Genomic DNA, 57,671 nt, shown 5'->3' with positions numbered 1-57,671 from the left:
TTTGCCGTATTTCTGCGTTCTTTGCGGAAATTAAGGCATCTGCCCTCCTGCTCTCAACGCTTCGCTTTTGTTCGCAAAAGCCGTTCTTCGTGACGGCTTTCGCAGGAGTCGCCGCCTTACGCTACAATCAACGAGAGTACAATATCATATTGACGAACACTAGAATGAATTAGCAAATAATTATTCATCTTTTACCAGAAACAAGGAATTATGAAATTGACTCAAGTGGCCAACATCTTTTTTATTTTCCGTGTAACACTATGACACCCCAGGACGTTTTTATTAGTATAAGCAGCTTGGTTAAGAGAGAAGGTGAAAGCCAATGCCCCAAATGAATAGGAAAGACATGCCTACAAAGTCTGTAGAAGAAATATGTCATGCAACATGGAAGCCTTTATACCGCTTCATTTATTACAAAGTACAAAATCATGAGGAAGCAGAAGAAATCACACAGGAAACCTTTGTAAAAGCTATCCCTTATTTACGTAAGGGCAAGATTCACCCTGACAAATATAGTGGATTTTTAAAAACAGTCGCATTAAATGTTCTTCGCGATAGATGGCGAAAGAAAAAACGCAGAGGGATAAGCGTCGATATTGAGACCATTCATCCTGAGGAAAGTGCTGTAGGTGACGCTACAGAAATGAGCGTTGAACGCCTTGTCATCGAAAAAGCACTCTCACAACTTCAAAAAGAACAACAGACGGTCATTGAATTGAGAATAATCAAGGGATATTCGGTAGCAGAAACCGCCAAAATTATGGATAAAACAGAAGTAAATATTCGTGTGATGCAGCACCGGGCATTGCAATCGCTTGCCAAGATTCTTAAAACAGTTAACTAGAGAAGGGGGTACGAGTTATGTCTAAGCATGAACAACAACTATCCGAGTATATTGATCGTTTGAATACAGAACAAAAACCGATAGACCATGACACCATTTCGGAATCTGTTGAAATCGAGGAACTGTACTCCACAGTCCAACGCATCCGAAGTCTAAAAGAGCCCGCGGAACCTAATTCTGATTATGAAAAAATGCTTGTTCAACAAGTAGAGAACGAATTATCACGCCAGAAACGGTTACCCCGGAAAAAAGGAATGCTCTTTACTGGTATTGCCAGTATTGCTGCCATTTTAGCCATACTATTTAACATGTTTTCTCCCTTTACTAACAGTGATATTGTGAATGCCATGGAAGTAGCTTTCGATGACGTAAAAGCTTACCACGGATTTCTTGAAATTATCGCAACGAATGCGAACGAGGAGTCTACAATGCAAGCGAAGTTGGAGGTATGGGCGAATAGAGATGGACATTACGTTGTCAAAGGTTTAGAAGGAATCAATCAAGACATCGTTACCGGTAACAACGGAAAAACGAAGTGGCAGGTCAATCCAAATGAAAAACAGGTTCATCGATTCCCAGCGTTCCCGGACACTTATCATTTTGCATTTGAACTTGGCCATGAAGTTAAAGCAGTGACAAATGCTTTATCTACAAAAGTGATTGGAGATGATACCGTCATAGGTAGAAAAGCTTCAATTGTAGAAGTAACACCTCAAGGTGGGCAGCCTTATCGAATATGGATTGATAAGGAAACAAAGCTTCCGTTACAAAAACAAACAGCCATGCACAACGCATTACAATACACAATTACTTTCACAGACATCGATTTCAATGAGACGATTCCTGAAGAACTTTTGTCCTATCAAGTTCCGAAAGGCTACCAAGAGGTGGAAACATCACCTGAACAAATCGTCAATAGCCTAAATGAAATCCCGTCGGCTATTGGATACATTCCAGAAATGCCAAAAACGATTTCCGAAGGATACGACCAAAATTATATGACGATTATCCCTAATCAAGGTCTTGTTAAGATTTACTACACCTCACAACACAACGACAACAAGATTGTCTTCATACAAGGTCAGGCTGTCAGTCCATTTACACCTGTTCGAACCGCTACTCTTGGCAAGGTAAATGGCAAGGTAGCCGAAATACAGTCCCCTATTTATGAGGATGTAGGGATTTTAGGTGGCGGCGGTCTGTATGCAGGCATGACAGATGTCAGTTCGATTCGTTGGCAGCAGAATGGCTTTGAATACGTTGTCATTGGCAATGCTGCTTTGGAAGAACACGCGGCATTTGTAAATAGTCTAACGAGTGATGCATTTGAAATGCCATCAACTACTGCCGATTCAGGAACTACACCACAATTTGACGTTCCATATGACATGACCATAGAGGAAAATACGCAAAAAAGCGTCGATGCTGGAAGTTCGCCTTGGAGATTAGATCCTGTTGCCGTAGCGCAAGTTTTTGTCAGTCTTCAAATTTCTCCCGATGGAATTGTAGGCGACTACCCCATTGATTTACAGGATTTTAACGTCCTGACACAAAGCGATGCAGAGGTAGTTTTAGAAGTAAGTAGCGATCAAACACCGATTACGACTATCTATCTAAAGCGACTTATCCGTCCCGATTCTACCGGAATATGGACTGTTGTTGGATATGATTGAAATAGTGATGCCAGGCACTCGAGGAGTACCTGGCATCACTATTTTTCACCAATCTTGTCCTATAGTGCTAAACCTTTAGTTACACTACTGTCACTAGTTCGACAGCCTCTACTACCAAAGGAGTTCCAGCAGAAAGGTTGCCTGTAACAGTGTTAAAGGTCAATTCTGTAGCAGAAATTGTATACGAATCGCCCTCTTGTAACACACCGTTAATATAGAAATTATAGTAACCATTCGTTACGACTGGAAAAGCAGTTGCAGCAACCCCGCTGTCATCCAGAAAAGCTGTTGCATCAATAGTAGTAGCATCGGCAACAATTAAAGGTGCTGCCAACACATTAAAAAACCTTGTCGAAGTACCTGAGACATTCACGTGAATATTAATTAAGGAAAGCGCCATTTGATTCACCTCCTTTCATTTACACTGTAGTAAATGAAAAGTTGCGCTGAAGTGACAGGGCTGTCCACGCCAAAAACTCAATTCACTTTATAAACTCCGTTCAGCTAAGAACGTCAACAATTCAAGAATAATAGGAGTACCTCTATAAATGGTTGCATTTGCTGGGCTAATCGTTAAGGAGTTCGTGTCCACGCTATACATTCCTCCCTCTTGGATAACCGCGTTGATGAATAGATCAGCGTACCCATTTGGACTGAAGCTCATAAATTCTGTTGTTGAGCTTCCATCATCGTTATAAAATAGGGTTGCAGGGAGTGTAGCTCCATTCGCCAAATTAATGTTAGCCGTTGCAACATAAAAATATCTTTTTACAGTGGGTATGATACTAATTTCAGAGGTATTTATGGGCTGAGGTATCGGAGGAAATCCAATGCAAGTAGAGCTAACTTTTATTGTTGGCCAGCATGCGGTTCTATTTCCGCAGCTTTTAATCACATTCATTTTCACTACATCTCTTTGCTTTTTACAGTTCTCCATAGTGTTATCACCCCCTAACCATAGTGTATGATAATAGTCGGTTAGCTGATTAGCCGTTTACCCTGATGTATATGCATTACATAAGAAATCCCTCTTCTTTCCACACCAAACCTTTGCAAGTAATTGGATACCACGATCAATTTCCTCATGTGAAAGCCCACCATATCCAAGTAACACTAAATGAGCTGGCTTCGCATTGGCGTAAGAAGTTGAAACAGGATACACACGAATATGAATAGCTTCTGCTAACTCAATGGCGTCTTTCTCGGTTAAATTTGATGGTAACTTTAACACGATATGTAGACCTGAGTTCTCCCCAATCACTTCAAAGTCAGGCGTTAAATACTGATGAATGGCCTTTACAATCGCCTTCTGTTTTTGTCGGTAAATCGTACGCATTTTATCAAGATGACGCCTCCAATATCCTTGCTCTATAAAATCAGCAAGGGTGAGCTGGTCCATTCGAGAAACTGTTGATTTTTGAAGCGCAAATAGCTGCTCAAACGGCTCCACGAGCTTCATAGGTAAAACAAAATAACTCATACGAAGAGAGGGAATTAGTGTCTTTGAAAATGTTCCAAAGTAAATGACGCGCTTCATTTGATCCAGCTCGGCAAGAGACGGAATCGGTTTTCCTTTATAGCGAAATTCACCGTCATAATCATCCTCAATGATGTACGCACTGTTTTGATGCGCCCAGTGAATTAACTCAATTCTCCTTTGAATCGTTAAAATCATCCCCAGTGGAAATTGATGGGCAGGCGTCGTATAAAGTAACTGATGTGGTCCATTTGGAGCCGTCACACCGAATTCATCAACAGGAATCGCTTTATAGGGTATATTGTGCTGTTCGAAAACTGCCCTCGCGCGAATAAACCCCGGATCCTCAATAGCGACAGACTGTGCTTCGCGGAAGAACTGGCAAATCATCTGCAATTGTGCTTGTGTGCCACTACTGATAAAAACTTGATGCGGTGCACAGGATACGCCACGGGATTGCTGAACATATGTAGCGATTTCTTGACGCAGTCTCCATTCCCCTTGCCAAGGACTTGTTGTAAATGAGGCATCTCCAATATGTCGACTCAGTAGCTTTTTCCACGTTTTAAAAGGAAAAGCATCCTTCGCTACATGGCCTGAATGGAAGTCAATTTCAATCTCAATCACTTCAGAGGAAGCACTTTGTATGGGCTGTACTTTCTGAGCGAGACGTTTATAATCATAGGCTGCAACAAAATAACCTGACCTCTCCTTACTGTCAATATAACCTTCAGCTACTAATTGAGCATAGGCTTCCTGTACCGTGTGAACACTGACACCTAAATCTCTAGCAAGCTGCCGTTTTGAAGGTAACTTCGTCTGTAAGGGGAGTTGATGCTGGATGATTTTCTCTCGAATTTGTTCATATATTTGAAGATAATACGGGCCATTTCCATTGAACGATAACTCCATAAAAAACACTCCTCTGGTATGGTTATTCTGATGTAATTTGGTACTTCTAATCATATCAAAATTCATGTGTAATGAAACAAAGGAGTGAATTATCATGGAAGCTATTCAATTAATCGGAGAGACTGTACTGTTACGGCCCATGACAGAGGACGATGTAGAGGGCATATACGGATGTTGCCAGGACGAGCGCATTTGGGCACATCTGCCGCAAACGTTGCAAACACGAGAGGATGTACAAGCCCATATTGAACAGGCACTAGTAGATCGAGAACAAGGAGCCGAGTACCCTTTTGTCATCGTTCTTCTAGAAACAAATGAAATTATTGGCTCTACGCGATTTTTAGATATTGCCACTGCCCATAAACGTTTGGAGATCGGTTATACTTGGCTACATCCTTCCGTTTGGCGTACAAACGTCAATACAGAATGCAAATATTTACTGCTAACTTACTGCTTTGAGCAACTACAATTTCAGCGCGTGCAAATTAAAACAGGCCATGAAAATACCCAATCACAAAAAGCCATAGAACGTATTGGAGCTACAAAAGAAGGAGTTTTGCGCAATCATATGATTCGACCGAATGGTACAGTGCGGCATACGGTTATGTATAGTGTTGTACAAGAGGAATGGTTGGAAGTGAAGCAGCATATTGAGAGATTGATGGAGGTGTATAAGAAATAAATTTGTACGCGTTAGATTGTCGACAAAGGTGAGCACCTTTTATCTGTGTCTCACCTCCTGTCAACTTTAGCTGACCCAGACCCAACAAGAAATATGTCCCTAAAGTATACCGTTACACCTTCTAGCAGCTTGAAAGTCAATGTGAAAAAGATTGTTTCTAGCACAAGTATTAGGCCATTTCGCTACTTGTGTTTTTTTACAGCGATTTATTCGTAAGTAAATTATCTATTGTCGCCTCCTTTGGATCAGTTTCAAATCCTTTCTTCCAAGTAAGGAAGACTGCTAATAAAGCCACATATAAGATGCCGCTAAGGACGATGAAACAATAGAAAATCAGTCCTGATGATACCATTCCCGTGAAGATTGCCAGAAGGACCACTCGAACTAGCAGGCCAACAGAGCGAAATACACCATCTACTCTTCCGATAATGTGATTTGGAATCCGGTCCATTAAAAAGGAATTTCTTGCAACCCTTGCTCCGCTATTTCCTATCGCAATGAAAAACATGATTGTTAAATAGATAGGAAGATCGACATAAATAATGAACGATATGACGATTGCATACAACAAAACGCTTAGAATAATTGTTTTTTCATTCCCTATTTTCCTTGCAATCATCGGTATCATCGCTCCTGCGGCGATTGCGCCCATTGCATATATCATACTTTCAAGCGCATAGATACTTCCAGAGACTTTCAATACATCCATCAAATAGACGGGAAATAAATAATTTGTTAGCATAACCCCAATGAATGGCATCGTAGAGAAAAGTAAAAAGATAAATATAATGGGTCTCCTCCACAAATACTTGATGCCTTCTGCTCCTTTGGTCTTTGCTATTCGTTTCTCTTCACCATTTGTACGTCTTTTATAAGGCAACTTCAAGTAAAAATAGATGGCTACCGCATACATGCAAGCATCGACTAACAAAATATAATGTAGATCCCACTTGGTTATTAGTACGCTAGCTACCCCACCGGCAATCATGCTTGATAGCTGTCCTTGAATTTCCATTGTTCCATTCAAAGAACTGTATTGCTCTTTACTAAAAATCTCTTGATTTAAAGCAAACATGGTCGGATAAAAAAAGGTATAATACAAACTCCCAATCATGTAAATGATCATATAATGCCAAACTTCATAAGATGCCCCTGCGAATCCCATTATTGAAAAGATGAGCAGCATAATCAGACTCACCGTTTGACTGATTAATAAAATCTTTTTTCGGGACATCTGATCAACCAAATGGCCAACAAAAGGTGTAAGGATAAAGCTCAGAATAGTCATACATAGTGTAACGTAGCCAAACACCGCATCACCATTTTTGCCGGTGACAAGTAGCCAAGGAACGGCAATCATTGTTATTCCAGAACCGATGGAAGAAGCAATGTTGGCAAAGATGATTAAACGGAAACGTGAATCTTGAAATAAATTAGTCATAGTAGTAAACCCCTTCCAGAAAGAACAACGCGTTATCTACTTTGACTATAATCGAAAATCTGCATTCCCTTTTCATTCAAAAGTCTTAGTTTCATTTCATTAAAATGACTGAGTTTAGGAATAGCCAATAGAAAAAGAGCTTTCAATCATACAATCCATTGAAAGCCCTAACTCTTGTTTTATTCCTTTAGTCATCACTCGATTCGGTTAAACCATATTTCACTGCATAGAGCGCAGCTTGTGTTCGATCCTGAACGAGTAATTTTGAGAACATATTAGAAATATGCGTTTTTACGGTTTTTTCCGTGACAAGTAATGACGATGCAATTTCACGATTACTTTTTCCTTTCGTTAACTCTGCTAAAACTTCCTTTTCACGCCGTGTCAATGGGTTGTAAATATGCGGTAGCGTTTCCTTTGGTTCTCTCATCTTCATTAGATGCGTTGTTGCATGCGGATGAAGTGTATTTTCTCCCCGCATGATTTTTCGTATACATGAAACGAGCTCGTCTGGCTCAATATCCTTTAACTGATACCCAGCCGCTCCCGCTTCAATAGCCGGAATGACGTGATCTCGATCAGAAAAACTGGTTAACATGAGTACCTCAACTTGCGGGTAATTCTTTTTGATGTGCCTAGTTGCTTGAATACCGTCCATGACAGGCATCATCAAATCCATAAGCACAATATCAGGTTGCAGTTCGCCCGTTAATTCAATCGCTTCTTTCCCATTTTTGGCTTCACCAATCACCTGGATGTCTTTCTGCGTTTTCAAGAAAAAAAGTAAGCCCCTTCTAACGACATGATGATCATCTACAATGAGTACCTTTATCATTCCGTTCACCTCTTAATAGGGTATACGGACTAATATCTCCGTCCCTCGTCCAATTTCACTATCCCATTCAACTGAACCGCCTGCAGTCTTTGCACGATCCTTCATGCTTTGTAAGCCCATTGAGGGAAGCCTAATTCCATGATCTATTAAAAATCCTTGACCATCGTCCTTAATGACAAGTAAAACATCGGTTTTCGTTACATTCAAAAATATTTCCACGACATTGACCCCTGCATGCTTCCGAATATTATTTAATGCCTCTTGTGAGATGCGAAATAAAGTTTCTTCAACACCTGAAGGTACGTTAAGGACTCCAGATACGCGCGAACCCACGGACAGTCCTAACATTTCTGCATAGCCTTTTATCGCTTCAAGCAACCCACTTTCAAGTCCACTTGGACGAAGCTGCCAAATTAAGGCCCTCATCTCATTTAACGCTTCCTGCGACAAGTACTGTATTTCCTTAAATGTCTCTTTTATATCAATTTGATTTGTCATCTCTGACCCGCCCCTTGCAGTCAAAGTTACTGAAAATAACAGTTGGTTCACAGAATCGTGCAGATCTCTTGCCAAGCGATTCCGCTCCTGTAAAAGCGCGAGCTTCTGCTCCTGTTTCGTCAATACAATCCGTTTAATCGCTGAGCCTATCTGGAAGGCAAGTGACTCGAGTAAAGCGAGTTCCCCCTCAGAATAAGTGACTGTATTCGGGGAAGCGACATTCAATAACCCAAACCGTTCCTGCCCCGATTGCAGTGGTACCGTTGCATGATGCGTAATTCCACCATTGTCGCCTAGCTTTGTAGCAATCGCATTCTCAATCCGCTGACATTCAATAATATTCGATGCCTTTTCTAATTCCCCATTTTGGTATCTGGACACACACCAACAGCCGCCCTTTTTCAAATGGTTGCATCCGTTTTGAGCTAGCGCTTCGGGGAGATTTTCACTCACAATCAGCTGTTGTTTACCTTTGTCATCAATAAAAAATATCCAACCCGTTTGAAAGTTAGTACCTTTTAAAAACTTACTTAGGGCACCGGACAGCATCGCCTCTATTTCAGTTTCTTCATTTATAAACTCTGCAATTTCCTTTAATAGTCTGACGTTCAAAAGTTCTGTTGGGTGCATATAAACACCTCCATCCTATTTGTCATTGTATAGTATCTACTATGATACCATTCAGTGAGAATCCGCACGCCCCCCTACTTTTAGCACAAGTACATCGATCGAATCTTAATGTGCATACAAAAACGGAGTACCTTGTCTTTTGGGTACCCCATTTTTTATATGTTGTTCATTATTGAACATTTATAACTACTGCTTCTCCAAGTTTCTTTTTAAACAACCTCTCATGCTCAAGCAGCCATTCCTTCCTCCACAAGCCACCCGCATAACCCGTTAACTTTCCGTCTGCACCTATAATACGGTGACAAGGGATGACGATACTTAATTTATTTTTTCCATTAGCGGTTCCTACTGCTCTGACGGCTTTTTCATTGTTAATGGAAACAGCGATATCCTTATAAGACCCTGTATGAGCATAAGGAATTGTTGTCAAAGCATTCCACACCGTTTTTTGAAATTCAGTACCCTCGAAGTGATAGGGGAATGTAAATACATGACGCTTCCCTTTAAAATATTCATCCAGTTGATTAAAGCATTCTACTACAGCGTCGGCGGTCACATCACCTACCTCATTGACGATTTCATCCCGATCAACAAACAATATTGAACTAACTGCTTCCTGTGAACCCACTATTTCTAGTACACCAATTGGTGATTTGTAATCTAATTTATGCATATAAAGACCTCCAGAGATAAAAGGTAGCATACGCCTGCCAACCTTTCCAATTAATCGCAACTTCTTTTATTTCTTCGATTGTAGGTTTACGCTCAAGTCCTAATTGTAGCTTTAACGCATTTTGAAGGCCGACATCTGCTATTGGAAAGGCAGACGGATCGTGCAAGCATTTCATCATCACATAATCTGCCGTCCATGCACCTACTCCTCGTACTGCCATTAGAGATTTTTGCACTTGCTGATTCGTTTGCTCCTGTAGCAACATTTCTTTTGTTAATTGACCAGCCGCCATCATTTTAGCTACTCCAATCACATATTCAGCCTTTCTAACAGTAAATTGCAACGTTCTTAGTTCCTCTACCTCTAGTATGGCTATTCTTTCATAAGTTGGGTATAGCCAAAAAGTATCACCTTCAAAAGTGAGACATTCTCCGAAGCTTTCGACAAAGCGTTTTTTTAATTTGTAGGCAAATGTTAAATTGATTTGCTGCCCCATGATTGCCCATGTCAATGCTTCGAATAAATCTGGTATACACATCATCCGTAACCCATAATATTTCGTGTAAAGCTGCTGCAATACCTTATCTTGGTTGGCTACTTTATAAAAACAGCTCAAGTCTTGATCCAAATCAAACCATTCCCATATATATGCCGCTACTTGTTCATAATCGTTTTTAGATGATGGAGCAATTGGGAATTCTACATGAATGACTTGTTGAGCGAATCCTATTTTGCATAGAATTAGTTCTTGATTGACTTTAATTAATTTATACAATAAACCATCTTTAATTTGATGGAGCACTTCTTCGTTGGATCTGCCCAAGAATACTAAGCATTCTTCAAAATTGAACTCCTTTGGTGGGTATAGCTCAATAAACGACCCATGATTGATCCATTTCATCTTCGTGGCTCCCCTTTTGCAAGAATACGATATTCACTAGGTGTACAATTCTTCAAACGGCGAAACACTTTATAAAAGTTTGAAGGACTCTGAAAGCCAACTTCATAACAAATCTCTAGATTCGATTGATTTGTGCTGGAAAGGAGATACGCTGCTTTATCGATTCTTATTTTCTCCAAATAAGTACGTGGCGTTTCCGATGTTTCCCGCTTGAACAATCTTTCGAGATAAAAAGGGCTTACCCCGACATGATTCGCAATATCCTGCAAAACCAACTTTTGTTTATAGTGATTGATTAAAAAGGAAATTACGATTCTAGTTAGCTCCGCATGCGGGGAATGATCAACTTCGGGTTGACATCTTTTACAAGCACGAAAACCTGCTTTTTCAACTGTATTGATGTCATAATAGAAATCTACATTTATTTTTTTAGGCTTCCTAGATTTACAGGATGGCCGACAGTATATTTTTGTTGTTTTTACTGCCGTAAAAAATAACCCATCATACTTTTGATCGCAAGCCATGATTTTATCCCACATTTCATCAAAAGAAAGATTGAGTCTATCCTCCATTGAATTCCCCCTCCCTAAGTCATCCCTTATACGACAATGAGGCATCTTGTGATTCTATTTATTGTGAAGCATTGCTGGCTAAAAAGGAAATCATTTCATCAGATATTGTACTTCCTTTGATGAATGTAATTTGTTGAATTCCTGTGTTGCATCCATTTTAACAAGAATCCTGCACCCATTTCGTCCTCATTCTTGCACTTATGGTCTCCAAAACAAAAAGTGCAAGATACTCAGTCATTCAAAATCCAATGAGTATCTAGCACTTTTATTTGGTTACATTTATTTTCTTTCCAAAACCGCAAAATAATTTCCTTCATTATCAGCAAAGTTAAATACCCGACCAGAAGGCATTGTGACCAGCTCTCCGACCGTAACTTGCTTGTCCGATAGATCTTTGTACAATGCATCCAAATTATCCGAGAACAGTAGTAAGGAAGGTGCTTGAAGGTTTAACTCGGGCTGCATTTTAGCAATGAGCTCCTTATTGTGTAGAACAATCGACGTTTCCGCGTCCTTCGTTGGCGCGATTTCAATCCATTTCATACCTTGGCCATTATCCTCTTCTGAAATGACGCTAAATCCTACTTTTTCTGTCCAAAATTTCACATTCTCGTCCTGGTTATTGACATATAGCATAATTTGACCGATTTTTGAAATCATCATATTCTCTCCCTATCCGTTATTTTTTTGAACATATCTTCAATTTTAGTAGCCGTTTGCCGTTGTGCTTAACTTCTCTATCAATATAGCCCCCAGCTGCCTTGTGTTATAAGGATTGCCATTCGAATTATTAATTGATATCGTAAGTTCCCCTGCTATTTCCCTAAGAGTCGGCAATACCTTCGATAATTTTTGCTCTTCTTCCCGAATCTCTATAGCACCGCTTTCAAGTTGGCTAATCACATACTTTTGAAATGTCGCACTTTTAGTTTTAGTAGCCTTGCTACTGTCTATTCTTTTCGGGGTTGGCCGGTACTCTTTTGTAACAATGAAAGCAGACGGTAATTCGTTTTTTGTTTTCAATTGTTTATTCCAAAGGGGATTATATTTTTGGATCAAGCTTACCTCAAGATGTTTAATGACATCCAAATTATTTAATGGCATTACATAGAAACGAATATCTTTTGTCTTTCTTTCTTCTGTTATTAGGGCATTTAGGTGACAATTCGTCGATTGACCATCCCTGTAACAGTTTTTCGGAGCGATTTTTCCATACCCATAATTAATTCGTTTCTTAAAAGTATCCAGGCACCGTCCTATATAGACAAGCTCTTGATTCACAACATAAGCATATAAACCCTTTAGATTCAAAACGTTTGAATCTTGAATAGAAAATTGACTATACGATAGATCTCCGTAGGGATTTAAAAAACGCTTATACGTTTCTTTTTTATTTTGCTTATTTACTAATAGCGCTTCACCTAACGGAGTATCTAAGAAACCACGTAAGTCGTGTTCGCATCTATTCTCTAAAAATTTATACTTAGGATGCAACAGTGTCTCACGCAAGGTTTTATTATTTTTTTGTGCAAAAACATTTGATTCGATTATACCTTTAAAATCCAAATAAACATTTTGGAAAGGCATTTCCTTACTGTTTAACTTTAACGTTAAAACATTCATTACCACTCCCCCCAATCCCGTTATAACTAGTCCAACACGATGACCATATTGTTGAACAAGGTCAATTCCAAGGATTCAAATGCAGCGTTAAGTGATATCTCCTCTTGCTCTTTCGCAATTGCTTCAAGCTGATTATAGGCTTGCCGTCTGTAAAACAACTTTCGAACGGTACTTGTCGATATGCTATTGTCGGTAGCCGTCAAATTAAAGGAATAAATTCCACTTTTGCTTAAACGTCTATTCTATTTTAACAGCTTTCCCTCGAATTATAGCGTTTATCATTTATCCTTCTCCATTTTTTCCAGTCCTAAAAAAGGGGTCATCGCTGGCACTGTCAGGATCTGCGTAGCCACTTCTGCTTGTCTCGTACTGAAAAAGATTTCGTTTTTCAAATAAGTGTACAATTATAAAAAAGAAGGGGAATACTTTGGGTATCAAGCATTTCCCTTCTTTTATCTTCATTAAATTGCATATTCAAAAAGTGGATCCAAACTTTTTAGTTCTTCTGGTGAAATCTCGCTCATGTTGCACTCGAAGTCCATTTTAACCCACCAATCCGGTGTAGCCGTTTCATTAATATAGTTAATCATTACTTTATGTTTAATTCCTCGTTCTAACAATGCTCCAATTCCAGCTGCATAAAAACGTGGAACGTAGCCTAATTTAGTTCCTAATCCCCCATAAACTGCAACTGCATTTACATCAATTAAATTTTCGGGTTCTAATTTTAACTCAATTTTATTTGTAGTACGTAAAATACTTGGCCAATTGTTAGGCAAATCTTTTTGATGACGCATTCCATTGATAAAGAAAGTGGTAATCAACTTTCCACTCTCAACTTTAAGTGATTTTTCAAATGAATAGGTATCATTAGCCGATTTCCCACGTGTTTGTTCTAACAACTCCATTTTTGAAGCAGTTTTATCTAAATGGAATTCATCAAGTATATGATTAAAGTCTGCTCGAATGTCCGAAGGTAACCGACGATCGAAGGCAGGAAATAATTTAGTAGCTGTATATGTTTTTTCTAAATGAGAAAATGAGGGGTGTAACATATAACCATTCTGCAGGGCATCCCTTACCTTTTGATTACCTTCACTTTGCCATGTATACGTGAATTCATATTGCCCATTATAGTGGGATAATGTACCAACATGGTAATGTAATCGCGACTCTGAATTTTGCCAGACAACCCAAAGCGATTTATGTTCTTCCATATATTACTCCTCCTCTCTAAACCATTGTAGAATAGATTGCTGACGAAAGGAAATAATTACTTTTAGCCATTCTTTTTGAATATCACTTAAAATCGCATATCCATCAATAATTTCATAATAACGCTTGAAATCAAAACGTTCAATTCTATTAATAATCGACAGCGATTCCCCAAAGTAACTCTGTTTCAAATAAGTTAACATATCTTTCGCTTTGACCTTTTTGTGTTCAAATAACCCTGCTTTTACAGATGCATTACGCATATATTTTGCTAATTTAATATCATTTGATAAGTACTCTGCTAACTGCTTATCATCAAACCGAAACCCTAAGGATGCACCGTTATCATAGATTTTAGAGAATTCCTTTTGATTTTGTGACTTGAATAAAATCATCCAATTGTAGGGATGTCTATCTTGATTACCAATTAGAATATCAAAGTAATTCATTTCAATAAAGTCTAACTTAGTAGCTTCCCAAAAATCTAATTGCTTCATCAATGCTATACCTGCTCTAATCAATTCCAAACCTTTTAAGCGCGTTTCTAGGAACTCTTCATAGTTGACTACACCACTAAGAAGCACTCCACCTTCCTCATTCGCAACACCAAGCGGAATGATATTCCTTAGTAAACTGCCTCTACGCCCATTTCGAACGACAATCTCTACATCCATCATCTGAAGTCCTAACAATCTACCAATATCGGCCGCTATTAACTCTGTTATATCTTCCCAAGATGTACCTACGGCAAATTGTCTTGGATACTTAATAAGGTACCTTTGTCTTGTTTCAGAGTCTATGAGTTCTTCCTTATCCAGAGTACTCTTCCCACCAAACCCTATTCTTTCCCAATGACTAATGTCCCGCAAATTGTTATACCTCCATTAAGTATTCAATAATTCTTGTTATTGTATAATAGATATAAAGCGTGCCTTTCATTGTCAAGTAGATTTTTTTATCACTTACCTACTTCGACATTCGAAGAGATACTCCTTTTTTGGTGTCTACAAATCACCCTGAGATACGTAATGACGGCGACTTGAACTCATTAAGGTACCCACCCCATTGATTGATCAGCACAATAAAAAAATAAGCACGGAAAGCTGAGTATCAGCTATCTATGCTTACTTTTATTTACTTAAACTTCCTCATTCAACTCTTCTGTTTCAAGCTCCAATGAACTACTAGGCTCCGGTAAGCTGTCGCTTAACCCAAGCACCTGCGCTGTTGAAGTATGAACTTCATGCAGAAGCTCTCGGTTGTCCACTAACGACAGTCCATAAGAGGGAACCATTTCCTTAAGTTTAGGCTCCCATTCTGCCATATGTTGTGGGAAACATTTTTTAATGACTTCGAACATCACGTGAACGGCAGTAGATGCACCTGGAGAGGCACCTAATAGCGCTGCAATCGAGCCGTCTTCTGCAGTAATTACTTCTGTACCAAATTGTAGCGTACCTTTACCGCCAGCCTCTGTGTCCTTAATCACTTGCACACGTTGACCTGCGACTACAAAATCCCACTCATCTGTTTTGGCATTCGGAATAAAATCTCGCAACTCTTTCATACGCTGCTCTTTCGACAGCAATACTTGCTGGATCAAATACTTTGTTAATGGCATTTCTTTTGCGCCAGCCGCCAACATCGTCAACACATTATTCGGTTTGACAGAAGTGACCAAATCAAGCATAGAGCCTGTTTTTAAAAACTTGGGTGAGAAACCGGCAAATGGTCCAAATAGCAATGATTTTTTATTGTCGATAAATCTTGTATCTAAATGTGGAACAGACATAGGTGGAGCACCCACTGCAGCTTTTCCGTATACTTTGGCATGGTGCTGTTCCACAACTTCAGGATTATTACACACCATGAATATGCCACTTACCGGGAATCCACCGATATGCTTCCCTTCAGGAATACCGGATTTTTGCAATAGATGCAGGCTTCCACCGCCTCCGCCAATAAAGACAAATTTTGCCGTATGACGCTCAGACGCACCGCTCTCTATGTTCTTCACTTTTACTTCCCATAAGCCATCATCCGTGCGTTTCAGACCGTCAACGCTGTGTTTGTAGTGAATACCAACATCTTTAGTTTTTAAGTGATCAAACAACATACGCGTTAATGCACCAAAATTAACATCTGTTCCAGCGTCGATTTTGGTTGCTGCAATAGCGTCATTCGATGGACGTCCCTGCATAATAAGTGGAATCCATTCCTTCAGTTTTTCTTCGTTATCGGAAAACTCCATCCCTTCGAACAGAGGATTTTTCGACATCGCTTCAAAACGTTTCTTTAAAAACGCTATATTTTGTTCTCCTTGCACCATACTCATATGTGGCAGCGCCGTAATAAAGTCTTGAGGATTGCTAATTAGCTTTTGGTTTACAAGGTAAGACCAAAACTGCATGGAAACCTGAAACTGTTCATTAATTTTGATAGCTTTACTTATATCTACAGATCCGTCCGGTTTTTCACTTGTATAGTTCAGCTCACATAATGCAGCGTGCCCTGTTCCCGCATTATTCCATTCGTTAGAGCTTTCTTCTCCGGCACTTGCGAGTTTTTCAAACACTTTAATATCCCATTCTGGCACTAATTCCTTCAGCATTGTCCCCAAAGTCGCACTCATGATTCCGGCACCAATTAAGATAACGTCTGTTTTCTTGTTGCTGTTACTCATTTTTATCATCCTTATACTCTAAGATTTGCAGAAAGGATATAGGGGCTCCTGATTAGGCGTCACAAACCTTCTGTCTCAATTATAACAATCACAAAACGTAATACAATTTTCAAATAGATGATACCTATTATATAGTAGTTTTCATCTATTTGAAAGATGGTAAAAGGAAGCAATCCCACTCGCAAGACTTCACAGACAGCCTAACAAAAGCCATAACCCTTATGACAAGTAGGGTTATGGCTTTCGCTTGGTTAAATTGGTATTTAGATATAGCGTTTTTTATTTCTTTTTTAACTACTTATGATAAGGTTCACCCTTCATGATCCTAAACGCCCGATACACCTGCTCCAGCAAAATCAATTTCATCATCTGATGTGGGAATGTCATTTTCGAAAAAGACAATAACTCATCTGCCCGTTTCAGCACACTATCGTGCAGGCCAAGCGATCCGCCAATGACAAAGACTACCTTACTGCGCCCGTAAGTCATTAACGACTCTATGCCGGCTGCTAGCTCCTCTGATGTTTTCATTTTCCCTTCAATGGCTAGCGCTATGACATAAGCATCCACCCCAACTTTCGCTAAAATGCGCTCGGCTTCCTTTTTCTTAACGATTTCCATATCCGCATCGCTTAATGATTCCGGTGCTTTTTCATCTGCTACTTCGACCAAATCAATTTTTGCATAGGCTCCGAGTCGTTTTGAAAACTCCTCAATGCCCATTTTCAAATACTTTTCTTTTAGTTTTCCTACAGTCACAATTGTAATATTCACAGGTTATCCACCTTTACATTCTATTTACAAACAAACTACCCACAAAACTTATGCACATACCCACAGCAGTTATCTACATCTTGTGTCCGATTATTTGTTCGCCACAATATATAATGCTGCCTCTTCACAGTAGGTACAGCTTGTGGATAACTTTTTATCATCAGAGAGTAATTCCATAATCGGAAATTCTCCTTCCCGGGCTACAAAAACATCAAGTGCGTGATTTATATGGGTTTCACAGCTATAAATCGTCATTTTCATCCCTGCTTTCTTCTTTTTTATTGTTCACAAAGTTATTCACAAATATTTAGATTTATCCACAAAGAGCAAATATATTAAAAAGAAGGTAGAATAGCCGTCAGCTAGCCATTCTACCCACTGTGGATAAGAGTTCTTGTAAATTGTGTGTAAATGTTCGTCAGAAGTCTAACTTGAACTATGCTAATACTTAAAATGAGTTACCATCTTTTAAGACCATTTCAAGCTCAAGTAACTTGCCTTCCCTGTACACTTTCATTTTCATTGTATCGCCTACTTGCTTCGCATTATACAGATGTTTACGTAAGCTGACCATATCTTCAATTTTTTCGCCATCCATTTCAACAATGACATCGTACTTCTGCACGCCTGCATATTGCGCTGGTGAATTGGCAATGACATCCGTAATGACAACCCCATCTGTCACGTCACCTGGTACTGCCAGTAGACCCCGCTGCTGCTGTTCCGGAATACTTCTAAGGTCGATGAGTGAAACCCCCATTGTCGGCCGATTCACAGTCCCCGTTGTTTCGAGGTGCTCAATAATAGGAATCGCAAGGTTAATGGGAATCGCCAAACCAATTCCTTCAACTGTCGCTTCTGATATTTTCATTGAATTAATACCAATCAGCTGGCCTGTCATATTGATAAGTGCCCCGCCGGAGTTCCCTGGATTAATAGCCGCATCGGTTTGAAGTACATCTGCATACCAATCAATCGCACCGTTTTCATCAAAATCAATTGGGATTGAACGATCTTTACCAGATACTACACCAGCCGTTACTGATCCTGAGAAGCCAAGGCCTAGTGGATTGCCAATAGCAATGACTGTTTCACCACGCTTTAACACGTCCGAATTTCCAAACGTAGCTACTGTTTTAACATTTATAGCATCAATTTCGATAACAGCTAAATCAGTCCACATATCACTGCCAACAAGTTTTCCCGCTGTCTTTGTGCCATCATCAAATGTAATTTCAAGCTCTTGTGCGCCTTCTACAACATGATGATTGGTAATAATATATGCTTTACCATCTTGTTTCTTATAAATGACACCTGATCCTGTGCCCGCCTCTTTTGACGTTTCCGTTGTTGACCAGAAGTCACGGACAGTTTGCAAATTTGTAACGCCCACGACCGAATCAATAACCTCATCAATAATTTCGGTTAAGTCAGTTGTCACTTCAACAGAAATTTGTTCTGTCTGCTTTACGTCCGTAGTCGGTTTGATTGGGGCTTCCTTCGGTTCACCCGTTAAGCTTGTCATCAGTAACCAAACGCCAAAACCACCGATGACAGCTCCGAACAAGCTCGGAAAAAAACTTCCTTTTCGCTTCGGTGGTGGAGTAGGTGGCTTATATTCCGACCTCATTTCAAATTGCGGTGTAGGCTCCTCCAGATTAGAAGGCCGATTAAATTCATTCATTTACCTCTCCCTTTCACACACTTCTATAGTTAACCTTACCCCATTTTTCCGATTTCAAAAATAATGATTCCGCAAATGAACAAAATACTTTCATTACACCTAAAGAAAAAACCTCACCCGAGGGCAAGGCTTTGTTCTAAACAGTTACAAGCTCCGTTGGCTGATCAGCATCTGTATCATACAGATGAACATATTCGCCTGTTCGAATCCCACATGTTTCCAATGTCTGCGTCACACTCATTCTCGCAAGGTCTTTCATATTATTATCCTTACTTAAATGCGATAAGTAAATACGCGTATCCTTCTGTTCGACAACCTCACTCATAGCGACTGCTGCATCTTCATTGGACACATGCCCCACATCGCTGAGGATTCTTCGCTTAACAGACCACGGATAACGTCCCATCTGCAACATACTGACATCATGATTACTTTCAAACACAAAAGAATCTGCCCCGCGGATAAGCCCCTTCATACGATCACTCACATAACCTGTATCCGTAATAACTACAAGCTTACGGCCATTTTCATGAAAGATATAAAACATTGGATCCGCTGCATCATGCGACACTCCAAATGATTGAACGTCAAGTGAACCAAACGATTTTACCGTTTCCATATCGAATTGAAAACGCTGGTCCAAAGGAATATTCCCGACAAGCCCATCCATCGCCTGCCAAGTCTTAGCGTTCGCATAAATCGGAATCCCATACTTTCGGGCAACAACACCAATACCCTTAATATGATCACTATGCTCATGCGTAACAAAAATCCCATCCACCTGCTTCATGGAGCGATCAATGCCGGCTACTAAACTATCCATTTTCTTCGCGCTAAAACCCGCGTCAACAAGAAAAGTATGTTCATCATTCTCTATATAGATCGCATTGCCACTACTACCGCTTGCGAGCACACTAAAACGCATTACAAAAACCTCTCATTCATGTTCATCGTCCACTACTTCTTGGAACTCTATAATCTTACCTTCTACTGCATGGATGAAGTGATCTTCAATTGTACCATCCTTTAATTCTACATGAACATGCCATGTCGGAGCAAACACTTGCGTTTCCGTCAATTGAACAAGTGTTGAATAACCGAGCTTCATACTTTTCACTTTTGAATCTTGGTTCAAATGACCACGTGAAGACAATGATCCAAGTGCTTCAATAGGTGAAAGAAGGTCTTTTTTGTTGTTAAAACTAACAAATTCACCAAACATACGCTGGTCGTAATTCGTTACTCTACCTTCTTCATCCCAATGAATCACCAGCATAGCATCCGGACTGAAATAGATCGGATGATTATCTACCTTCTGAAAGAACAAGGCATGTCTTTCCTCCTCATTAACCTCCCAAAGTACATAATCTAATCCATTCAACACATACTTCATCAGGAATTCAGTAAAAGCATAATCTCCTTTGCTGCTCCGTACACTGATCGGTGTTTCCATTTTAGATTGCAAATAGGTGTTATTCACAACCTCGGCTGTTTGATTCTCCAATTTCTTTGTCTGTTCGCTTGTGAATGTCACAATTTTTGCAGACACATAGGAAGAATCCTTTGTCACTAAAGGCAGATCGGTAAACGTTATATTATCGACGCTAAGTGATTCCTCAATCGATGTTTTCCCTAACACCTGTACACTTTCCGTCTCCATTACGCGATCCAAATAAAGATAGTACAGAAAAATATTCAAAATCGAAAAAACGATAATAAAAATTGTTTTCGTTTTATTCCAATCCAATCAGTTCACCTCCTAATAGCTCAGGTGAAACGCGTATCCAATTCCCTTTTGATAAATAAAACCAAGCTGGCTCCATGATTAACAGACGACGCTCACTATCTTGTTGCATAAAATAACCAAGCGTGAGCTCTTCAATCGCTTTAAAATCAATCGTATCTGATTGCTTCAGCATCTCTGCAATATCAACACCTGAAGGCAGAAACTCGACATCTATTTCAGGGAACGGCAAATCCAATGTATAATACGGTCTACTATAGCTTAAAATTCGATTATTTCCCCATACTTCTGTCATCTCTGTAGAAGTTACATCTCCATAGACGGGTAGTCCATGTAAAAACAATTGAAACTTAACGTAACGGGATATCGGATTCATCGACATATACCTATATTCGTCTGTCCAACCGCCGTGTTCATTCACAAAGTCAATTGTGTTGGTCAATAGTTCCGAAGGAATCGCAAGCTCATGGCTTTCAGTAGCTGGCACAACGTATTTCAACATTTTCTTCTCAGTGTCAATATTCATCAGCGCATGATCATCTTGGAATTCCTCTTTGTTCAATCCCGACTGACTGCGACGAACAGCATTTGGGTCGCTAAAAAGTGCATCGCGAAAACGAGATGGGTTAATCTCCCGTTGATAGTACATATTCCGAATTGTTTCAACAGGCTCTGCGGATACACCAATGAACGGTGAATCGTCTGCGTTAACATCTGCATACAGACCAAGCTCTTTCCCCCATGTCAAAATTAAACGCTGAAATCCATGATAGTCATCGATTTCGGCACTATACAGCACTTTATTTGCTCTGCTCACGAAGCTAATATTCATGGGCGCACCAGACGGATTCCAATCGACCACAAGCCGATCGAAGGACATTTCCGGCACCCCCATTTTTAGCCCCTCCATAGCCAACACATTATTATAAATAGGCAGTGGAACTTCACCATGAAAATACAATGTAAATTGATTATGCTTCCTCATAAGAGTATCCAACTTACCTACATCAAAATGATCATCGACGAGCTTGAGGTCAGAGATTCTCCATCTTTTTAATTCATTCACAATATAGTCGATATCCGTCGGACTAAGTGTTCCAGTCAGTTTTTCTTCAAAATTGAAAATGACTTTATACGGTTTAATAATCTCATCTATAGACATTCTTTTCGCAATGGAAATATCGACAGTTGGTAATTCGTCCGATGTTTCGTAACTTGGAGTATACGTCCAAATGGCAAACGTAAATACAATACTTAACGTGACAAGTAAGAGTAGGATGATTGATTTAATTAATTCAATATATTTCAATCCCACTCACCATCCTCTTGAAGTTCGAAAGGCAGCGTAAAGAAAACCGTTGTCCCTTTGCCTTCCTCACTTTCGGCCCATATATCCCCTCCGTGCGCAATTACCATCTCGCGTGCAATCGCCAGGCCTAAACCTGTACCACCCATCGCACGTGATCTCGCACGATCTGCTCGATAAAACCGGTCAAAAATCCGCTTAACATTCGCTTGTGGGATACCCATTCCGTCATCCGAAATCATCACCTTGATAAAGTGATCCGCCATCGTAACACCAAAACGAATATCACCGCCATCTGGCGAATATTTCAACGCATTCGAAATAATATTATCAATTACCTGCGTCATCTTATCTGTGTCAATTTCAACAAATAAATCCGATGTCGGAAATAGTCGCTTGAAATCACCTACATGTGTTTTCGAAAATTCAAAGCGATCAATAATTGAGTTAAAGAAATGATTAAATTCTACCCACTCACTGTTTAAATCATAATTCCGACTATCCATCCGTGATAGCTTTAACAAGTCATTGACAAGTCGAATCATGCGCTCTGTTTCCGTTTGCGTAACATGGAGGAAGGATGGCGCAATCTCCTCATTTTTCCACGCACCATCAGCTAACGCCTCCAAATAGCTACGCATCGTTGTAAGTGGTGTGCGCAATTCATGAGAGACATTCGAAACAAATTCTCGTCTTTCCATATCAATTTTCTCTTGCTCTGTATTGTCGTGTAAAACAACGATAAGGCCATTCACAAAGCCTGTTTCCCTTTGCGTGATAGAAAAGTTAGCCCGCAAAATATACGGCTGCTGCTCTGTACTAAAATCAAGTGCAATGGAATCCTTTATTTGAATCAAATCTTCAAATGCATACTCCTGTTCTAGTCCAAGTATGCTAGATATCGGTCGATTTAACACACTATCACGCGTTATCTTGAGCATGACAAGAGCCGCATCATTAATAAGACTGACCCGCCCTTTTCGATCCGTTGCAATGACACCATCTGTCATGTTTTCGAGAACAGAGGCCAGCTTTCGACGTTCACTTTCCGTCGTTGACTGGGACTCCTGAAGCTGATTGGTCAGATGGTTAAAGGCGATTGCTAGTTGACCCAGCTCATCGTTCCCATATACATGTACTTTTCTTGAAAAATTCCCTTTCGCCATCGCCTGTGCCTGTCGTCGCATATCAGATATCGGTCTCGTCATCGTCTGTGCGATGAAAATCCCGATGACAATTGTAATCGACAAGGATACTGCCGTACCGACTGCAAGAATTTCGTTAATCTCATCAATTTGTTTAAACACTTTTTCAATATTCGATTCGACATAGAGAGTCCCAATCACTTCACTCCCAACCATTATCGGTTTGGCATGAACTAATTTGCGCTCTCTTGTTTTCTCATCCAGACGAATACTTTCATCAGCTAATTCAGAGGTGATGGATTTTTTCACAAGATTATCCACCGAGCGCTGTCCTACCATTGCCTGATTGTCGAAGACTGAGCTTGCCAAAATTCGATAACGCGAATTAATGACCCTGATTTCAATAATATCATCTGATGTAAAGCCCAAAAGGACGGTACGGAGACTTTGTTCAGGCGTCGGATCGTCCGCGGATCGTTCTTTCACCATTTCCTCACGCACGCTGAATTCAATTAAATTCATCCGATCTTCAATCGAAGTTGTAAAATTTGTTTTTAACGTCTGTTCAAGTTTACTTGCGAAGTAAATCCCGATGATTTGCATCGCAAGTAAAATAAGCATGACATAGATCAGTACAAATTTAACGTGAATGGAACGAAAAAAACTAACCTTCTGCATCACGATTACTCCTGTTCCGGATCCCGTAAATAATAACCTACACCACGTCTAGTCACAATCCATGTCGGATGACTTGGTGTATCTTCTATCTTTTCACGTAAACGTCGAATCGTCACATCGACTGTTCGAACATCTCCAAAATAATCATAGCCCCATACCGTCTGCAAGAGGTGCTCACGCGTCATCACTTGTCCAATATGCTTGGCAAGATAATGGAGCAATTCAAATTCCCGATGCGTCAGCTCAATCGTCTCATCTCTTTTTTGCACAAGATAGGCATCAGGTTGAATGATTAAATGACCGACTGTAATATTATTCGTTGTCTCTTCTTGGTCCTCAGAAACTGATTTCATATGTCGACGCAAATTAGCTTTAACACGCGCTATAAGTTCACGAGTACCAAAAGGCTTTGTCACATAATCATCGGCACCAAGTTCCAAACCAAGTACCTTGTCAATTTCGGAATCCTTAGCCGTTAGCATGATAATCGGGAAGTCGTATTTTTTCCGTATTTCCCGACACACTTCCATTCCATCCCTTTTGGGTAGCATGATATCAAGAAGCATGAGGTCAGGCTTCACTTCCTCTGCCTTTTCAAGTGCTTCTTCACCATCATAAGCACAGAAAACTGTAAATCCCTCTTTTTTTAAATTAAATTCTAAAATATCTGCAATTGGTTTTTCATCGTCAACGATTAGAATTGTTTTGTCTTGCATATTATCTCTCCTCACCCTTTTAGGTTCGCCGTTCATGTCCTTTTACTCTATCATTATTCCTTTTGATTCGCACGCCCTACTTTAGCTTACACGCAATATATTTCCCAGGAAATATCTCGTAGGTAGTTCAGAATAAAAAGAGACGGTACAACATTGTGTACCGTCCCACATTTCATATTTACCTTAAAACACCCATAGGATTGACGTTTGCACCATTCTTCAATACTTCAAAATGTAGATGGATACCTGTAGAGCGCCCTGTGGATCCCATAATACCGATTGCAGTACCTTGTGGGACAGTTTGACCTACACTCACGTCAATAGATGACAGATGTGCATATAATGTTTCATAGCCATTATTATGCGTAATGATAATTCTATTCCCGTAAGCTCCTTGCCATCCTGCCGCCGTCACGACACCATTGTCGGCTGCCTTGATCGTGCGTGAAGATGGTCTTGCGATGTCTATTCCTTGATGCGTTCTTCCCCAACGTGACCCCATCTGGCTAGAGACGTAGCCACCAACAGTTGGCCAGATGAACGATCCCGTTCCCCTCGAAGGCATTACCTTCGTCCCAACGACTGTTACCTGATCTTTCGCTTCAACAAGAATTTGTTCATCTACGACAGAGCTACCGATAACTACACCATTTCTTTTACGAATGAGCTTTGTAACATCCTTCTCACCGTCTGTACCCTCTTGTGTAATTTTCTTTTCACCTTTAAAAATACTATTATCTTCTTGAGTTACTACCTTATGAGGAATAACTTCTTGTTGTCTCGTTTCGTAATGAACTTCGACCTCGACATATGGCTCAGTCACAGTAACATTGAGTTCGTCCTCTAGTTGAAGGACTGTATCTACCGTAAAGCTTGGATTAAGTTCCAATAATTTTGCCGTTGTCATCTGATGAGCAACAGCAATCGTACCAAGGACATCTCCTGATTTAACACTATACTTCTTCTGTTCTAGTGTCCCTTTATTAAGCAAGGTAACAGCTTCTTCAATATTTCTTACTTCACTCGGCGCCGTTTTACTGGCTTCCGCTCGAATCTCACCACTCATCAGGATATTAGCAATACGTGTTTCATTTTCCTGCAAGGCGGGTATAGATTCAGAAGACTTTGTGCGGGCTTCGAATTCGTTAAGCTCCTTCTCTGTAACTGATTGCAACTTCAGTTTACGAATTACTTCGTCATAGGCCGCCATATCATTGACGTAGAATGCCAGTTCTTCGTCAATTGTAATAGCGATTGCTTCCGCTTCTACGGATAGCATACCCTGGAGTTTTTCAAGAACAGTGTTATCGTCTGCTCCAACCGTGAACACTCGTTCCGGAATAACCGACAAATCTGTTCCTATTGTGAGTGGGAGATTCTCAAATTCGGAGGCCGCCTTTTGTAGTTCTTCTTCTTTTAATCGTTCAAGTTTTTCTTCATCTGATAGAACGCCAATGTATGCTCCATTCGAATAAATATGGAATATCGTAGCTAAACCTTTATCTTCTCCCGTATCAGCATAACCTGTATTCGTTCCGAATCCTGTTAACATCAATGTACTTATCAAAACGGTAGAAACTACTTTAAAAGGACGTTTAGTGACAGATAATGTTGGCTCTGTTTTATCCTGATTATTTTTCTTGAATAACATGTATGAAACTCCTTCCGTATTCAGCTGGAAGACCGATATAGGTCAATAGTTATGTTGCATTATTTTCACGCTCCTCTAATTTAACATATTCTCTCCCACACTTGTAGTGTTATAGCCCGTTGTAATAAGAATGTATAATAGCATCCAATTTCTTCCTATATTTTTATATCTTTTTTCCTATATATTTCATTTCTAACATATTATTCGTCTATTACTTCCTTGTTTATACATTTATCGACCTATTTTTCTTTCTTTTTCATTATAATACTAATTATTCTGTCATTATCACACTTCTTAAATAATAAAAAGACATCCTGTTCGCCGGACTAATCGGTTCACAGGATGTCCTTTTTAATATGCAGCAGCTGATTCGTGCTGACTCCAGTCGATGTTAACGAATTTATTATATTCCTTAGCAAAAGCAAGCGAGACCGTACCGGTTGGACCGTTTCGCTGCTTTGCGATGATAATTTCAATGATATTTTGATTTTCTGTTTCCTTATCATAGTAATCTTCACGATAAAGGAACGAAACAATATCCGCGTCTTGCTCAATACTCCCTGACTCCCTGAGATCGGACATCATCGGACGCTTGTCTTGACGTTGCTCAACTCCACGAGAAAGCTGTGATAATGCGATAACAGGAACCTTCAATTCCCTAGCCAGTCCCTTTAATGAGCGAGAGATTTCCGATACTTCCTGTTGCCTGTTTTCACCAGCACGTCCATTACCTGAAATGAGCTGTAAGTAATCAATAATAATCATACCCAGCCCATGTTCTTGCTGCAAACGACGACATTTTGAGCGAATTTCATTGACTCGGATACCCGAGGAATCGTCGATAAAAATACCTGCATTTGACAAACTCCCCATTGCCATCGTCAATTTACGCCAATCCTCGGCTTCAAGCGCTCCTGTCCGCATCACTTGCGCATCGATATTCCCCTCTGCACAAAGCATCCGCATGACCAACTGTTCTGCTCCCATCTCCAAACTGAAGATAGCTACATTTTCATCAGTTTTTGTGGCTACGTTCTGTGCCACATTCAAAGCAAATGCTGTCTTACCAACAGAAGGACGGGCCGCGAGAATGATCAAATCATTGCGCTGAAAACCAGCCGTCATTTTATCTAAATCAGTGAAGCCCGTTGGAATCCCCGTAACATCTCCCTTGCGCGTATGAAGAAGCTCAATGTTGTCGTATGTTTCAACGAGCACATCTTTAATATGTTTAAAGTCGCCTGCGTTTTTCCGATTGGATACTTCCATCATCTTTTTTTCTGCTTCAGATAGAAGGGCTTCCACTTCGTCTTCACGTGCATAGCCATCTTCAACAATCGATGTTGCGACTCGAATGAGACGACGTAAAAGTGCTTTCTCCTCGACGATGCGAGCATAATGCACGATGTTTGCCGCTGTCGGCACTGAGTTGGCGATTTCCGTCAAATATGAAATCCCACCGACGTCCTCCAACTCTTTTTTAGCAGAAAGTTCTTCTGTTACTGTGACAACATCAATCGCTTGCCCTCTATCACTTAGCTTAATCATCGTTTCAAAGATTTTCGTATGTGCGAGCCGGTAGAAATCTTCTGGAATTAAAAGCTCTGCCGCTGTAATGAGCGCCTGCGGTTCAAGGAAAATTGCACCAATGACCGATTGCTCCGCTTCATTATTATGGGGTGGGATGCGATCGATCATCTGGTCCATCTTGCCATCTCCCTTTTTATCATTCTTCTGTTACATGTACTTTAAGTGTTGCAGTGACATCTAAGTGAATGCGAATCGGAACATTTGTGAAGCCCAGTGCACGTATTGCGTCTGGCAACTCCATTTTACGTCGATCCACTTTAATGCCTTCACTTTTTTGTAGCGCATCTGCAATTTGTTTTGTCGTGATGGAACCGAATAGTCGGCCTCCTTCACCAGATTTAGCCTTCATTTCAACAGTAATTTTTTCAATTTGTTCTTTTAGCACTTTTGCTTCTGCTAACTCTTCAGCCGCATCTTTTTCCACTCGTTTTTGCTGGCCTTCCAATTTACTTAGATTGCCCGGTGTGGCTTCAATTGCCATATTATTTTTCAATAAAAAGTTTTGTGCGTAGCCTACAGATACTTCCTTCACTTCACCTTTTTTGCCCTTCCCTTTAACATCTTTCAAAAAGATTACTTTCATTCTGAATTTCCCCTCTCCATTTTCATCTGTATGATGGATTTCAGCATTTCCTCAGCCTCTCCGACCGATTCAACGTCTAACTGGCAAGCGGCATTCGTCAAATGACCACCGCCTCCAAGTTCCTCCATGATCAGTTGGACATTCCATTCACCAAGTGAACGTGCACTAATCCCTATTTTACCATCTGCACGCTTTGCAATGACAAATGACGCTATAATCCCCTGCATCGTAAGTAAAATATCAGCCGTCTGTGCAATCAAAACCGTACCATAGTCTACTTGCTCTTGCCCTTTCGCAATCGCAATTCCATTGTCCAACACTTCAACAGTCTCAATCAGTTTTGCTCGTTCCATATAGGTGTTAATATCCTCTTTTAACAAGTTTTGAACAAGAATTGTATCCGCACCATACGTCCTCAAAAAGGATGCCGCCTCGAATGTTCGTGCTCCAGTACGTAGCGTGAAACTTTTCGTATCTACGATAATCCCTGCAAGTAATGCTGTCGACTCCAGCATTGTCAGCTTTTCATGCTTTGGCTGATATTCAATCAACTCTGTAATAAGCTCCGCGGTCGAAGACGCGTAAGGTTCCATATAAACCAGCATCGTGTTATTGATGAATTCCTCTCCACGTCTATGGTGGTCAATCACAACAACCTTTTCTGCCTTATCCAGAATACGTTCATCAATAACCATACTCGGTCTATGTGTATCAACGATAATGACAAGTGACTTCTCAGTAAGCATTGTAAGCGCGTCTTCAGGAGTTATGAATTGATTAAAAAGATCAGTTTCATGCTCAATCTCATCCATCAGTCGTGTTACACTACCATCTAATTCATTGAAATTAACGATGATAAAGCCTTCAATATTATTCATGCGTGCCATTTTCCGAACACCGATAGCTGCACCGATGGCATCCATATCCGGCATTTTATGACCCATGATAAATACCTTATCACTGCCTTGAATGAGGTCACGCAAAGCATGGGAGATAACCCTTGCCCGCACACGTGTCCTTTTTTCAACCGGATTCGTTTTGCCACCATAAAACTTTAACTTACCATCCGTTCGCTTTATGGCTACTTGGTCCCCGCCACGTCCAAGAACAAGATCTAAACTTGATTGTGCAAGCTCTCCTAATTCAATGAGTGATGGAGAACCCATCCCTACACCGATACTTAGAGTAAGTGCAATACTTTGTTTGGCAGTTGCTTCGCGAATACTATCTAAGATTGAGAACTTTGTTTTTTCAAGAGTGCCCAATATTTCTTCATTGAAAACGGCAAGAAAACGATCTGATGATATCCGTTTTACAAAAATTCCATTTTCAGTTCCCCACCCATTAACAAGTGACGTTACAAGTGAATTGAGCTGACTTCTCGTCTGGTCATCCATTGTCTGTGCAAGTTCGTCATAATTATCGACAAGAATATTAGCGAGCACTGTACGATCTGCATAGTAAAGGGATTCCATCTCTAATTGTGCCGTAATATCAAACAAATAGATGAGTCGCTCTTCTACTTTGTAAAAGACACTATATGACTGTGCTCCGACCGTCAAGATAGAGTGCTCTAGACCGTCACTTTTCACAATAGCGTTAAACTGCTTGGATAAATCAACTAGATCTTTTCCAATAGGAGATTCAGTCTCAAATATCTTTAATACATAAGGATTTGCCCATTCAATCACATTTTTTTCATTAATCAGGAGAATACCAATCGGTAATTCAAGGAGTGCCTCCTCCCCAACCTTCTTCATCCTATACGACAATGTTTCGATATGTTTTTCCGTTTCAATATACGTTTGTCTCTCTATTTTCCAGGCCACTCCAGCTGTTAATCCAAATAGAACGGCAAAAAGAATTCCTAACCAAAACTGAAATATGAGAAGAACTATCACTGCCACTGCACCTAGGACCGACAAAGCCGTCAACGGATAACGGATTGCCCTTTTTCTAAAAAATGACGTCATTGCCCCATCCCCTTATTTCAGCTTGTCTTTCCTAATCCAGGCGCGTATATTCATTCCTGCATCCAAAATCCCTAGCATTGTCGTAATCGGGCTTAATAGCAATGCAAAGATAGTTGCAATCCCTATCATTACTTTCGGTGCCTTCATCACGTAAATAAAATGATGAACAAATGAAATCCCTTGTAGTAAAAATAAAAATCTTAAAATCATTGTTGCATTGATGGTAATGAGATAAAAATTGGTCCCCGGCTCTGCTGGTACGAATAGTGATAGCAGAAGGATAATTCCGTAGATAATTACCGTCATCACCGGCAATTTCATCTCCCGAAATGGTGGGAACTTTTGAATTTTGTTACCTAAGCGGCTCGCAACTTCAAGGTTTAAGGTAATATAGACGAACGCGAGTATAAAAATAGTAATGATGAACATAGATGGGATAGCTGTTTGATAAAATTCGATTTGTGCATCCATCAGCTTATCGTAATTATCAGGAAGCCCACCAAGTGTTCCCATAAATGATGTCACTTGCTCACGTGCTTCATGTATCATTTTAAATAATTCATCGATTGCATTAAAGCTGAAAACAAATACAGCGGCTACGTACATCAAAATACCTGTTACGAGCAAAGTAAGTCCAGTTGCCATCAGTGTATACAATTTAGTCTTACCCGTTCGGACCGTATCCCCTACAACAAAGCCAAGTAATCCGTGGATAAAGGCAAATGGGACAAGTACAATTCCCCCAACGAGCAGCGATAGCATAATACCTGTCGCAGTGACGAGTAGCGATGGAGCACGATCATAACGTAGTCTGTACAAAATAATCGGTAATGGTATAAAAAACATTGTAACATTCCCAAGAATAGGCGTATAAAGTGTAACCGCCAGCAGGACTGCAAATAGCGCAATCATCATAGCTCCATACGTAATTTTTCTAGCGTTGTCTTGCATAATATAGATTCCTCCGGTCTTTCGTTGGACGACTTGTTTGATCTACCTATTTTCTCCTACTTTCTATCGTTAGATAGTCCGTTTAATTGTATCATGATTATTCGATTTAAACCAAAACGGAACGTATGTACTTTCCATATTTTAATAAAAAGACCGCCCTGGTACCGGTGTTCCGGTCTGACAAGGCGGTCTATATGAATGAAATTATCTTTCTTCCGAACTGAATGGAAGAAGTGCCATAATACGTGAGCGTTTAATTGCAAGTGTCAGTTTACGCTGATACTTCGCGCTTGTACCTGTTACACGACGAGGCAAGATTTTCCCACGCTCAGAAATGAATTTCTTAAGCAGATCAGTATCTTTATAGTCGATGTGTGTAATGTTGTTTGATGTAAAATAACATACCTTACGGCGTCTTTTACCTCCACGACGTGGTGCCATATGCTTTCCCTCCTTCTTCTCGGCTTCCAATAAGCAGCGCATTGCGGTGTCAGCTTCGCTCGTTCAGATCCTCACGTGCCTAAGCACGCTCCGGTCTTCACTTACTTGCTTCCTAGCACTGCTTGCTTCTTGAAACCCTCGTTTTTGGCTTCCGATAAGCGGCGCATTGCGGTGTTTACCGAAAACCTTGTTTTGTAACTATGCACAGTCGATCTTAGAATGGCAGGTCGTCATCCGATACTTCAATCGGACCTCCGCCTGTCGAAAACGGATCATTATCAGTACGTGTATAGTTTTGTTGATTTGGTTGTTGCTGATATTGTTGAGTCGGCTGCTGATTCTGATAGTACGGTTGCTCGTTCTGCTGAGCGCCTTGGTTTTGGGTTGGTGCTCCATAACCAGCTCCGGACCTATCGGCAGTGGATGCATTGCGAGGCTCTAGGAACTGGACGCTGTCTGCCACAACTTCCGTCATGAAGACACGTTTTCCATCCTGACCATCAAAACTGCTTGTCTGAATACGACCTTCAATTCCGGCTAGGCTGCCTTTCCTTAAAAAGTTCGCTGTGTTCTCCGCCTGCTTTCTCCACGTTACACAGTTGATGAAATCAGCTTCACGTTCGCCCGATTGGCTCGAGAATGTTCTGTTCACCGCAAGAGTAAAACGTGTAACCGCTATACCAGTTTGTGTATACTTGAGTTCAGGGTCTTTCGTTAGTCGGCCAACTAAAACGACACGGTTAATCATCAGAATTCAACCTCCCTCATCATTTTGTAAGTTTCACCAGTAACGGATATATATAGATTAGCCGTCGATGCGCACAGTCATATGACGAAGGATATCTTCGTTGATGTTTGCAAGACGTGTAAATTCATCGATTGCTAGGGTATCAGCATTTGCTTTTACAAGCTGATAGAAACCTTCACGCAAGTCGTCGATTTCGTAAGCAAGACGACGCTTGCCCCACTCTTTCGACTCGATGATTTCCGCACCATTAGAAGTTAGGACACCGTCAAAACGTTCAATCAACGCTTTTTTCGCTTCATCTTCTACCGTTGGGCGGATGATATACATGATTTCGTACTTTCTCATCTTCAGTCACCTCCTTATGGACATTGGCCCTGCTGATTGCAGCGGGCAAGGAGTAAGTAATACTATTACTCACATCAGTATATATTAGCATGATTCCATTATTATTTCAACTATTTTCTTGTATACTTTATGGAAGAGGTGATTTTCTTGAATGAAGTTCCTGAACCTGATGAAATAATTACCATTGACTTACCGAAGGTTGCCAAGCAAAGCTTATTCATTACCGCCGCATCCTTTGTGGGATTATGGGCTTTGCATATTGCGATTGAGCAAGAATTTTCGATTACCATTACATTATGGTCCGCCGCTTTACTTATCATTGGCTATATCGCCCTTATTGTATTGCATGAGTTGTTTCATCTACTCGGTTTTCGCCTTTTTGGAGGTGTACCGTGGAAAAGAATGATTGTCGGCGTCAATTTAAAGTTAGGTGTCGCCTATGCGACAACCGATAAGCTGATGACCAATCGTGCGATTCAAAAAGCGTTAATGCTCCCCTTCTGGACAACTGGTATCGTCCCCGCCATTATTGGGTTAGCCACTGGAAACGGACTACTCCTAAACTTAGCTGCTCTGTTAATCGGCGGGGCTGCTGGTGATTTCGCTATGTATAAGGAGTTGCGAAAACTCCCCGATGATTGGCTAGTCAAAGACGACCCCGAACTTCCGCAACTCTATGTCTATGCAGCTGATACATTCGATAAATAACTAGACACAAAAGCCACACTCGGATTGGTTATCCTAGTGTGGCTTTTGCAATTATGATCGAATGATCAGACGTTAAAGCGGAATAACATAACATCGCCATCTTTAACGATATATTCTTTTCCTTCAAGACGTACTTTTCCAGCCTCTTTTGCTGCAACCATTGAACCTGTTGCAACGAGATCATCATAAGCAACCGTTTCAGCACGGATGAAACCACGTTCAAAGTCCGTATGGATGATGCCTGCACATTGTGGTGCTTTCATCCCTTTACGGAACGTCCACGCACGTACCTCTTGTACACCCGCTGTGAAATACGTTGCAAAGCCTAACAAGTCATAAGACGCCTTAATCAGTTGATCAAGACCTGATTCCTTAATACCAAGCTCTTCAAGGAACATTTCTTTCTCCTCATCCTCAAGCTCAGCCATCTCTTCTTCAATCTTTGCACAAACAACGATAACTTGTGCATTGTCTTTTTCTGCAAACTCACGAACAATTTTAACATTCTCGTTATTGTCAGCATCTGCAATTTCGTCCTCAGAAACGTTAGCGACATAGAGCATCGGTTTAATCGTCAGCAGGTTCATCCCTTTTGCAAGGACAAATTCCTCATCCGTGAAGTCTACCGAGCGAGCAGGCTTTTCATTTTCAAATGCCTCTTTTAGTTTAATCAAAATCGGTTCTTCTGCCATCGCAACTTTGTCTTTCTGCTTCACCATTTTAGAAACGCGAGCCAATCGCTTTTCTACAGCTTCCATATCAGCAAGAATCAATTCAAGATTGATGATTTCAATATCATCGATTGGATCGACTTTACCAGATACATGCGTGATATTCTCGTCGACGAAACAACGAACTACTTGGCAAATGGCATCTACTTCGCGAATATGCATAAGGAATTTATTCCCTAGCCCTTCACCTTTACTTGCTCCTTCAACAATCCCTGCAATATCTGTAAATTCAAATGCAGTTGGTACTGTTTTTTTCGGTGTGACAAGCTCCGTCAACTTTTTAAGTCTTTCATCAGGTACTTCAACAATTCCCACGTTTGGGTCTATCGTACAGAACGGATAGTTCGCCGCCTCTGCCCCTGCCTTAGTAATCGCATTGAATAGCGTCGACTTCCCTACGTTCGGAAGACCGACAATTCCAGCTGTTAACGCCATTCGTTCCACAACCTTTCCTTTGTATGTTATCTATCCATTCATTCAGTCATACTTTCTTATATGCAACTCTTCCATTATAAGGACAGTAGGCCCAGTTGTCCATTAAGGCGAAGAAAAGCGTTGGATACTCGGAGTCTAGGTAGCTTATTATTCTAATTCCGCTTTTACCAGAATCTTTTTCATCTTTTTTGAAAATTCATTACGTGGAATCATGACACTGTGCCCACAGCCCTCACATTTAATACGAATATCTGCGCCCATTCTAATAATCTTCCATGCGTTCGTTCCACATGGATGTTGCTTCTTCATTTCCACAACATCGTTCAGACCGTACTCCTTACGTTCCATAACAAACACCCACCCTTTCTACTCTACAGATTCGCAAATGATTTCGTTACTAATGCTGGGTAAGGAATATCAATGCCTTGCTGCTCGAAATAACTTTTAAGTCCTGTACTAATCGCCCTTGCACAATCATAATGTAACATTGGTTTTGTTTCCGCAATAATACGTACAATTACTGCAGTCTCCGTATAGTCCTGTGCCCCCAATAATTTCGGAGCCTGAATGAAATCATTATTCTCCTTCGGTAGTTGTACTAAATATTGTCTTATTAAACTTTCAACTTTTTCTACGCCGACATCGAAAGGTATTGTCACGTCTACGATAGCAAGCGAATTTTTCATTGAATAATTGACTACCTGACTGATTATTCCATTCGGCAATATATGAACTTCTCCGGTGAAGCTTTTAATTTTCGTTGTACGTAACCCAATCTCTTCAACAATGCCCTCTGCCAAGCCGATTTTCACATAATCGCCTACTGAAAACTGATCTTCAAATATAATAAAAAATCCGGTAATCACATCTTTGACAAGGCTTTGTGCACCGAAACCTACCGCTAAGCCGAGTACACCGGCGCCTGCAAGTAACCCTTTTACGTCAATTTTAAATTCGCCTAAAATAGCAAGAATTGCTGAGAAATAAATAACATAGGTTAGCGTATTTTCCAATAACTTAAGGAGCGTTTCTTCTCGTCTTTCTGAGCGACGTAAAGGACTTTTCAATTTAACTTGAAAAGCGCGGCGAATAATCATTTTCCCTATTTTAATAACGACAACTGAAAGAATAACGATTAATAATATCTTCAGCGAAATCTCACCAAGATCACTCCATGTCTTTTCACTGAATAATAACTTCCCTACCTTTTCTAAAACTTGTTCCAATTCAAAAATCCCCTCCGTCCGTATAATTAAACGTTCTCAAGCGTAGACTAGCTTATAAAAAAAGAAATGGAGTTTTTTCATGAAAGCTACTCTTTCTTCAACAACGGATTTCAGAATCCATTATAAGGAAAAGAATGTGGTGTGGAAACTAAGCTCATTATTCCTACAACATATCCCCTTTGATTCACATGAGATCATTTTTTTCTGTATCGGAACAGATCGCTCTACAGGAGATGCACTAGGGCCGCTAACAGGCTCTGCTCTTTCCGAGTCAGTAATATTCCCTTTCTCCATTATTGGTACGCTAGAGAATCCATTACACGCTCTCAATCTTCAGCACCATATTCACCAAACACAATTGGATAACCCTTCTGCTTTCATCGTTGCCATTGACGCTTGCCTCGGACAAGGTAGTTCCGTTGGACAATTGCTTCTTCATAGCGGTCCTATCCATCCAGGTAAAGCTGTCGGTAAAGAATTACCTCCTGTCGGTGACTTGTCAGTAAAAGGCATCGTCAATATTGCCGGCTTCATGGAACATGCTGTTTTACAAAGTACGAGACTGCATCTACCATTCGAAATGAGTCGTATTATTGCTAAAGCCTTACAGCTCGCATACAACCGTTATAAATCATAAAAATATATGCACAATTGTCACTATAACTCCCACTACAACAATACCTGGAATAAGATTGGCGACTCTTATTTTGGTTAGGCCTATTAAATTTAATCCTATCGCTAAAATCATTAAGCCACCTGTTGCCGTCATTTCTGAAATGAAGAAACTAAGTAATTCATCCGGTACGAAACGGCTTATTTGTGTTGAAAATAACGTGATAATGCCTTGATACAAAAATACTGGAACAGCAGCAAAGGCAACACCAATACCCAATGTTGAACTTAAAATAATAGATGTAAATCCATCAATAATTCCTTTCATAAGGAGTACATCATGATCATTTCTTAGCCCACTGTCTATTGCACCGATGATCGCCATAGAACCAACTACAAAAATAAGCGTTGCAGTGACAAATCCCTGCGCAATTCCAGGGCCTTTTTTATTTTTTGGCATTTTACTTTCCATCCACTGCCCAAGCTCGTTTATTTTCGCATCCAGATCCATCCATTCACCAAAAACTGCTCCAATGACAATACTTATAATTACAATCAAAATTTGTGTGCTTTCAAATGTCATTTGTATACCAATCACTGCAACTGCTAGCCCGATACCATACATGACGGTCTCTTTCATTCGTTCGGGTATGTTGTGTAAAAACCTACCGATGAAAGCGCCTATAACTATTAGTAATGCATTTACAATCGTTCCGAATAAAACCAAAATCCCACTTCCATTCGCTAAGCTAAATACAGTAAAAATAATACCTATTTTGCACATTCCGCAAAATAGGTATGTATTTACTCATTCAATAATTCAAGAATGCGCTCCAGATCGTCTTCTGAGAAAAACTCAATTTCTATTTTACCTTTATTTTTAGACTTTTTAATCGTTACATTTGTACCGAAGTAATCTCGTAAATTTGATTCGCGTTCAGCTAAAAACAAATCTTGTTTTTTCTCTTTTTTTGTTTCACGTGGAACATCATCATTCATTTTTTGAACAAGCTTTTCAAGTTGCCGAACATTAAGTCCTTCTTTCAGTATTTGTTCTGCTACTAAAAGAATTTGTTCTTTCTTGCGAAGTCCAAGCAATGTCCGTCCGTGCCCCATTGATAATTTACTTTCAGAAATATAATTTCTGATTTTCTCAGGTAAAGAGAGCAAACGAACATGGTTTGCAATATGGGGTCTGCTTTTACCTAATCTAAAAGCCAGCTGCTCTTGTGTAAGATTCAGCGCATCCATAAGATTAAAATAGGCTTCAGCTTCTTCAATAGGCGTCAAATCTTCCCTTTGTAAGTTCTCAAGAATCGCCCACTCCATTGTTTCTTCATCGGTTAATATACGAACAACTGCAGGTACTTCTTCAAGTCCAGCCATTTGTGCTGCCCGAAAACGTCTTTCTCCTACAACGATTTCATATGTCGTACCCGTTCTCCTCAAAATGATTGGTTGAAGTATACCATGTTCTTTAATTGATGCACTCAATTCTTGGATTGCATTTTCGTCAAATACTTTCCTCGGTTGATATGGATTAGCTTTTATACTTTTCACATGGATAAATTCAACAGACTCAGCCTTTTCCAGTGACTCCCCAGGAAATAAAGCATTCAAACCTTTGCCAAGGCCTTTAGCCATTGTGTACCACTTCCTTTGCCAGATCTAAATATACTTCGGCTCCTCGAGATCTTGGATCGTAAGTAATAATCGGTTCTCCATGACTCGGTGCCTCACTTAATCGTACATTTCGTGGAATGATTGTTTTGTACACTTTATCTTGAAAATATTTTTTCACTTCATCTATTACCTGAATACCTAAATTTGTTCGTGCATCAAACATTGTTAATAAGACACCATCAATCATTAATCCGTCATTTAAATGCTTTTGAACGAGTCGAATGGTACTTAAAAGCTGACTCAAACCTTCTAACGCATAGTATTCACATTGGACCGGAATAATAATTGAATCCGATGCTGTTAACGCATTGATTGTTAATAGTCCAAGCGATGGTGGACAATCAATGATGATATAATCATACAATTCCTTTGTTTCCTGTATTGCGTGCTTCATCCGCACTTCTCTTGAAATCGTTGACACCAATTCAATTTCTGCTCCAGCTAACGAAATAGTAGCCGGTATAATATCTAGATTATCCACTTTTGTTGGCCGAATAACCTCTTTAATCGCAACATCATCAATTAAAATGTCATAAATGCATTTTTGAACTTCCCCTTTATTCACACCTACACCACTTGTTGCATTTCCTTGTGGATCAGTATCAATCAAGAGAACTTTCTTTCCTATATGTGCAAGACAAGCACTTAAATTTACGGATGTTGTTGTTTTTCCGACGCCTCCTTTTTGATTGGCAATCGCTATAATTCTACCCAAAGCCTGCACCCGCTTTCCTGCTCATTAAGTTTCAATTTATTCTAACTTCTAGTCTATCAAAAAAACCATTGTAAGTGGGGATAAGTGTAGTAAAAAAACTCCTGCTTTTTGCTAAGCAAGAGTTCTTTGTCACTTTTTCTTTGGAATTCGTACCGTAATTGTATAAAAATCCTCAGAATCCTCTTCTTCGGTTTTCACATCAATACCACTTTTCGTTACGAGCACCAAAGATTGTCTGATCGTATTAACTGCAATTCGCACGTCTTTACTGACCGATTTCCTTCTAGGAGCTTTTCTCTTTTCTTTTGGCTCTTCAGGATTTAGTAACTGTTCGATTCTCGTTTCAAGCTGTTTGACATTTAACTGCTGTTCGATAATTTCATTGAAAAGTTGTAACTGCAATTCGTTATCTTTCAAAGGTATTAACGCCCTTGCATGTCTTTCAGAAAGCTCTTTTGTTAATATCCCATTTTTAATTTCTTCGGGTAATTTTAAAAGTCGAAGTTTATTTGCAACCGTTGATTGCCCTTTTCCAAGCCTTTGTGCCAATGCTTCCTGTGTTAACGAATGGAGTTCAATAAGCTTTTCATAAGCAAATGCTTCTTCAATAGCTGTCAACTCTTCACGCTGCAAGTTTTCAATTAATGCAATTGATGCCGTTTCTTTATCATCGAGCTCTCGAATGATTGCTGGAACTTCTAACCACCCAAGTTTTTTCATTGCACGATATCTTCGTTCTCCAGCTATAATTTCATATGCATCGTCAACCCGTCTAACAACGATTGGTTGAATGACACCATGGATGTGAATCGTCCGCGCCAGTTCTTCAATTTTTTCTTCTGAAAAAACTGTACGCGGCTGATATTTATTCGGTTTGATAGACTCAATCTTTACTTGCTCGATCTGCTCTTGATGATTATTACTGACTTCTAATGAATCCATTCCTACTTCTATTTCCATCTCCATTTCCTTATCACCAGTTCCAAAAAAACGTGAAAAAGGACTTTTCATTCCCGGCACCACCTTTTCAAGACTACTCCCTATATTAACTTAGTTCGTCACAGGGAAAATTTATCCTCTTTAAATATGTTCCACGTGAAACAGTTTATCTTCATTCAGCCAATAGGTTTGTACTGAAAGCGAAGCGTCAGCTGCAGAATGGCCCCACCCTATAGGTAGCGAAATGCATCCTATTTTCCTGTTCGGTAGGTGTTCAAGCTCCTGCTGAACGAAGATAAAGCCTTCAGCAGATGTCATGTTTTTTTAGTGGAGCCTTTTGAGCAAGCTCAAAAAGCTCCGGACTAAATTACGCCGAGGTGTAATTTATTGAATAGGCGTCTTGTTTGGCACACCTGGTTTACGTGGATATTTTTTAGGCGTTCTCTTTTCTTTATCAAAAACAAAGATATTCCGTTCACTATCTTCAACTGGTAGTTTGAATGAGTGTTCTTCTTTGATGGTAGCACCGAGAATGGCAAGTGATTTTTTCGCATCTGCAAGCTCGTCGTCCGCAGCCGCACCTTTCATAGAAATGAAAATTCCACCAACCGAGACGAGAGGCACACATAATTCAGCAAGCACAGACAATCGAGCGACTGCACGCGCAGTAACAATATCAAACTTTTCACGATATAAAGGGTTTTGTCCAAAATCCTCTGCTCTCGCATGAACAAAATGGACATTGGTCAGTTGAAGTTCCTCTGCTAAAGCCCCTAAAAATCCAATCCGTTTGTTCAAAGAATCTACAATTGTCACCTCAAGGTCTGGGAAACAAATTTTCAAAGGAATACTTGGAAAACCAGCCCCTGCACCTACATCACAAATTGTGCTTCGTCCACTTAAATCAACGTAAAAAGCAGCAGAAATTGAATCATAGAAGTGCTTCAAATAAACTGATGGAGCGTCTGTTATAGCTGTTAAGTTCATTTTTTCATTCCACTCAACTAGAAGTTCAAAATACCTAGCAAATTGAGTTTTTTGTGTTTCATTCAATTCAATTCCTTGTTCCTTCAATGCTTGTACAAACTGCTCTTCATTCAATTAATAACTCCCCCTTTTAAAGAAAAGCGTAAAACTATAGTTTAGCTAGATACTTTGGCAATTTTCCCTTGTTCAATATAAACGAGAAGTATTGAAATATCAGCTGGGTTAACGCCGGATATACGAGATGCTTGCGCGATGGATAAAGGTCTGACTTCACTCAACTGAGCTTTGGCTTCTGTCGCGATACCCGCTATTGCATTGTAATCAATGTTCTCTGGTATTTTCTTGTTTTCCATTTTTTTCATTTTATCAACTTGTTGCATTGATTTTTCAATATATCCTTCGTATTTAATAAAAATTTCCACTTGCTCTTCAACTTCTTCAGATTTCTTTTCACTTGAAGGTATCATTCGCTCAATTTGGTTATAATTGATCTCTGGACGTTTCAAAAGGTCCGCCGCTTTCATCGGTTCTCTTAGCTCTGTTCCGCCTGTTTCACGAATGATTTCTTGCACATGTTCATCCGGTTTAATCGATACTTTTCGCAACCTAGTAATTTCTTCTTCGATATGCTGTTTCTTCGCAAGATACGCTGCATATCTTTCCTCGCTAATCATTCCAAGCCCATAACCGATTTCCGTTAAACGTAGATCCGCATTGTCATGACGCAATAATAGTCGGTACTCAGCACGTGATGTCAGAAGCCTGTAGGGCTCGCTTGTTCCTTTTGTAACGAGATCGTCAATCAGAACACCTATATAAGCATCGGCACGTCCTAGAACGCACTCCGCTTTCCCAAGAGCACGTGAAGCTGCGTTAATCCCTGCCATAATTCCTTGTGCAGCTGCTTCTTCGTAACCAGACGTCCCATTCAATTGCCCTGCTGTATACAAATTACGTATTTTTTTCGTTTCAAGGGTCGGCCATAGTTGTGTTGGAACGATTGCGTCATACTCAATTGCATAGCCAGCACGCATCATTTCAGCTTTTTCTAGCCCTGGAACACTTTCAATGAGCTGTCTTTGAACATGTTCAGGTAAGCTTGTTGATAATCCTTGGACATATACTTCTTTTGTATTTCGACCTTCGGGTTCTAAGAAAATCTGATGACGTGATTTATCAGCAAAGCGCACAATTTTATCTTCAATAGACGGGCAATAACGCGGCCCTTTTCCTTTAATTACACCTGAATACATTGGTGATAAGTGCAAGTTTTCATTGATAATTTCATGTGTTCTTGGTGATGTATACGTCAGCCAGCATGGCAACTGATCCATGATGAATTCAGTCGTTTCAAAGCTGAAAGCACGCGGTACATCGTCACCTGGTTGAATTTCCGTTTTGCTATAGTCAATTGTTCGACTATTGACGCGTGGTGGTGTACCTGTTTTGAATCTGACCATATCGAATCCAAGCTCTCGGATGTTATCTGCTAGTCCTATCGAAGGCATTTGGTTATTTGGTCCACTTGAATATTTCAAGTCCCCAATGATGATTTCCCCTCGTAGGAACGTACCCGTTGTAACAATTACTGTTTTCGCACGATACACTGCCCCTACTTGAGTAATTAGGCCTTTTACTTCATTATCCTCGACAATCAGTTCTTCTACAACCCCTTGATGGAGCGTTAAGTTGTCTTGTTCTTCGAGAAGGCGCTTCATTTCTTGTTGGTAAAGAACTTTATCAGCTTGTGCTCGAAGCGCACGAACAGCAGGTCCTTTTCCTGTATTCAACATCCGCATTTGGATATGTGTTTTGTCGATTACTTTCCCCATCGCACCGCCAAGTGCGTCGATTTCGCGTACGACGATCCCTTTTGCAGGACCCCCGAGTGACGGATTACAAGGCATAAAAGCAATCATATCAAGGTTCATAGTTAGTACAAGCGTCGATGCACCCATTTTGGCAGCGGATAATGCCGCCTCAACACCGGCATGACCGGCCCCAATGACAATAACATCGAACGTGCCTGCTTCAAATTGTGGCATGTTCTTTTCCTTCTTTCTTTAGATTGTTCAAAAGATCCCGTGAAAATTGAGCCTACAGGAAGTAAGTCATGCAGTCGTCGCGGCCTTAGACCACCTTCCCTCCTCGGCCCTTTTCATCTTCCTTTTTGAACCCTCATTTAATTTGTTATTTTCCGAGGCAAAATTGTGCGAACAACTGGTTAATTAAACTTTCTTGGACAGTATCTCCAATAATCTCACCGAGAATTTCCCATGTCCGTGTGACGTCAATTTGTATCATGTCAACTGGGACACCAGCTTCTGCTGCGCTTATAGCATCCTCTATAGTAGCCTTTGCATTGTGTAGCAAAGAGATATGTCTTGCGTTGGATACATATGTGAAATCGCCTGACTCTAAGTTTCCTTCGAAAAAGAGTCCGGCAATTGCTTCTTCTAACTCATCGATCCCTTCATCTTTCAAAAGGGAAGTAGTCACAAGTTTTCCATTGCCCGAGAGCTCCTTAACTTTCGCCAAATCAATTTTTGGCGGAAGATCGGTTTTGTTAATGACAATAATGGCATCCATCCCCGAAATCGCTTCAAAAAGGCGCTCATCTTCAACGGAAAGCTCTTCTGAACTATTAAGGACAAGTAAAATTAAATCCGCTTCCTTGAGTACTTGTCTCGATCTTTCAACACCAATCCGTTCCACGATATCTTCTGTTTCACGGATTCCAGCCGTATCGACAAGACGCAGTGGAACACCTCGCACATTGACGTACTCTTCAATAATATCACGCGTCGTCCCTGCTATGTCAGTTACAATTGCTTTATTTTCTTGTACGAGGCTATTTAATAATGAGGATTTACCAACATTCGGTCTACCTACAATAACAGTAGACAGCCCCTCTCGAAGGATTTTCCCTTGAGATGAGGTGCGCAATAATTGATCTATTTCATTTTTCACCCATGTTCCTTTTTCAATCATCAGAGGAATTGTTACTTCTTCGACGTCATCATATTCAGGATAGTCGATATTCACTTCTACCTGTGCCAACGTTTCAAGAAGTGCTTGTCTTAAATCGCCAATCAACCGCGACAGCTTTCCTTCCATCTGATTTAACGCGACATTCATCGCTCGGTCCGTTTTCGCACGGATCAAATCCATGACTGCCTCAGCTTGTGACAAGTCAATTCTTCCATTGAGGAATGCACGTTTTGTAAATTCACCAGGCTCAGCAAGCCTAGCACCCTCTTTCAAAACAAGTTGGAGCACCCGTTGGACTGCTACAAGTCCTCCATGACAATTCACTTCTACAACGTCTTCCCTCGTAAATGTTTTCGGTGCCTTCATAAGAGAAACCATTACTTCTTCAACAACCTCACCTGTAGCAGGGTTTGCCAAATGGCCGTAATGGATAGTATGTGATTGTTCTTCATTTAACTTCTTTCCCGACGGAGAACGAAAAATGCGATCTGCTATTTGAATAGCTTCGTCTCCGCTGAGTCTGACGATGGCGATCGCACCTTCTCCCATCGGAGTTGAAACGGCGGCTATTGTATCAAAATGCACATTCTTCACCTTCCTAGCTTAGTTATTCACATGTGGATAAACCATTTCCGGACATGACTATCTAACATAATATAGTATCACAAAATGACCTATCCTTCTAGCATGAGAATCGAAAATATGTGGATAAGTTTATCTTCATTCGACAAAAGTCACGACAACCTAGATTTTGGCGAAATAAAAAACTCGCAAAGACAAATGCGTCCTTGCGAGAAATGATTTATTTAGCGAATAGCTTCGATGACAAGATACCTAAATGGGTCGCTACCTTCTGAATACGTCTCAATATCTAAGCGATTCGACAAAGCATTATGAATCACTTTTCTTTCATAAGATGGCATTGGCTCCAGCTGTACTTTACGACCCGTACGCACTGCTTTGTCAGCCATACGATCAGCAAGCTGTTCAAGTGATTGTTCACGACGTTCACGGTAATCTCCGACATCTACCCGAACAACTTTGAATTGGTTTGCCGACTTATTTGTTACAAGTTGGGATAATTGTTGAAGTGCATTCAAAGTTTGTCCTCGTTTACCAATTAGTAAGGCTGCTTTGGCACTTTCCAATTGAAAGTTAACATATTTTCCATCAACTTCATGACGCACTTGAATATCTGTAATTCCCATTCCCACGGCAACTTGCTGTAAATAGCGTTCTGTCTCTTCTATCGCTACTTCATCAGATAATTTTTCAACAGGAGCTTGTTGTTCCACGTTAGCAGGAATAGAGTCGACAATAACTTCTTGTTTCAAGTCACTTAATGTCGTTTCGGGTGTTTCAGGGACGGAAGGTTCGTCCACATGTATCATTGTTACGTTCACTTCAGCTTCTTTTGCACCAAAACCAAGAAATCCTTTTCTCCCTTGATCGATTACTTGAACCTCAACTTCGTTTCGTGTAACACCGAGTGCTGCTAATGCTGACGAGATCGCCAATTCAACTGTGGCTCCCCTTCGCGTCATCCTTGTCATTTTCGTTTCCCTCCTACTTTTACAGGTACCACTTCTTCTTTCTTAAATGGTTTGTAAATGAAGATATTTTGGATTACTGAAATGATGTTCCCGATTACCCAATAAAGTGCAAGTGCAGCGGGCAGGAATGAACCGAAAATCATGATCATGAATGGCATGATATACATCATTACCTTCATTTGAGGGTTCCCCATCGCTGGGCCTGTCCGTAATACAACGAACTGCATAAGTCCGGCAATTACAGCTAGTGTAATACTTGGTGCTGCCAGCTCAAACCAGAGGAATTTACCGATATCATAAGTAACATTCATACGACTGATTGCATGGTAGAAACCAAAAAGGATTGGCATTTGGATAATAACCGGTAAACAACCTGCTGCCGGGTTGATTTTTCGTTCCGACATTATTTTTTGCATTTCCTCACGATACTTCTGTTGCGTCACAGCATCTTTTGATTTATATTTTTCTTTTAATGCATTTAATTCAGGTTGTACTTCTTGCATTCGTTTAGAACTTTGCGTCTGTTTAATCATTAATGGAAGTAAAACAAGGCGAATGATAATTGTAACTGAAACAATTCCCCATCCGTAAGTCCCCAAAATATCTTTGAATAGTGTTATTAACGAAACAAGTGGCCAAACAATATATTTGTTCCAAAATCCTTCACTGTCTGCATAAATCGGTTGATTGAAGTCAGAACATCCCGCAAGGAATACCGATAATGCCGTCAGCATCAAAAGTAATGCTACCTTCTTTTTCAAATTGGTTCCCCCAAATCATATCTTTTCTTTTATATAGAAGACTAATCGAATTCTAGCTGTCTTGTTAGCCAAGCCATTGCAATTACAGCCAATAATTTCAGTTTATCATGTTCAGTTATATCCTTCTACTTCTTCCTTAGCACACGTGCTATCCGAAAAACATGCTGTAGGCTCTTTTTTGTTTCATGAAAATCGAGTGTGGCCGCCTGATGTCTGGCGATGATAACATAGTCCATATCGTTTCGTAGCTCGTCCTTCATTTCCAAGAAAGACTGCCTGATATATCGTTTAATACGGTTTCGTGTCACTGCGTTTCCAACTTTTTTACTAACGGAAAGACCAATCCGGAATTGTTGCTGCTCTTCCTTCTTATAGGAATACACAACGAATTGTCGATTGGCGACAGATTTCCCTTTTTTAAATACTTGTTGAAATTCTTCATTCTTCTTTATTCGTTGACGTTTATTCACAAAGTGCACCTGCTTCGCCACTTAAATTTAACTGCTTCAGCTAAAGTCCCTACTTTGATAAGTAGGGTAATTGATTTTCAATAGAAAAAAAGACCACTGAGGCAGTGGCCTTATGCTGAAAGTACTTTTCTTCCTTTGCGTCGACGGGCTGCAAGGATTCTACGTCCGCTTTTCGTGCTCATTCTCTCACGGAAGCCGTGAACTTTACTACGTTTACGTTTATTTGGTTGGAATGTACGTTTCATTTTTTAAGACACCTCCTGCGTGATTGTCTGTTTACTACGTGACAGTCTTGAACATTATATCCGTATTTCACGGTAAAAGTCAACCTTTTTTTATCAGACACTGCATTCATATCTAAATTTAGCGCTACATTTATATAATAGGTTATCCACATCTTCTTCAAATAATTGGCGACGATAATGTGTATACTATTTTTTTATATTTTTTTATCCACATCGCTTATCGACATGTTTTTCACATATTAAAGCCTGTGGATAAAGGTTTCCTCCACGTTTGCTAGTATTGTGGATAAGTCAGAAAGAACCTTGTAATCCATCTCATTTCCTGTTACAATGAGATGGATTTTGTTGTGCACATAATTTTATAATATTTCCGTTATCCACAATTGTTGATAGGTTGTGGATAATTTTTTCAACATTTTTGTATAATTGTTATCCACAACCGTGAAAACTGTGTATAATACATATCTTCAGTGTTTATTTTCTTTGTAAAGGAGGCAAGAGATTGGAACATTTAGAAGAATTATGGAGCGAAGTATTGTCGAAAGTTGAGCAGAAAATTTCAAGGCCCAGTTTTGAAACCTGGCTCAAATCGACAAAACTCATGTCGTATGGCGAAGAAAACGTCACTATAGCCGTACCAAATTCTTTTGCAAAAGAATGGCTTGAAACTCATTATGTACATCTAATTACCGGCATCTTATCTGAACTGACTGGTGAAGATCGTATCATTCAGTTTGTCGTTCCAGAAGATATGGTAGAAAATGATTTTATGGTCCCTAAACCAACTGTGAAACCGATTGAAACAGTTCCAGCAGTAACGGCACCTGGTATGCTCAATCCTAAATACACATTCGATACATTCGTTATTGGTTCAGGTAACCGCTTTGCTCATGCCGCATCACTAGCAGTAGCTGAAGCGCCCGCAAAAGCCTACAACCCATTGTTCATCTACGGTGGCGTCGGACTTGGCAAAACTCACTTAATGCATGCTATTGGACATTATGTCCTCGAACAAAACCCGGCAGCTAAGGTTGTTTATCTTTCATCTGAAAAATTTACAAATGAATTCATCAACTCAATCCGGGATAACAAAGCTGTCGAATTCCGCAATCGTTATCGGAATGTAGACGTACTTTTAATAGATGATATTCAGTTCCTTGCAGGAAAAGAACAAACCCAGGAAGAATTCTTCCACACATTCAATACGTTACATGAAGAGTCAAAACAAATTGTTATTTCAAGTGATCGACCACCGAAAGAAATTCCAACATTGGAAGATCGGCTTAGATCACGCTTTGAATGGGGTCTTATTACAGATATAGCTCCCCCGGATCTTGAAACGCGGATAGCGATCTTGCGTAAAAAGGCCAAGGCAGATGGACTCATTGATATCCCGAATGAAGTCATGCTATACATTGCAAACCAAATCGATTCCAATATACGTGAACTCGAAGGAGCACTAATACGTGTTGTTGCCTTTTCATCTTTAGTGAATACGGATATTACTACAGAATTAGCTGCCGAAGCATTAAAAGATATCATACCTAATTCAAGGCCTCGTACTGTGACCATCTTAGACATCCAGAAAGCAGTTGGAGAACACTTCAATATTCGTCTCGAGGATTTCACCGCTAAGAAAAGAACAAGATCCATTGCATTCCCACGACAAGTCGCTATGTATTTGTCTAGAGAATTGACGGACTCCTCTTTGCCTAAAATCGGATCTGAATTTGGTGGACGAGATCACTCAACTGTGATTCATGCCCATGAAAAAATATCGAAAATGTTGAAAGACGATCAAGCTCTTCAACAGGATGTACAAGATATACGCAATGTACTTGGAAGAGGATGACCTGTGTATAACGTAGAATAAGGTGTGCATAGTCATGAACAGTTTATACACATGTGGAAAACCTTTATAGGACGAAGAATATTGGACTTATACACATTTCCACAGCCCCTACTACTATTACTACTAATTTATTAAACATTAATATTATATAAGCGAGGGTATAGAATGAAATTTGAAATCATGAGAGATCGACTGATTGATGGTTTAAGTGATGTGATGAAAGCGATCAGTCACAAAGTAACCAATCCTATTTTGACAGGTGTAAAAATCGATGTGGATGATAAAGGAATTACAATGACAGGTAGTGATTCTGATATTACAATTTGTACATTCATTGCTGCTGAAGAAAATGGTGAACAAATCATTCGCGTCATCGAAAAAGGAAGTATTGTATTACAAGCAAAAGTTTTCAGCGAAATTGTACGTAAACTACCAACAAATGATGTCACTATTGAAGCTGTTAATGGACTTCAAACACATATTCAATCTGGTAAAACAGAATTTCATCTCATTGGATCAGATGCAGATGAATATCCAGTATTGCCTGAAGTAAAAGATGAATATCTATTTTCATTACCAGCAGATTTGATGAAATCTATCATCCGTGAAACTGTCTTTGCGGTATCACAACAAGAAACAAGACCGATATTAACAGGCGTTCTTTGGGAAGCAAAAGACGGGGGATTGTCTTGCGTTGCCACAGATAGCCACAGATTGGCAAGAAGGCTAACTGTACCTGAAGAAATGCCAGAAGTTCCTTTTAGTGTCGTCATACCAGGAAAAAGCTTGCAGGAATTAAATAAAATTTTGCCTGATACTGGCGAACTTGTGGATATTGTTATTGCAGATCAACAAGTATTATTTAAAACACGTAATGTTTTATTTTATTCACGCTTACTGGAAGGGAATTATCCAGATACTTCTCGACTAATCCCTTCTGAATATAAAACGACAGTAACAATAAACGGACGTCTTCTGCTTCAAGCGATTGACAGAGCCTCCCTTTTAGCACGTGAGGAACGAAATAATATTGTCCGATTTTCAGCAGATGAAGGAAAAGTTATTGAAATCTCATCCAACTCACCTGAAGTTGGAAAGGTTGAAGAACTAGTAGAGGTAATTAATATTACTGGAGAAGCACTAAAAATTTCTTTTAGTGCTAAATATATGATGGATGCATTGAAGGCAATTGATGGTCAAGATGTGGCCATTCAATTTACAGGAGCTATGCGACCTTTCATCTTAAAATCGGTGGATGATGAATCGATTTTGCAGTTAATTCTTCCCGTTCGGACATATTAAATATTGAAGGATAGTCAAATATTTGACTATCCTTTTTTATCTTTTTCATTACAGGTTTACGTCTAATTCGAAAACTGGACGCAATAACATCTCGGCTGTAATTGATATACAATCGAAAATCAGCTAAAATAGAGGGATAGACTAATTTGCGAAGGGATAGGGTCTGATGGAAAACCTGACAATTGATACAGAGTACATAACATTAGGTCAATTATTAAAAATGACAGATGCAATCAGTTCTGGTGGTATGGCTAAATGGTTTTTGGAAGAACATACTGTTTATGTCAATGGTGAAGCAGAGCAACGCCGAGGTAAAAAATTACGCCATGGAGACGTAATTAATGTTCCTGGTGTTGGCAAATTTAAAATACATGACATCTTAACTGAGCAACCGGATGTACATTGAACGGCTTGCATTAACCGATTACCGCAATTACGAAGCACTTGACTTAACGTTTTCTCCACATATCAATGTGTTGATTGGTGAAAACGCACAAGGCAAGACAAATGTGATGGAAGCAATCTATGTACTTTCTATGGCAAAATCTCATCGAACCTCTAATGATCGAGAATTAATACGCTGGGACCAAGAATATGGTAAAATAGAAGGGGACATCCAACGAAAATATGGCAAACTGCCATTAGAGTTGATTTTATCAAAAAAAGGTAAAAAGGCGCGTGTCAATCATCTTGAACAAAATCGCTTGAGCCTATACGTTGGGCAATTGAATGTAGTCATGTTTGCACCAGAGGATTTAAATCTTGTCAAAGGAAGTCCCCAAGTACGTAGACGATTTCTAGATATGGAGATTGGTCAGATTTCACCAACTTATTTGCATGACCTTTTAACATTCCAAAAAATTCTGAAGCAACGAAATGCTATCTTAAAAGATAACCGGGGCAAATTGGATTTGAAAGATGTCATGTTTGATGTTTATACAGAGCAGTATATTCAAGTAGCTGTACAAATTATTCGTAAACGTTTTTATTTTATGGAGCTTTTACAGCGATGGGCAGAACCTATCCATAATGGAATTTCCCGTGGGATTGAATCACTTGAAATTACTTATGCAACACTAAAAGAGTTTGATTCGGGACAGACTGTAGAACAAATGGAGTCTATATTAGGTCAGAAGTTGCTGGAAGTAAGGCGTCGCGAGTTAGAACGTGGGATGACATTGGTCGGACCACATCGAGATGATCTTCACTTTTTTGTAAACGGATATGATATTCAGACTTATGGTTCACAGGGGCAGCAGCGGACGACGGCACTGTCCCTTAAACTTGCTGAAATTGAGCTTGTCAAGCAAGAAGTCGGGGAAACGCCTGTACTTCTTCTGGATGATGTGTTGTCTGAGCTTGACGATTATAGGCAATCGCATCTTTTGAATACAATTCAAGGACAAGTTCAAACGATTGTTACAACGACAAACGTTGCGGGGATTGACCATGAGACGATTCGCCAGGCAGATATTTTTGAAGTAACGGCAGGTACAGTAGCTAGAAAAGAAGAAAAGTAATCAATTTTTTACAAAGTATGAAAAGTGATAGATGTTAGACGTTCAGAAAGGAATGGTGAACAGTTTGGCAATGGAAGAGAAAGAGTTGCAGACAGCTTATGATGCGAATCAGATCCAAGTCTTAGAAGGACTTGAGGCTGTCCGCAAACGTCCGGGTATGTATATCGGGACGACTAGTTCAAGAGGACTTCACCATCTTGTATGGGAAATCGTTGATAATAGTATTGACGAGGCGCTTGCAGGATACTGTGATCATATCGAAGTGACAATCGAAAAAGATAACTGGATACGTGTTGACGATAACGGTCGTGGAATTCCGGTTGGGACGCAAGAATCTACAGGACGTCCAGCTGTTGAAGTTATTATGACCGTGCTTCATGCTGGAGGTAAATTCGGCGGTGGCGGTTATAAGGTATCAGGTGGGTTACACGGAGTAGGTGCATCTGTCGTCAATGCTTTATCTGAAACGACAGAGGTTTTTGTCAGACTTGATGGTAAAGTACATTACATCAAGTTTGAACGTGGCGATGTAGTAGAAGAATTGAATGTCATTGGCGAGACCGATGAAACGGGTACAAGAATCCGCTTCAAAGCCGATCCAGAAATCTTCACTGAAACAACGGTATATGAATTTGACATTTTGGCACATCGCTTGCGTGAGCTTGCTTACCTAAATCGTGGTCTACGTATAACGATAGCGGATGAGCGTGAAGATGAAAAACGAAGTGATCATTATTACTACGAGGGCGGTATCAAGTCCTACGTCGAACATTTGAATAAAAATAAAGAACCTATACATGAGGAACCTATTTTCATCGAAGGTGAAAAAGATGGCATTTCAATCGAAATTGCTATGCAATATAATGCTGGTTACGCAGAAAACCTGTTTTCATTCGCGAATAATATTAATACGTACGAAGGCGGAACACATGAATCAGGCTTCAAGACGGCACTTACACGTGTTATCAATGATTATGCTCGGAAAAATGGAGCACTGAAGGAAGCGGATCCGAACTTATCAGGTGATGATGTTCGTGAAGGATTGACGGCTATTATTTCCATCAAGCACCCGAATCCACAGTTTGAAGGACAGACGAAGACGAAACTTGGAAACTCTGAAGTGAGTACAATTACAAACTCGCTATTTTCAGAAGGCTTCCAACGTTTCTTACTTGAAAATCCAACGACTTCAAAACAAATTATTGAAAAAAGCCTCATGGCAGCACGTGCACGCATTGCAGCAAAAAATGCACGTGAGTTTACGCGTCGTAAGTCTGCACTCGAAGTATCTAGCTTGCCAGGGAAGTTAGCGGATTGTTCATCACGCGATCCTAAAATCAGCGAATTGTACATCGTTGAAGGTGACTCGGCGGGTGGTTCGGCTAAAATGGGACGAGATCGTCATTTCCAAGCGATACTTCCGCTACGAGGTAAAATCTTAAATGTTGAAAAAGCGCGTCTTGACCGCATTTTAGGTAACTTAGAAATCCGTGCGATGATTACAGCACTCGGAACCGGTATCGGAGAAGAATTCGACCTTTCGAAAGCACGCTATCACAAACTGGTCATTATGACCGATGCAGATGTCGATGGTGCGCATATTCGTACACTTTTGCTAACCTTCTTTTTCCGCTTCATGCGACCACTTATCGAGGCAGGCTATGTCTATATCGCTCAGCCGCCGCTTTATCGCGTGAAACAAGGAAAAGTCGAAGAGTATTGCTATAAGGAAGAAGAGCTTGAAGAAATTATTGGCCGGATGCCGTCTACACCTAAACCTGTTATTACCCGCTATAAAGGTCTTGGAGAGATGGATGCAACTCAATTATGGGATACAACAATGGATCCAGAACAACGTACATTACTGCAAGTTGAACTAGAAGATGCCTTTGATGCAGATTTAACGTTCCAGGACTTGATGGGAGACGATGTTGAACCACGTCGTAAATTCATCGAGGATAATGCAATGTATGTTACAAATATAGATACTTGAGGAACGTTGAGCTGAAAGGAGTCTAACAACATGGCAGATATGCCGAAACGTGGTGTCCAAGGCATCAACATTAGTAAGGAAATGAAGACTTCATTCCTTGACTATGCAATGAGTGTCATCGTTTCACGTGCCCTCCCTGATGTAAGGGATGGTTTGAAACCAGTCCACCGCCGTATTTTGTATGCAATGCAGGATTTAGGGAATACCGCCGATAAACCACATAAGAAGTCCGCACGTATCGTCGGGGACGTTATTGGTAAGTACCACCCACATGGTGATAGTGCTGTTTACGAGACAATGGTACGGATGGCGCAAGATTTCAACTATCGCTATATGCTTGTCGATGGTCACGGGAACTTCGGTTCAGTTGACGGTGATGGGGCAGCGGCGATGCGATATACGGAATCACGTATGTCCCGTATCGCAATGGAACTACTTCGCGATATCAATAAAGATACAATTGATTATCAAGATAACTACGATGGGCAGGAAAGAGAACCGGTTGTTTTACCGAGCCGCTACCCAAACCTGCTTGTCAACGGAACAACTGGAATTGCAGTCGGAATGGCAACGAATATTCCACCGCACCATCTTGGGGAAACGATTGATGCTGTTATAGCATTGGCGGATAATTCGGCTATTACGACAGAAGAATTAATGGAAATTATACCGGGTCCTGACTTCCCAACAGGTGGGATTATACTTGGTCGTAGTGGAATTAGAAGGGCTTATGAAACTGGAAAAGGCTCTGTCATTATTCGCGGTAAAGTTGAAATTGAACAGAAGTCGAATGGTAGAGAAACGATTATTGTCAGTGAGCTACCGTTCCAAGTAAATAAGGCGCGATTAATTGAAAAAATTGCAGAATTAGTACGAGATAAAAAAATCGATGGTATTACGTATTTAGCAGATGAATCAGACCGTACAGGTATGCGTATCGTTATTGAAGTACGCCGTGATGCAAATGCCAATGTATTATTGAATAATTTATACAAGCAAACTGCATTACAATCTAGTTTTGGTATTAACATGCTGGCACTTGTCGATGGTCAACCAAAAGTACTGGCATTAAAAGAAATTTTATATCATTATTTAGAACACCAAAAAGTAGTGATTCGTAGACGAACACAGTATGATTTGAAAAAAGCAGAAGATCGCGCACATATTTTAGAAGGATTGCGCATCGCACTCGATAATATTGATAGAATCATCGCCTTAATTCGCGGATCTAAAACAACGGATGAAGCGAAATCAGGGTTAATGGAACAATTTGATTTATCCGAACGTCAAGCACAAGCTATTCTTGATATGCGTCTCCAGCGTTTAACAGGACTTGAGCGGGACAAAATTGAAAGTGAATATGAAGCACTGCAGCTCTTAATGGCAGAGCTTCGTGCGATTCTTTCTGATGAAATGAAATTACTCGAAATTATACGTGAGGAACTGCTCGAAGTAAAAACCCGTTTTGAGGATAAACGTAGAACGGAAATTACATTAGGCGGCGCTGAAATGATTGAGGACGAGGATTTAATTCCAGTTGAGAATTCAGTGTTGACACTCACACATAACGGTTATATTAAACGTTTACCAGCCAATACTTATCGAAGTCAACGTCGTGGTGGTCGCGGTATACAAGGGATGGGAACGAATGATGATGACTTCGTTGAGCATCTTTTGAATACATCAACGCATGACACTATCCTGTTCTTTACAAGTAGAGGCCGTGTGTTCCGTACGAAAGGCTACCAAGTGCCTGAATTTAGCCGGACTGCTAAAGGGTTACCAATCATCAACTTGTTAGGTGTAGATAAAGATGAGAAAGTAACGGCTATGATCCCAGTAGCAGAGTTTAAGGAAGAGGAATACCTATTCTTTGCAACTCGCAATGGTATTGTCAAACGTACCCCTATTACGGAGTTTGCAAATATCCGATCAAATGGATTGATTGCACTAACGTTACGTGGCGATGATGAATTAATTGGCGTCAAAATGACTGGTGGCGATGACAATATCGCTATTGGAACAAAGGATGGTATGTTGATTAAATTCAATGAGCTAGACATCCGTTCTATGGGCCGGGTAGCCGGAGGTGTCCGCGGTATTCGTCTACGTGAGGGCGACATTACAATCGGCATGGATATCGTGCACGAAGGTGATGAAATCCTAGTGGTAACAGAAAAAGGCTTCGGAAAACGAACGCCAGAAGATGAATATCGTATCCAATCACGAGGCGGTTATGGATTAAAAACATTAAACGTCACGGAGCGTAATGGTAAACTTGTCGCAATGAAGACGGTAGATGGTACAGAAGATCTGATGTTAATTACAATCCATGGTATTTTGATCCGTATGGATATTGAAGATATTTCTGTTATTGGGCGAAGTACACAAGGAGTGCGTCTCATTCGACTTGGAGAAGACGAGCTTGTTGCGACTGTTGCCAAAGTTGAAAAAGAAGAGGAAATAGAAGAAGAGGCCGAGCAGAACGACAACCCAGTCGAAGAAAGCGAAGCAGATAACGAGTCTTAAGCATGAGAAAAGTTATTGAGATGACCGCATCAGTCATTTCAATAACTTTTTTTATCGTCTATTTGCAATTTTTAGAGTATGATAAAAGGTACTATGAGGTGAAAGTAGGGGAACCTGGATGGCCGAAACATATATTAAGATAGATGATTTACGTCCTGGCCTTGTAATAAGTGAGGACATATTCGCAAACACCATCTACCCAATTGTTAGAAAAGACACAGTCGTTTCTTCCGATCATTTAGAAATCTTACAAATCTTTGCTGTGAAACAAGTTAAAATTCATGAACGCCCTGTTGTGAAGAGAGAAAAAGTTCCTGAAATTGATCATGAAAATCCAGTGGATCCAGATGATATTCTTACTCAAATCCCTATGAAACGCCAAGACTTACAAACACAGTACAGTGAATCGGTTCAAAATTATAAAAAAGAGTTTATCGGATGGCGGGCAGGTCAACGTCCTGATGTTGCAAAAGTTCGTTCAATCGCAATCCCTTTGCTAGAGACTTTTATCGAACAAAAGAAAATGTTAACCATTTTAAACGACCTTTCGGAACCAAATGATTATTTGTATCACCATTCCATTGCTGTTGGAATATTAGCATCTGCCATTTGTGGACAGATGGGATTTCCAAAAGGACAGGTGTTGCAACTTGGTCTCGCGGGTGTTCTTGCAGACTGCGGAATGGCCAAAATCGATACATCCATTACAGAAAAAGCCGCGTTTCTGACAAAAGTTGAATTTAATGAAGTGAAAAAACATACAATATATAGCTATCAGATGATTCAGGAGACGCCTTTGCTACGTCAGGAGATGAAGTTGGCTATTTTGCAGCATCATGAGCGTCTTGATGGAAGTGGTTATCCGCGCGGCGACAAAATGGGGCAAGTGTCTGTGTTTTCACAGATCCTCGCAGTATCGGACGTTTTCCATGCGATGACATCTGAACGGATTCACCGTGCTAAGGAATCTCCATTTAAAGTGATTGAGATGATAAAAGAAGAAGAGTTTGGGAAGTTCGATATTAAGGTTGTTCAAGCATTACTCGATTTAGTAGGCAATCTATCAATCGGCACAAAAGTTCAACTGACAAATGGTGATGTCGGAGAAGTTGTATTTGTTCACCGAGATGCAAGATTACGCCCAATGATAAAGAAAAGTGTAGACGGGACTATCCTAGACCTTACGACTAATCGTCATATTGCTGTAGGGAAGGTATTGATTTAGGATGTGTTTAAATTAAATTTGACAAAAATCATCACCTCGCAGAGTAGCTATTAAAGCTTTGCGGGGTGATTGTTTAAGTACTGTTGTAGGTATTGAAAAACATTTTGAAATAAGTGTTGCATTTGAAATGGTAGGGTGATATAGTAATAAACGTTGCGCATCCGACATAAAGAAAACAACGACAAAGAAATTGAAATTAGTTGTTG

Annotated in this window: 57 protein-coding genes; 12 read left to right on the top strand and 45 right to left on the bottom strand. The window is 40.2% G+C overall.

What is annotated here, in order from left to right; genetic code table 11:
- Nucleotides 1-322 precede the first annotated feature (322 nt).
- Together R2B77_RS11625 and R2B77_RS11620 are read left to right on the top strand one after the other, a co-directional pair.
- Nucleotides 323-844 (top strand): RNA polymerase sigma factor, encoded by a 522-nt coding sequence (locus R2B77_RS11625; protein WP_203248315.1) that lies wholly within the window; start codon nucleotides 323-325, stop codon nucleotides 842-844.
- A gap of 17 nt (nucleotides 845-861) precedes the next feature.
- The gene (locus R2B77_RS11620; protein ID WP_203248314.1) at nucleotides 862-2,517 is read left to right on the top strand and encodes a LolA family protein; all 1,656 of its coding nucleotides are present in this window, start codon (nucleotides 862-864) and stop codon (nucleotides 2,515-2,517) included.
- A gap of 79 nt (nucleotides 2,518-2,596) precedes the next feature.
- Here the strand turns inward: R2B77_RS11620 and R2B77_RS11615 are convergent, their stop codons facing one another.
- From R2B77_RS11615 to pdxR, 3 genes are all read right to left on the bottom strand, one after another.
- Entirely contained in the window at nucleotides 2,597-2,917 is a 321-nt protein-coding gene (locus tag R2B77_RS11615; protein WP_203248313.1) for a DUF4183 domain-containing protein, read from the bottom strand.
- Nucleotides 2,918-3,004: 87 nt separating this feature from the next.
- Nucleotides 3,005-3,454, bottom strand: a complete 450-nt coding sequence (locus R2B77_RS11610) for a DUF4183 domain-containing protein (protein ID WP_203248312.1) — start codon at nucleotides 3,452-3,454, stop codon at nucleotides 3,005-3,007.
- A gap of 57 nt (nucleotides 3,455-3,511) precedes the next feature.
- On the bottom strand, nucleotides 3,512-4,906 hold the full coding sequence (gene pdxR, locus R2B77_RS11605) for a MocR-like pyridoxine biosynthesis transcription factor PdxR (protein ID WP_203248311.1): 1,395 nt from the start codon (nucleotides 4,904-4,906) through the stop codon (nucleotides 3,512-3,514).
- A 94-nt stretch (nucleotides 4,907-5,000) separates the two neighbouring features.
- On the opposite strand from pdxR, the gene R2B77_RS11600 reads away from it, so the two are divergent.
- Nucleotides 5,001-5,588, top strand: coding sequence for a GNAT family N-acetyltransferase (locus R2B77_RS11600; protein WP_203248310.1), 588 nt, complete (start codon nucleotides 5,001-5,003; stop codon nucleotides 5,586-5,588).
- Nucleotides 5,589-5,784: 196 nt separating this feature from the next.
- On the opposite strand, the gene R2B77_RS11595 is transcribed toward R2B77_RS11600, so the two are convergent.
- From R2B77_RS11595 to rpsF, 27 genes are all read right to left on the bottom strand, one after another.
- On the bottom strand, nucleotides 5,785-7,029 hold the full coding sequence (locus R2B77_RS11595) for an MFS transporter (RefSeq protein ID WP_203248309.1): 1,245 nt from the start codon (nucleotides 7,027-7,029) through the stop codon (nucleotides 5,785-5,787).
- 187 nt (nucleotides 7,030-7,216) lie between these two features.
- Entirely contained in the window at nucleotides 7,217-7,864 is a 648-nt protein-coding gene (locus R2B77_RS11590; protein WP_203248308.1) for a response regulator, read from the bottom strand.
- Nucleotides 7,865-7,876: 12 nt separating this feature from the next.
- The gene (locus tag R2B77_RS11585) at nucleotides 7,877-8,992 is read right to left on the bottom strand and encodes a GAF domain-containing sensor histidine kinase (protein ID WP_203248307.1); all 1,116 of its coding nucleotides are present in this window, start codon (nucleotides 8,990-8,992) and stop codon (nucleotides 7,877-7,879) included.
- Between the two features lie 169 nt (nucleotides 8,993-9,161).
- A complete protein-coding gene (locus tag R2B77_RS11580; protein ID WP_203248306.1) occupies nucleotides 9,162-9,665 on the bottom strand; it encodes a methylated-DNA--[protein]-cysteine S-methyltransferase in 504 nt (167 codons plus the stop codon).
- A complete protein-coding gene (locus R2B77_RS11575) occupies nucleotides 9,658-10,566 on the bottom strand; it encodes a DNA-3-methyladenine glycosylase 2 (RefSeq protein WP_203248305.1) in 909 nt (302 codons plus the stop codon). The genes R2B77_RS11580 and R2B77_RS11575 overlap by 8 nt, the downstream gene beginning before the upstream one ends.
- Nucleotides 10,563-11,138, bottom strand: coding sequence for a bifunctional transcriptional activator/DNA repair enzyme AdaA (locus R2B77_RS11570; protein WP_203248304.1), 576 nt, complete (start codon nucleotides 11,136-11,138; stop codon nucleotides 10,563-10,565). The genes R2B77_RS11575 and R2B77_RS11570 overlap by 4 nt, the downstream gene beginning before the upstream one ends.
- A 279-nt stretch (nucleotides 11,139-11,417) precedes the next feature.
- Complete coding sequence (locus R2B77_RS11565; protein ID WP_203248303.1) at nucleotides 11,418-11,798, bottom strand: VOC family protein; 381 nt, start codon at nucleotides 11,796-11,798, stop codon at nucleotides 11,418-11,420.
- 45 nt (nucleotides 11,799-11,843) lie between these two features.
- On the bottom strand, nucleotides 11,844-12,761 hold the full coding sequence (locus tag R2B77_RS11560; protein ID WP_203248302.1) for a GIY-YIG nuclease family protein: 918 nt from the start codon (nucleotides 12,759-12,761) through the stop codon (nucleotides 11,844-11,846).
- Nucleotides 12,762-13,222: 461 nt separating this feature from the next.
- A complete protein-coding gene (locus tag R2B77_RS11555; protein ID WP_203248301.1) occupies nucleotides 13,223-13,978 on the bottom strand; it encodes an HIRAN domain-containing protein in 756 nt (251 codons plus the stop codon).
- Nucleotides 13,979-13,981: 3 nt separating this feature from the next.
- Nucleotides 13,982-14,845, bottom strand: coding sequence for a HipA domain-containing protein (locus tag R2B77_RS11550; protein WP_203248300.1), 864 nt, complete (start codon nucleotides 14,843-14,845; stop codon nucleotides 13,982-13,984).
- A 269-nt stretch (nucleotides 14,846-15,114) separates the two neighbouring features.
- Complete coding sequence (locus R2B77_RS11545; protein ID WP_203248299.1) at nucleotides 15,115-16,659, bottom strand: malate:quinone oxidoreductase; 1,545 nt, start codon at nucleotides 16,657-16,659, stop codon at nucleotides 15,115-15,117.
- A gap of 294 nt (nucleotides 16,660-16,953) precedes the next feature.
- A complete protein-coding gene (gene rlmH, locus R2B77_RS11540; RefSeq protein WP_203248298.1) occupies nucleotides 16,954-17,433 on the bottom strand; it encodes a 23S rRNA (pseudouridine(1915)-N(3))-methyltransferase RlmH in 480 nt (159 codons plus the stop codon).
- A 90-nt stretch (nucleotides 17,434-17,523) separates the two neighbouring features.
- Nucleotides 17,524-17,694 carry a CxxH/CxxC protein gene (locus R2B77_RS11535; RefSeq protein ID WP_203248297.1) on the bottom strand — a complete coding sequence of 57 codons (171 nt, stop codon included), beginning with the start codon at nucleotides 17,692-17,694 and terminating at the stop codon, nucleotides 17,524-17,526.
- A 187-nt stretch (nucleotides 17,695-17,881) separates the two neighbouring features.
- Nucleotides 17,882-19,117 (bottom strand): S1C family serine protease, encoded by a 1,236-nt coding sequence (locus R2B77_RS11530; RefSeq protein ID WP_203248296.1) that lies wholly within the window; start codon nucleotides 19,115-19,117, stop codon nucleotides 17,882-17,884.
- A 136-nt stretch (nucleotides 19,118-19,253) separates the two neighbouring features.
- Nucleotides 19,254-20,042, bottom strand: coding sequence for an MBL fold metallo-hydrolase (locus R2B77_RS11525; protein WP_203248295.1), 789 nt, complete (start codon nucleotides 20,040-20,042; stop codon nucleotides 19,254-19,256).
- A gap of 12 nt (nucleotides 20,043-20,054) precedes the next feature.
- The gene (locus tag R2B77_RS11520; protein ID WP_203248294.1) at nucleotides 20,055-20,864 is read right to left on the bottom strand and encodes a two-component system regulatory protein YycI; all 810 of its coding nucleotides are present in this window, start codon (nucleotides 20,862-20,864) and stop codon (nucleotides 20,055-20,057) included.
- Nucleotides 20,851-22,176: a YycH family regulatory protein gene (locus R2B77_RS11515; RefSeq protein ID WP_203248293.1), complete on the bottom strand. Its 1,326-nt coding sequence runs from the start codon at nucleotides 22,174-22,176 to the stop codon at nucleotides 20,851-20,853. The genes R2B77_RS11520 and R2B77_RS11515 overlap by 14 nt, the downstream gene beginning before the upstream one ends.
- Nucleotides 22,167-23,990, bottom strand: a complete 1,824-nt coding sequence (gene walK, locus R2B77_RS11510; RefSeq protein ID WP_203248292.1) for a cell wall metabolism sensor histidine kinase WalK — start codon at nucleotides 23,988-23,990, stop codon at nucleotides 22,167-22,169. Before walK ends, R2B77_RS11515 begins: the two co-directional genes overlap by 10 nt.
- Nucleotides 23,991-23,995: 5 nt before the next feature.
- Nucleotides 23,996-24,706, bottom strand: coding sequence for a response regulator YycF (gene yycF, locus R2B77_RS11505; protein ID WP_203248291.1), 711 nt, complete (start codon nucleotides 24,704-24,706; stop codon nucleotides 23,996-23,998).
- Nucleotides 24,707-24,884: 178 nt separating this feature from the next.
- Nucleotides 24,885-26,357 (bottom strand): peptidoglycan DD-metalloendopeptidase family protein, encoded by a 1,473-nt coding sequence (locus R2B77_RS11500; protein ID WP_203248290.1) that lies wholly within the window; start codon nucleotides 26,355-26,357, stop codon nucleotides 24,885-24,887.
- Between the two features lie 351 nt (nucleotides 26,358-26,708).
- Entirely contained in the window at nucleotides 26,709-28,064 is a 1,356-nt protein-coding gene (dnaB, locus tag R2B77_RS11495) for a replicative DNA helicase (protein WP_203248289.1), read from the bottom strand.
- Between the two features lie 19 nt (nucleotides 28,065-28,083).
- Entirely contained in the window at nucleotides 28,084-28,530 is a 447-nt protein-coding gene (rplI, locus tag R2B77_RS11490; protein ID WP_203248288.1) for a 50S ribosomal protein L9, read from the bottom strand.
- On the bottom strand, nucleotides 28,527-30,503 hold the full coding sequence (locus tag R2B77_RS11485) for a DHH family phosphoesterase (protein ID WP_203248287.1): 1,977 nt from the start codon (nucleotides 30,501-30,503) through the stop codon (nucleotides 28,527-28,529). The genes rplI and R2B77_RS11485 overlap by 4 nt, the downstream gene beginning before the upstream one ends.
- Before the next feature lie 12 nt (nucleotides 30,504-30,515).
- Complete coding sequence (locus tag R2B77_RS11480; RefSeq protein ID WP_203248286.1) at nucleotides 30,516-31,454, bottom strand: YybS family protein; 939 nt, start codon at nucleotides 31,452-31,454, stop codon at nucleotides 30,516-30,518.
- Nucleotides 31,455-31,658: 204 nt separating this feature from the next.
- Nucleotides 31,659-31,895 carry a 30S ribosomal protein S18 gene (rpsR, locus tag R2B77_RS11475; protein WP_203248285.1) on the bottom strand — a complete coding sequence of 79 codons (237 nt, stop codon included), beginning with the start codon at nucleotides 31,893-31,895 and terminating at the stop codon, nucleotides 31,659-31,661.
- A gap of 214 nt (nucleotides 31,896-32,109) precedes the next feature.
- On the bottom strand, nucleotides 32,110-32,643 hold the full coding sequence (gene ssb / locus R2B77_RS11470) for a single-stranded DNA-binding protein (RefSeq protein WP_203248284.1): 534 nt from the start codon (nucleotides 32,641-32,643) through the stop codon (nucleotides 32,110-32,112).
- A 57-nt stretch (nucleotides 32,644-32,700) separates the two neighbouring features.
- The gene (rpsF, locus tag R2B77_RS11465; protein ID WP_203248283.1) at nucleotides 32,701-32,988 is read right to left on the bottom strand and encodes a 30S ribosomal protein S6; all 288 of its coding nucleotides are present in this window, start codon (nucleotides 32,986-32,988) and stop codon (nucleotides 32,701-32,703) included.
- 138 nt (nucleotides 32,989-33,126) lie between these two features.
- Here rpsF and R2B77_RS11460 point away from each other — a divergent pair, with 138 nt between their 5' ends.
- Nucleotides 33,127-33,696 (top strand): DUF3267 domain-containing protein, encoded by a 570-nt coding sequence (locus R2B77_RS11460; protein WP_404830753.1) that lies wholly within the window; start codon nucleotides 33,127-33,129, stop codon nucleotides 33,694-33,696.
- 65 nt (nucleotides 33,697-33,761) lie between these two features.
- Here the strand turns inward: R2B77_RS11460 and ychF are convergent, their stop codons facing one another.
- The 3 genes from ychF to R2B77_RS11445 form a co-directional block, all read right to left on the bottom strand.
- Nucleotides 33,762-34,862 (bottom strand): redox-regulated ATPase YchF, encoded by a 1,101-nt coding sequence (gene ychF, locus R2B77_RS11455; protein ID WP_203248281.1) that lies wholly within the window; start codon nucleotides 34,860-34,862, stop codon nucleotides 33,762-33,764.
- Between the two features lie 147 nt (nucleotides 34,863-35,009).
- Nucleotides 35,010-35,210 (bottom strand): DUF951 domain-containing protein, encoded by a 201-nt coding sequence (locus tag R2B77_RS11450; RefSeq protein ID WP_203248280.1) that lies wholly within the window; start codon nucleotides 35,208-35,210, stop codon nucleotides 35,010-35,012.
- Nucleotides 35,211-35,233: 23 nt separating this feature from the next.
- Complete coding sequence (locus R2B77_RS11445; protein ID WP_203248279.1) at nucleotides 35,234-36,088, bottom strand: mechanosensitive ion channel family protein; 855 nt, start codon at nucleotides 36,086-36,088, stop codon at nucleotides 35,234-35,236.
- A 79-nt stretch (nucleotides 36,089-36,167) separates the two neighbouring features.
- Here R2B77_RS11445 and yyaC point away from each other — a divergent pair, with 79 nt between their 5' ends.
- Nucleotides 36,168-36,725 (top strand): spore protease YyaC, encoded by a 558-nt coding sequence (yyaC, locus tag R2B77_RS11440; RefSeq protein ID WP_203248278.1) that lies wholly within the window; start codon nucleotides 36,168-36,170, stop codon nucleotides 36,723-36,725.
- Here yyaC and R2B77_RS11435 read toward each other — a convergent pair.
- From R2B77_RS11435 to rpmH, 11 genes are all read right to left on the bottom strand, one after another.
- Complete coding sequence (locus R2B77_RS11435) at nucleotides 36,720-37,427, bottom strand: DUF554 domain-containing protein (protein ID WP_203248277.1); 708 nt, start codon at nucleotides 37,425-37,427, stop codon at nucleotides 36,720-36,722. The genes yyaC and R2B77_RS11435 overlap by 6 nt on opposite strands.
- Nucleotides 37,428-37,504: 77 nt before the next feature.
- Nucleotides 37,505-38,344 carry a ParB/RepB/Spo0J family partition protein gene (locus tag R2B77_RS11430; RefSeq protein WP_203248276.1) on the bottom strand — a complete coding sequence of 280 codons (840 nt, stop codon included), beginning with the start codon at nucleotides 38,342-38,344 and terminating at the stop codon, nucleotides 37,505-37,507.
- The gene (locus tag R2B77_RS11425; protein ID WP_203248275.1) at nucleotides 38,337-39,098 is read right to left on the bottom strand and encodes a ParA family protein; all 762 of its coding nucleotides are present in this window, start codon (nucleotides 39,096-39,098) and stop codon (nucleotides 38,337-38,339) included. The genes R2B77_RS11430 and R2B77_RS11425 overlap by 8 nt, the downstream gene beginning before the upstream one ends.
- Before the next feature lie 129 nt (nucleotides 39,099-39,227).
- On the bottom strand, nucleotides 39,228-40,109 hold the full coding sequence (noc, locus tag R2B77_RS11420; RefSeq protein ID WP_203248274.1) for a nucleoid occlusion protein: 882 nt from the start codon (nucleotides 40,107-40,109) through the stop codon (nucleotides 39,228-39,230).
- A 312-nt stretch (nucleotides 40,110-40,421) separates the two neighbouring features.
- A complete protein-coding gene (rsmG, locus tag R2B77_RS11415; protein ID WP_203248273.1) occupies nucleotides 40,422-41,138 on the bottom strand; it encodes a 16S rRNA (guanine(527)-N(7))-methyltransferase RsmG in 717 nt (238 codons plus the stop codon).
- A 41-nt stretch (nucleotides 41,139-41,179) separates the two neighbouring features.
- Complete coding sequence (gene mnmG / locus R2B77_RS11410) at nucleotides 41,180-43,069, bottom strand: tRNA uridine-5-carboxymethylaminomethyl(34) synthesis enzyme MnmG (RefSeq protein ID WP_203248272.1); 1,890 nt, start codon at nucleotides 43,067-43,069, stop codon at nucleotides 41,180-41,182.
- A 145-nt stretch (nucleotides 43,070-43,214) separates the two neighbouring features.
- The gene (gene mnmE / locus R2B77_RS11405; protein ID WP_203248271.1) at nucleotides 43,215-44,600 is read right to left on the bottom strand and encodes a tRNA uridine-5-carboxymethylaminomethyl(34) synthesis GTPase MnmE; all 1,386 of its coding nucleotides are present in this window, start codon (nucleotides 44,598-44,600) and stop codon (nucleotides 43,215-43,217) included.
- A gap of 221 nt (nucleotides 44,601-44,821) precedes the next feature.
- Nucleotides 44,822-45,568 carry an RNA-binding cell elongation regulator Jag/EloR gene (gene jag, locus R2B77_RS11400; RefSeq protein ID WP_203248270.1) on the bottom strand — a complete coding sequence of 249 codons (747 nt, stop codon included), beginning with the start codon at nucleotides 45,566-45,568 and terminating at the stop codon, nucleotides 44,822-44,824.
- Nucleotides 45,565-46,329, bottom strand: coding sequence for a membrane protein insertase YidC (gene yidC / locus R2B77_RS11395; protein ID WP_203248269.1), 765 nt, complete (start codon nucleotides 46,327-46,329; stop codon nucleotides 45,565-45,567). Before yidC ends, jag begins: the two co-directional genes overlap by 4 nt.
- 125 nt (nucleotides 46,330-46,454) lie before the next feature.
- A complete protein-coding gene (rnpA, locus tag R2B77_RS11390) occupies nucleotides 46,455-46,799 on the bottom strand; it encodes a ribonuclease P protein component (protein ID WP_203248268.1) in 345 nt (114 codons plus the stop codon).
- A 110-nt stretch (nucleotides 46,800-46,909) separates the two neighbouring features.
- Entirely contained in the window at nucleotides 46,910-47,044 is a 135-nt protein-coding gene (gene rpmH, locus R2B77_RS11385) for a 50S ribosomal protein L34 (RefSeq protein ID WP_179392742.1), read from the bottom strand.
- Nucleotides 47,045-47,546: 502 nt separating this feature from the next.
- Here rpmH and dnaA point away from each other — a divergent pair.
- From dnaA to R2B77_RS11350, 7 genes are all read left to right on the top strand, one after another.
- Nucleotides 47,547-48,896, top strand: coding sequence for a chromosomal replication initiator protein DnaA (gene dnaA, locus R2B77_RS11380; RefSeq protein WP_203248267.1), 1,350 nt, complete (start codon nucleotides 47,547-47,549; stop codon nucleotides 48,894-48,896).
- A 165-nt stretch (nucleotides 48,897-49,061) separates the two neighbouring features.
- Nucleotides 49,062-50,198 carry a DNA polymerase III subunit beta gene (gene dnaN / locus R2B77_RS11375; protein ID WP_203248266.1) on the top strand — a complete coding sequence of 379 codons (1,137 nt, stop codon included), beginning with the start codon at nucleotides 49,062-49,064 and terminating at the stop codon, nucleotides 50,196-50,198.
- Nucleotides 50,199-50,364: 166 nt separating this feature from the next.
- A complete protein-coding gene (gene yaaA / locus R2B77_RS11370; RefSeq protein WP_212391685.1) occupies nucleotides 50,365-50,604 on the top strand; it encodes a S4 domain-containing protein YaaA in 240 nt (79 codons plus the stop codon).
- A complete protein-coding gene (gene recF / locus R2B77_RS11365) occupies nucleotides 50,594-51,718 on the top strand; it encodes a DNA replication/repair protein RecF (protein WP_203248265.1) in 1,125 nt (374 codons plus the stop codon). Before yaaA ends, recF begins: the two co-directional genes overlap by 11 nt.
- 70 nt (nucleotides 51,719-51,788) lie before the next feature.
- A complete protein-coding gene (gyrB, locus tag R2B77_RS11360; protein WP_203248387.1) occupies nucleotides 51,789-53,711 on the top strand; it encodes a DNA topoisomerase (ATP-hydrolyzing) subunit B in 1,923 nt (640 codons plus the stop codon).
- Between the two features lie 30 nt (nucleotides 53,712-53,741).
- Complete coding sequence (gyrA, locus tag R2B77_RS11355) at nucleotides 53,742-56,240, top strand: DNA gyrase subunit A (RefSeq protein ID WP_203248264.1); 2,499 nt, start codon at nucleotides 53,742-53,744, stop codon at nucleotides 56,238-56,240.
- Nucleotides 56,241-56,358: 118 nt separating this feature from the next.
- Nucleotides 56,359-57,465 (top strand): HD-GYP domain-containing protein, encoded by a 1,107-nt coding sequence (locus R2B77_RS11350; RefSeq protein WP_203248263.1) that lies wholly within the window; start codon nucleotides 56,359-56,361, stop codon nucleotides 57,463-57,465.
- 12 nt (nucleotides 57,466-57,477) lie between these two features.
- Here the strand turns inward: R2B77_RS11350 and R2B77_RS11345 are convergent.
- Nucleotides 57,478-57,671: hypothetical protein (locus R2B77_RS11345; protein ID WP_322555697.1), on the bottom strand; the 194-nt coding region annotated here is incomplete at its 5' end.

This window comes from Sporosarcina beigongshangi, assembly GCF_033485195.1.
In the GTDB taxonomy this organism is placed as follows: Bacteria; Bacillota; Bacilli; order Bacillales_A; family Planococcaceae; genus Sporosarcina; species Sporosarcina beigongshangi.
Note: the sequence above shows the minus strand (reverse complement) of the source record. Positions and strands in the feature narration are given on the sequence as shown.

Coding starts and splice junctions, on each gene's coding strand:
- R2B77_RS11625 (WP_203248315.1), top strand. CDS start 323: ATGCCCCAAATGAATAGGAAAGACATGCCTACAAAGTCTGTAGAAGAA.
- R2B77_RS11620 (WP_203248314.1), top strand. CDS start 862: ATGTCTAAGCATGAACAACAACTATCCGAGTATATTGATCGTTTGAAT.
- R2B77_RS11615 (WP_203248313.1), bottom strand. CDS start 2,917: ATGGCGCTTTCCTTAATTAATATTCACGTGAATGTCTCAGGTACTTCG.
- R2B77_RS11610 (WP_203248312.1), bottom strand. CDS start 3,454: ATGGAGAACTGTAAAAAGCAAAGAGATGTAGTGAAAATGAATGTGATT.
- pdxR (WP_203248311.1), bottom strand. CDS start 4,906: ATGGAGTTATCGTTCAATGGAAATGGCCCGTATTATCTTCAAATATAT.
- R2B77_RS11600 (WP_203248310.1), top strand. CDS start 5,001: ATGGAAGCTATTCAATTAATCGGAGAGACTGTACTGTTACGGCCCATG.
- R2B77_RS11595 (WP_203248309.1), bottom strand. CDS start 7,029: ATGACTAATTTATTTCAAGATTCACGTTTCCGTTTAATCATCTTTGCC.
- R2B77_RS11590 (WP_203248308.1), bottom strand. CDS start 7,864: ATGATAAAGGTACTCATTGTAGATGATCATCATGTCGTTAGAAGGGGC.
- R2B77_RS11585 (WP_203248307.1), bottom strand. CDS start 8,992: ATGCACCCAACAGAACTTTTGAACGTCAGACTATTAAAGGAAATTGCA.
- R2B77_RS11580 (WP_203248306.1), bottom strand. CDS start 9,665: ATGCATAAATTAGATTACAAATCACCAATTGGTGTACTAGAAATAGTG.
- R2B77_RS11575 (WP_203248305.1), bottom strand. CDS start 10,566: ATGAAATGGATCAATCATGGGTCGTTTATTGAGCTATACCCACCAAAG.
- R2B77_RS11570 (WP_203248304.1), bottom strand. CDS start 11,138: ATGGAGGATAGACTCAATCTTTCTTTTGATGAAATGTGGGATAAAATC.
- R2B77_RS11565 (WP_203248303.1), bottom strand. CDS start 11,798: ATGATTTCAAAAATCGGTCAAATTATGCTATATGTCAATAACCAGGAC.
- R2B77_RS11560 (WP_203248302.1), bottom strand. CDS start 12,761: ATGAATGTTTTAACGTTAAAGTTAAACAGTAAGGAAATGCCTTTCCAA.
- R2B77_RS11555 (WP_203248301.1), bottom strand. CDS start 13,978: ATGGAAGAACATAAATCGCTTTGGGTTGTCTGGCAAAATTCAGAGTCG.
- R2B77_RS11545 (WP_203248299.1), bottom strand. CDS start 16,659: ATGAGTAACAGCAACAAGAAAACAGACGTTATCTTAATTGGTGCCGGA.
- R2B77_RS11535 (WP_203248297.1), bottom strand. CDS start 17,694: ATGAAAATGACGATTTATAGCTGTGAAACCCATATAAATCACGCACTT.
- R2B77_RS11530 (WP_203248296.1), bottom strand. CDS start 19,117: ATGAATGAATTTAATCGGCCTTCTAATCTGGAGGAGCCTACACCGCAA.
- R2B77_RS11525 (WP_203248295.1), bottom strand. CDS start 20,042: ATGCGTTTTAGTGTGCTCGCAAGCGGTAGTAGTGGCAATGCGATCTAT.
- walK (WP_203248292.1), bottom strand. CDS start 23,990: ATGCAGAAGGTTAGTTTTTTTCGTTCCATTCACGTTAAATTTGTACTG.
- yycF (WP_203248291.1), bottom strand. CDS start 24,706: ATGCAAGACAAAACAATTCTAATCGTTGACGATGAAAAACCAATTGCA.
- R2B77_RS11500 (WP_203248290.1), bottom strand. CDS start 26,357: ATGTTATTCAAGAAAAATAATCAGGATAAAACAGAGCCAACATTATCT.
- dnaB (WP_203248289.1), bottom strand. CDS start 28,064: ATGGACCAGATGATCGATCGCATCCCACCCCATAATAATGAAGCGGAG.
- rplI (WP_203248288.1), bottom strand. CDS start 28,530: ATGAAAGTAATCTTTTTGAAAGATGTTAAAGGGAAGGGCAAAAAAGGT.
- R2B77_RS11485 (WP_203248287.1), bottom strand. CDS start 30,503: ATGACGTCATTTTTTAGAAAAAGGGCAATCCGTTATCCGTTGACGGCT.
- R2B77_RS11480 (WP_203248286.1), bottom strand. CDS start 31,454: ATGCAAGACAACGCTAGAAAAATTACGTATGGAGCTATGATGATTGCG.
- rpsR (WP_203248285.1), bottom strand. CDS start 31,895: ATGGCACCACGTCGTGGAGGTAAAAGACGCCGTAAGGTATGTTATTTT.
- ssb (WP_203248284.1), bottom strand. CDS start 32,643: ATGATTAACCGTGTCGTTTTAGTTGGCCGACTAACGAAAGACCCTGAA.
- rpsF (WP_203248283.1), bottom strand. CDS start 32,988: ATGAGAAAGTACGAAATCATGTATATCATCCGCCCAACGGTAGAAGAT.
- ychF (WP_203248281.1), bottom strand. CDS start 34,862: ATGGCGTTAACAGCTGGAATTGTCGGTCTTCCGAACGTAGGGAAGTCG.
- R2B77_RS11450 (WP_203248280.1), bottom strand. CDS start 35,210: ATGGAACGTAAGGAGTACGGTCTGAACGATGTTGTGGAAATGAAGAAG.
- yyaC (WP_203248278.1), top strand. CDS start 36,168: ATGAAAGCTACTCTTTCTTCAACAACGGATTTCAGAATCCATTATAAG.
- R2B77_RS11430 (WP_203248276.1), bottom strand. CDS start 38,344: ATGGCTAAAGGCCTTGGCAAAGGTTTGAATGCTTTATTTCCTGGGGAG.
- noc (WP_203248274.1), bottom strand. CDS start 40,109: ATGAAAAGTCCTTTTTCACGTTTTTTTGGAACTGGTGATAAGGAAATG.
- mnmG (WP_203248272.1), bottom strand. CDS start 43,069: ATGCCACAATTTGAAGCAGGCACGTTCGATGTTATTGTCATTGGGGCC.
- jag (WP_203248270.1), bottom strand. CDS start 45,568: ATGACAAGGATGACGCGAAGGGGAGCCACAGTTGAATTGGCGATCTCG.
- rpmH (WP_179392742.1), bottom strand. CDS start 47,044: ATGAAACGTACATTCCAACCAAATAAACGTAAACGTAGTAAAGTTCAC.
- dnaN (WP_203248266.1), top strand. CDS start 49,062: ATGAAATTTGAAATCATGAGAGATCGACTGATTGATGGTTTAAGTGAT.
- yaaA (WP_212391685.1), top strand. CDS start 50,365: ATGGAAAACCTGACAATTGATACAGAGTACATAACATTAGGTCAATTA.
- recF (WP_203248265.1), top strand. CDS start 50,594: ATGTACATTGAACGGCTTGCATTAACCGATTACCGCAATTACGAAGCA.
- gyrB (WP_203248387.1), top strand. CDS start 51,789: ATGGAAGAGAAAGAGTTGCAGACAGCTTATGATGCGAATCAGATCCAA.
- gyrA (WP_203248264.1), top strand. CDS start 53,742: ATGGCAGATATGCCGAAACGTGGTGTCCAAGGCATCAACATTAGTAAG.
- R2B77_RS11350 (WP_203248263.1), top strand. CDS start 56,359: ATGGCCGAAACATATATTAAGATAGATGATTTACGTCCTGGCCTTGTA.